Source organism: Stenotrophomonas sp. YJH_SMC_46 (assembly GCF_059370315.1).
The window spans coordinates 843,370-895,728 of the sequence record NZ_JCAFTO010000003.1 but is presented as its reverse complement, the minus strand read 5'-3'; the positions used below and the strand labels follow the sequence as shown (position 1 = coordinate 895,728).

At 66.4% G+C, this 52,359-nt stretch carries 38 protein-coding genes (1 of these 38 only partly in view); 16 read left to right on the top strand and 22 right to left on the bottom strand.

What is annotated here, in order from left to right; all coding sequences use genetic code 11:
* From AC5P8C_RS13650 to AC5P8C_RS13630, 5 genes are all read left to right on the top strand, one after another.
* Positions 1–112: IS3 family transposase (locus AC5P8C_RS13650; protein WP_288042072.1), on the top strand; the 112-nt coding region annotated here is incomplete at its 5' end.
* A 300-nt stretch (positions 113–412) separates the two neighbouring features.
* Positions 413–2,683 (top strand): methyl-accepting chemotaxis protein, encoded by a 2,271-nt coding sequence (locus tag AC5P8C_RS13645; protein WP_495218921.1) that lies wholly within the window; start codon positions 413–415, stop codon positions 2,681–2,683.
* 37 nt (positions 2,684–2,720) lie between these two features.
* Positions 2,721–3,590, top strand: coding sequence for a CheR family methyltransferase (locus AC5P8C_RS13640; protein WP_019661482.1), 870 nt, complete (start codon positions 2,721–2,723; stop codon positions 3,588–3,590).
* On the top strand, positions 3,587–4,183 hold the full coding sequence (gene cheD, locus AC5P8C_RS13635; protein WP_014037083.1) for a chemoreceptor glutamine deamidase CheD: 597 nt from the start codon (positions 3,587–3,589) through the stop codon (positions 4,181–4,183). The genes AC5P8C_RS13640 and cheD overlap by 4 nt, the downstream gene beginning before the upstream one ends.
* Complete coding sequence (locus tag AC5P8C_RS13630; RefSeq protein WP_019661481.1) at positions 4,180–5,253, top strand: protein-glutamate methylesterase/protein-glutamine glutaminase; 1,074 nt, start codon at positions 4,180–4,182, stop codon at positions 5,251–5,253. Before cheD ends, AC5P8C_RS13630 begins: the two co-directional genes overlap by 4 nt.
* A gap of 272 nt (positions 5,254–5,525) precedes the next feature.
* Here the strand turns inward: AC5P8C_RS13630 and acnB are convergent, their stop codons facing one another.
* From acnB to AC5P8C_RS13615, 3 genes are read right to left on the bottom strand one after another with little or no spacing between them, the layout of a single operon-like run.
* Positions 5,526–8,117, bottom strand: coding sequence for a bifunctional aconitate hydratase 2/2-methylisocitrate dehydratase (acnB, locus tag AC5P8C_RS13625; RefSeq protein WP_019661480.1), 2,592 nt, complete (start codon positions 8,115–8,117; stop codon positions 5,526–5,528).
* Between the two features lie 43 nt (positions 8,118–8,160).
* A complete protein-coding gene (locus tag AC5P8C_RS13620) occupies positions 8,161–8,559 on the bottom strand; it encodes a type II toxin-antitoxin system VapC family toxin (protein ID WP_005416402.1) in 399 nt (132 codons plus the stop codon).
* Positions 8,560–8,565: 6 nt separating this feature from the next.
* Positions 8,566–8,790, bottom strand: a complete 225-nt coding sequence (locus tag AC5P8C_RS13615) for an AbrB/MazE/SpoVT family DNA-binding domain-containing protein (protein WP_005409505.1) — start codon at positions 8,788–8,790, stop codon at positions 8,566–8,568.
* 301 nt (positions 8,791–9,091) lie between these two features.
* On the opposite strand from AC5P8C_RS13615, the gene acnA reads away from it, so the two are divergent.
* A complete protein-coding gene (gene acnA, locus AC5P8C_RS13610; RefSeq protein WP_019661479.1) occupies positions 9,092–11,845 on the top strand; it encodes an aconitate hydratase AcnA in 2,754 nt (917 codons plus the stop codon).
* A gap of 130 nt (positions 11,846–11,975) precedes the next feature.
* On the opposite strand, the gene AC5P8C_RS13605 is transcribed toward acnA, so the two are convergent.
* A complete protein-coding gene (locus tag AC5P8C_RS13605) occupies positions 11,976–13,526 on the bottom strand; it encodes a BCCT family transporter (RefSeq protein WP_019661478.1) in 1,551 nt (516 codons plus the stop codon).
* Positions 13,527–13,694: 168 nt separating this feature from the next.
* Here AC5P8C_RS13605 and betI point away from each other — a divergent pair, with 168 nt between their 5' ends.
* The 5 genes from betI to rpfF all read left to right on the top strand — a co-directional run bounded on the left by betI (position 13,695) and on the right by rpfF (position 20,553).
* Positions 13,695–14,285, top strand: a complete 591-nt coding sequence (gene betI / locus AC5P8C_RS13600; RefSeq protein WP_005409501.1) for a transcriptional regulator BetI — start codon at positions 13,695–13,697, stop codon at positions 14,283–14,285.
* A gap of 38 nt (positions 14,286–14,323) precedes the next feature.
* On the top strand, positions 14,324–15,796 hold the full coding sequence (betB, locus tag AC5P8C_RS13595) for a betaine-aldehyde dehydrogenase (RefSeq protein WP_019661477.1): 1,473 nt from the start codon (positions 14,324–14,326) through the stop codon (positions 15,794–15,796).
* Between the two features lie 101 nt (positions 15,797–15,897).
* Positions 15,898–17,580: a choline dehydrogenase gene (gene betA, locus AC5P8C_RS13590; RefSeq protein ID WP_010482497.1), complete on the top strand. Its 1,683-nt coding sequence runs from the start codon at positions 15,898–15,900 to the stop codon at positions 17,578–17,580.
* Between the two features lie 226 nt (positions 17,581–17,806).
* The gene (locus AC5P8C_RS13585) at positions 17,807–19,483 is read left to right on the top strand and encodes a long-chain fatty acid--CoA ligase (RefSeq protein WP_019661476.1); all 1,677 of its coding nucleotides are present in this window, start codon (positions 17,807–17,809) and stop codon (positions 19,481–19,483) included.
* A gap of 200 nt (positions 19,484–19,683) precedes the next feature.
* Positions 19,684–20,553 carry a diffusible signal factor synthase RpfF gene (gene rpfF / locus AC5P8C_RS13580; RefSeq protein WP_012480080.1) on the top strand — a complete coding sequence of 290 codons (870 nt, stop codon included), beginning with the start codon at positions 19,684–19,686 and terminating at the stop codon, positions 20,551–20,553.
* Positions 20,554–20,565: 12 nt separating this feature from the next.
* Here the strand turns inward: rpfF and AC5P8C_RS13575 are convergent, their stop codons facing one another.
* From AC5P8C_RS13575 to AC5P8C_RS13540, 8 genes are all read right to left on the bottom strand, one after another.
* Complete coding sequence (locus AC5P8C_RS13575) at positions 20,566–23,289, bottom strand: response regulator (protein WP_233652889.1); 2,724 nt, start codon at positions 23,287–23,289, stop codon at positions 20,566–20,568.
* Between the two features lies 1 nt (position 23,290).
* Positions 23,291–24,430: a cyclic di-GMP phosphodiesterase response regulator RpfG gene (gene rpfG, locus AC5P8C_RS13570; RefSeq protein ID WP_019661474.1), complete on the bottom strand. Its 1,140-nt coding sequence runs from the start codon at positions 24,428–24,430 to the stop codon at positions 23,291–23,293.
* 205 nt (positions 24,431–24,635) lie between these two features.
* Positions 24,636–26,147 carry a lysine--tRNA ligase gene (lysS, locus tag AC5P8C_RS13565; RefSeq protein WP_019661473.1) on the bottom strand — a complete coding sequence of 504 codons (1,512 nt, stop codon included), beginning with the start codon at positions 26,145–26,147 and terminating at the stop codon, positions 24,636–24,638.
* Positions 26,148–26,305: 158 nt separating this feature from the next.
* On the bottom strand, positions 26,306–27,946 hold the full coding sequence (locus AC5P8C_RS13560) for an acetolactate synthase large subunit (protein ID WP_019661472.1): 1,641 nt from the start codon (positions 27,944–27,946) through the stop codon (positions 26,306–26,308).
* 62 nt (positions 27,947–28,008) lie between these two features.
* A complete protein-coding gene (locus AC5P8C_RS13555) occupies positions 28,009–29,394 on the bottom strand; it encodes an NAD-dependent succinate-semialdehyde dehydrogenase (RefSeq protein WP_021202066.1) in 1,386 nt (461 codons plus the stop codon).
* 699 nt (positions 29,395–30,093) lie between these two features.
* On the bottom strand, positions 30,094–30,876 hold the full coding sequence (locus AC5P8C_RS13550) for a helix-turn-helix transcriptional regulator (protein WP_019661470.1): 783 nt from the start codon (positions 30,874–30,876) through the stop codon (positions 30,094–30,096).
* A gap of 45 nt (positions 30,877–30,921) precedes the next feature.
* A protein-coding gene (gene prfB / locus AC5P8C_RS13545; RefSeq protein ID WP_495218918.1) for a peptide chain release factor 2 occupies positions 30,922–32,047 on the bottom strand; the annotation gives its coding sequence in 2 pieces (ribosomal slippage) (positions 30,922–31,971 and positions 31,973–32,047; 1,125 coding nt in all).
* A gap of 70 nt (positions 32,048–32,117) precedes the next feature.
* Positions 32,118–32,978, bottom strand: a complete 861-nt coding sequence (locus tag AC5P8C_RS13540; protein ID WP_019661469.1) for a LytTR family DNA-binding domain-containing protein — start codon at positions 32,976–32,978, stop codon at positions 32,118–32,120.
* A gap of 175 nt (positions 32,979–33,153) precedes the next feature.
* Between AC5P8C_RS13540 and AC5P8C_RS13535 the strand changes: the two genes are divergently transcribed.
* Positions 33,154–34,353 (top strand): acyltransferase family protein, encoded by a 1,200-nt coding sequence (locus tag AC5P8C_RS13535; protein WP_495218917.1) that lies wholly within the window; start codon positions 33,154–33,156, stop codon positions 34,351–34,353.
* Between the two features lie 324 nt (positions 34,354–34,677).
* The gene (locus tag AC5P8C_RS13530; protein WP_233652892.1) at positions 34,678–35,835 is read left to right on the top strand and encodes a hypothetical protein; all 1,158 of its coding nucleotides are present in this window, start codon (positions 34,678–34,680) and stop codon (positions 35,833–35,835) included.
* Positions 35,836–35,945: 110 nt separating this feature from the next.
* On the opposite strand, the gene AC5P8C_RS13525 is transcribed toward AC5P8C_RS13530, so the two are convergent.
* Together AC5P8C_RS13525 and recJ are read right to left on the bottom strand one after the other, a co-directional pair.
* On the bottom strand, positions 35,946–38,858 hold the full coding sequence (locus AC5P8C_RS13525; protein ID WP_495218916.1) for a DUF2135 domain-containing protein: 2,913 nt from the start codon (positions 38,856–38,858) through the stop codon (positions 35,946–35,948).
* 159 nt (positions 38,859–39,017) lie between these two features.
* Positions 39,018–40,775 (bottom strand): single-stranded-DNA-specific exonuclease RecJ, encoded by a 1,758-nt coding sequence (gene recJ, locus AC5P8C_RS13520; protein WP_026347192.1) that lies wholly within the window; start codon positions 40,773–40,775, stop codon positions 39,018–39,020.
* A gap of 158 nt (positions 40,776–40,933) precedes the next feature.
* Here recJ and AC5P8C_RS13515 point away from each other — a divergent pair, with 158 nt between their 5' ends.
* Positions 40,934–41,974 (top strand): DUF1176 domain-containing protein, encoded by a 1,041-nt coding sequence (locus AC5P8C_RS13515; RefSeq protein WP_019661464.1) that lies wholly within the window; start codon positions 40,934–40,936, stop codon positions 41,972–41,974.
* A gap of 112 nt (positions 41,975–42,086) precedes the next feature.
* On the opposite strand, the gene AC5P8C_RS13510 is transcribed toward AC5P8C_RS13515, so the two are convergent.
* The 5 genes from AC5P8C_RS13510 to dapB all read right to left on the bottom strand — a co-directional run bounded on the left by AC5P8C_RS13510 (position 42,087) and on the right by dapB (position 49,017).
* The gene (locus tag AC5P8C_RS13510; RefSeq protein ID WP_019661463.1) at positions 42,087–43,004 is read right to left on the bottom strand and encodes a hypothetical protein; all 918 of its coding nucleotides are present in this window, start codon (positions 43,002–43,004) and stop codon (positions 42,087–42,089) included.
* Between the two features lie 4 nt (positions 43,005–43,008).
* Positions 43,009–43,473 (bottom strand): transcription elongation factor GreA, encoded by a 465-nt coding sequence (gene greA / locus AC5P8C_RS13505; RefSeq protein ID WP_026347191.1) that lies wholly within the window; start codon positions 43,471–43,473, stop codon positions 43,009–43,011.
* Positions 43,474–43,481: 8 nt separating this feature from the next.
* Complete coding sequence (gene carB, locus AC5P8C_RS13500; protein ID WP_019661462.1) at positions 43,482–46,724, bottom strand: carbamoyl-phosphate synthase large subunit; 3,243 nt, start codon at positions 46,722–46,724, stop codon at positions 43,482–43,484.
* 148 nt (positions 46,725–46,872) lie between these two features.
* Positions 46,873–48,000 carry a glutamine-hydrolyzing carbamoyl-phosphate synthase small subunit gene (gene carA, locus AC5P8C_RS13495; RefSeq protein ID WP_026347190.1) on the bottom strand — a complete coding sequence of 376 codons (1,128 nt, stop codon included), beginning with the start codon at positions 47,998–48,000 and terminating at the stop codon, positions 46,873–46,875.
* A gap of 288 nt (positions 48,001–48,288) precedes the next feature.
* Complete coding sequence (gene dapB, locus AC5P8C_RS13490) at positions 48,289–49,017, bottom strand: 4-hydroxy-tetrahydrodipicolinate reductase (RefSeq protein WP_026347189.1); 729 nt, start codon at positions 49,015–49,017, stop codon at positions 48,289–48,291.
* A 217-nt stretch (positions 49,018–49,234) separates the two neighbouring features.
* Between dapB and AC5P8C_RS13485 the strand changes: the two genes are divergently transcribed.
* Entirely contained in the window at positions 49,235–49,696 is a 462-nt protein-coding gene (locus tag AC5P8C_RS13485) for a DUF4304 domain-containing protein (protein ID WP_019661458.1), read from the top strand.
* A gap of 87 nt (positions 49,697–49,783) precedes the next feature.
* Here AC5P8C_RS13485 and AC5P8C_RS13480 read toward each other — a convergent pair whose 3' ends face one another.
* The 3 genes from AC5P8C_RS13480 to AC5P8C_RS13470 are packed head-to-tail and all read right to left on the bottom strand — an operon-like array spanning position 49,784 to position 52,148.
* Positions 49,784–50,032, bottom strand: coding sequence for a DUF6587 family protein (locus tag AC5P8C_RS13480; protein ID WP_021204545.1), 249 nt, complete (start codon positions 50,030–50,032; stop codon positions 49,784–49,786).
* Positions 50,032–51,897 carry a ferrous iron transporter B gene (gene feoB / locus AC5P8C_RS13475; RefSeq protein ID WP_272774644.1) on the bottom strand — a complete coding sequence of 622 codons (1,866 nt, stop codon included), beginning with the start codon at positions 51,895–51,897 and terminating at the stop codon, positions 50,032–50,034. Before feoB ends, AC5P8C_RS13480 begins: the two co-directional genes overlap by 1 nt.
* Positions 51,894–52,148, bottom strand: coding sequence for a FeoA family protein (locus AC5P8C_RS13470; RefSeq protein ID WP_021204543.1), 255 nt, complete (start codon positions 52,146–52,148; stop codon positions 51,894–51,896). The genes feoB and AC5P8C_RS13470 overlap by 4 nt, the downstream gene beginning before the upstream one ends.
* Before the next feature lie 119 nt (positions 52,149–52,267).
* On the opposite strand from AC5P8C_RS13470, the gene AC5P8C_RS13465 reads away from it, so the two are divergent.
* A protein-coding gene (locus AC5P8C_RS13465; protein ID WP_019661454.1) for an enoyl-CoA hydratase-related protein crosses the window boundary here: on the top strand, positions 52,268–52,359 show its 5' end (the start). It continues 697 nt past the right edge of the window; the window shows 92 of its 789 coding nt (coding positions 1–92); its start codon is at positions 52,268–52,270; its stop codon lies beyond the right edge, outside the window.

Genomic DNA, 52,359 nt, shown 5'->3' with positions numbered 1-52,359 from the left:
GCTGGTGGAATACATCCAGTACTACAACCAAGAGCGAATCAAATTGAAATTGAAGGGCCTGAGCCCGGTACAGTACCGGGAGCAGGCCCAACAGGCCCAATCGGCCGCCTGACCCCTGTCCAAGTCTCGGGGGTCACTTCAGGGACGGGTTTACGGCGTCCCCCGCCAACCCACCCTGGCCCGGCCCCCCTCGCAACTCGCGACCGCCGACCAACTGCTGTTGCTGTTGCTGTTGCTGTTGCTTCAAAAGCCTACCGCAGGCAGCGCCGCAGCCGCCGCTGCAAGAAAACCTGAATACGTTCCGACACCGCACCTCAATCCCCCGCCCCAGCGGCCGATAACGGGGTTGTCACCGCTTGTCCCGCCGTGACCGGCTCGGCGCCGCCCGCCCGTTTCGACCTGGTCCTGCTCGATGAATCTCCTGCATCGCTGGCAACACTACTTCAGCAATCTCTCCGTCCGGCGCAAGCTCAACCTGCTGACGCTGCTCATCGCGCTCGGCGTGATCGCGCTCTCGGTGATCGCCGCCCGCATGCAGTACCTGGACCTCACCGAGACCCGCAAGACCGCGCTGAAGACCCAGGTCGAACTCAGCTACGGCATCCTTCAGCACTACCACCGTCTGACCGGCACCGGCGAACTCAGCGAGGACGCCGCGAAGAGCGCCGCGTTGCAGGCCCTGGAAGTGATGCGCGCCGAGAACGATACGTACTACTTCAACATCTACGACACCGGCTACCGCCTGCTGATGCACCCGTTCCGCAAGGACCTGGTCGGCAAGGACATGAAGGACTTCCGCACCGACGACGGCGTGCGCATCTATTACGACCAGGTCGAAGCGGCCAAGGCCGGCGGTGGCTTCGTCAACTATCGATGGGCCAAGCCGGGCAGCAAGGGCGAGGTCGAGAAGGTCGCCTACGCCGGCCTGTTCGCGCCCTGGAACTGGGTGGTCAGCAGCGGCGTCTACATGGACGACGTGCAGCGGCAGGCGCTGGTGTTCACCGCCATCATGGCGATCTCCGGTGGTGTACTGGTGCTGATCGTGCTGGCCCTGAGCTGGGTCATCGGCAACCGTATCGCGCGCCCGCTGAAGCAGGCTACCGCCGTCGCCGAAGGCATCGCCAACGGCAAGCTGGACAGCCATATCGGCCCACAGCCGCACGACGAGCCCGGCCGCCTGCTGGAGGCGATGTCCGGCATGCAGCAGCAGCTGCACGCAGTAATCAACGGCCAGCGCGAAATGGCCCGCCGCCACGATGGCGGCGAACTGAGCTACCGCATCGACGCCAGTGCGTTCCCCGGTGAGTATGGGCTGATGGTGCAGGAGACCAACGCCCTGGTCGGCAGCCACGTGCAGACCCTGCACGATGTGCTGGATGTGGTGCAGCAGTACGCGGTCGGCGACCTCAGCCGCGACATCGCGCGCTACCCAGGCGAGAAGGCCGCAATGACCACCACCGTCGACACGGTCAAGGCCAACCTCGGCCGCATCAATGCCGAGATCAAGCAGCTGGCCAGTGCCGCCGCCGCGGGCGACTTCAGCCGCCGTGGCGAAGCGCAGCGCTTCGATTACGATTTCCGCCTCATGCTGGAAAACCTCAACGCGATGATGGCGGTCAGCGATGACAACCTCGGCAAGCTCTCGCAGCTGCTGTCGGCCATCGCCGAAGGTGACCTGACCGCGCGCATGCACGGCGACTACCAGGGCGTGTTCGCACGGATGCGCGACGATGCCAACACCACAGTCGCACAGCTGACCCAGATCGTCGGCCAGATCCAGGCCAGTGCTTCGAGCATCACGCTCGCCGCCGGCGAGATCGCCTCCGGCAACAGTGATCTGTCACGCCGCACCGAGCAGCAGGCCGCCAACCTGGAAGAAACCGCAGCCTCGATGGAGGAACTGACCTCCACCGTGCGCCAGAATGCCGAACACGCCCGCCAGGCCAACCAGCTCGCCATCGGCGCGCAGTCTGTTGCCTCCCAGGGCGGCAGCGTGGTCGGCCAGGTGGTCAGTACCATGTCCGCCATCGAGGCCTCGTCGAAAAAGATCGCCGAGATCATCTCGGTGATCGACGGCATCGCGTTCCAGACCAACATCCTGGCGCTGAACGCTGCCGTGGAAGCCGCGCGTGCCGGTGAACAGGGTCGCGGCTTCGCAGTGGTCGCCAGCGAAGTGCGTACCCTCGCCCAGCGTTCGGCCGCTGCGGCCAAGGAGATCAAGGGCCTGATCGACGATTCGGTCGGCAAGGTCACCGAAGGCTCCAGCCTGGTGCACCAGGCCGGCAGCACGATGGGCGAGATCGTCGCCTCGGTGCAGCGCGTGACCGACATCATGGCCGAGATCTCTGCCGCTTCGCAGGAGCAGAGCGCCGGCATCGAGCAGGTCAACCAGACCGTGGTGCAGATGGACGAAACCACTCAGCAGAACGCTGCGCTGGTGGAGGAAGCCACCGCCGCCGCGCGTGCGATGGAAGACCAGGCCGCGCAGCTGGCCGATGCCGTGGCGATCTTCCGCCTCGACAACCAGGTCTCCGCCGCAGTGAAGGCTGTCGCCGAACGCGTGGAATCGGCGTGCATCACCACCGTGGCACGTCCGCAGCCGACCGGAACGCCCGCGCCGGTACGTCGCAGCAGCAACGCCCGCACCTTCGCCGCCAGCGACAGCGACTGGCAGGAATTCTGAGACCCACCCGCAGCGGCTTCGGCCGCCGCCTCTGCCGATGGACACGTCCCCCGTGCAAAGTCCTACTCCCATCGTCACCGGCCCGCGCGAATTCGAGTTCGCCGACCGTGATTTCCGCCGCGTCTGCGACCTGATCTACCAGCGCGTGGGCATCGCCCTCGCTCCGGCCAAGCGCGACATGGTCTATGGCCGCCTGTCGCGCCGCCTGCGCACGCTGGGCATGCGCAGCTTCCAGCAGTATCTGGACCATCTCGAGCAGGAAGATGGTGACGAGTGGCAGGCGTTCACCAACGCCCTGACCACCAACCTGACCTCGTTCTTCCGCGAACCGCATCACTTCGACAAGCTGCGCGAGGAGCTGCAGCAGCGCTCCAGCCGCACGCCGCTGCTGTTGTGGTCGTGCGCAGCGTCCACCGGCGAAGAACCCTATTCAATGGCGATTGCCGCCTGTGAGGCCTTCGGTACGCTGAAGCCGCCGGTGCGCATCATCGCCACCGACGTCGACACCCAGGTGCTGGCCACCGCCGGCCGAGGTGTCTACAACATCGACCGTGTGACCAACCTCGACCCGGACCTGCGCCGGCGCTACTTCCAGCGCGGCAGCGGCCCCAACGAGGGCCAGTGCCGCGTGCTGCCGGCACTGCGCGAGCTGATCGAGTTCCGCCCACTGAACCTGCTTGCCCCGCGCTACGACGTCGGCGGCCCGTTCGATGCGTTGTTCTGCCGCAACGTGATGATCTACTTCGACAAGCCAACCCAGCGCGCGATCCTCGGCCGGCTGGTACAGCACCTGGCCGATGACGGCCTGCTTTACACCGGACACTCGGAGAACTACCTGCACGCCGCCGACCTGATCCAGCCCTGTGGCCGCACCCTGTACCGCCGCGCGGCAAAGGCCGGTGCATGAACGCCTCGCTACGTACCGACGATGTGATGCGCTACCAGGATGCGCGCTTCCAGACCATTGCCGCCAAGCTGCTGCCGACCCAGTACCTGGTGGTGGACGACACCACCGCGCTGACCACCACGCTGGGTTCCTGCGTGGCGGCCTGTCTGCGGGACCCCGTGCTGAAGATCGGTGGCATGAACCATTTCCTGCTGCCCGAGGGCAATGCCGGCGACGGCGCGCCCGCGCGTTACGGCAGCTACGCGATGGAACTGCTGATCAACGACATGCTCAAGCGCGGCGCCCACCGCAAGCGCATCGAGGCCAAGGTGTTCGGCGGCGCCAACGTGCTCAAGGGATTCACCAGCAATCCGGTCGGTACCCGTAACGCCGAGTTCGTGCGCCAGTACCTGCAGGCCGAGCATATCCCGATCATCGCCGAGGACCTGTGCGGCATCCATCCGCGCAAGATCTGGTTCTTCGCCGATACCGGCCGCGTGGTGGTGCAGCGCCTGCCGCATGCCCACGAAGCCGAAGTGGCTGCCACCGAATCGGCCGTGCGTGCACGTCTGTCCAAGGCCCCGGTCACCGGCGGCGTGGAGTTGTTCGAATGACCCTGACCGGCAACGCCCCCTGCCGGGTCCTGATCGTCGACGACTCTGCCGTCGTGCGGCAGATGCTCACGGAAATCCTGTCCAGCGACCCGGCCATCGACGTGGTCGGCACCGCCGCAGATCCGCTGCTGGCGCGTGAGAAGATCAAGCGCCTGGCCCCGGACGTGATCACGCTTGACGTGGAAATGCCGCGCATGGACGGCCTGGCGTTCCTGGAAAACCTGATGCGGCTGCACCCGCTGCCGGTGGTGATGATTTCTTCGCTGACCGAACGCGGCGCCGACACCACGCTGCAGGCGCTGGCACTGGGCGCGGTGGACTTCGTCTCCAAGCCCAAGCTGGACGTCGCACGCGGCCTGCAGGGGTACGCCGACGAAATCATCGCCAAGGTGAAGATGGCGGCGCGCTCGCGGGTGCGACCGCTGGTGCGCGCGGCCGCCCCGAAGCTCACGCTGGACGCAGCGCCGGCAACGCGTGCTGCTTCGCCGCAGTTCCGTACCACCGACCGCCTGATCGCGATCGGCTCGTCAGCCGGTGGCACCGAAGCGCTGCGCGTGGTGCTGGAAGGCATGCCGGCCGACGCGCCCGCCGTGGTGATGACCCAGCACCTGCCGGCCAGCTTCAGCAGCGCCTTCGCCGAACGCCTGGACCGCCACTCGGCCATGGCCGTGCGCGAGGCCAGCGACGGCGAAGCGGTGCTGCCCGGCCATGCCTACCTGCCACCCGGCGGCAAGCACCTGCGCATCATCCGCGACGGTGCACGCTGGCGCTGCCGCATCGACGATGGCCCGGCGGTGAACCGGCACAAGCCGGCGGTGGACGTGCTGTTCCGCTCGGTCGCGCAGAGCGCGGGTGGCAATGCCATCGGGGCCATCCTCACCGGCATGGGTGACGACGGCGCACGCGGCCTGCTGGAAATGCGCCAGGCCGGCGCGCCGACACTGGTGCAGGACGAGGCCACCAGCGTGGTCTGGGGCATGCCCGGTGCAGCGTTCAAACTCGGCGCCGCTGAGGAACAGGTGCCGCTGGAGCGGATCGCCGAACGGCTGCTGGCGCTCTCCCGCGGCTGATTGCGCGCCGCGGCTCAAGGACTCCGCGGTCAGTAGATCCACGCCATGCGTGGATGCCTTTGTAGAGTCGAGCCGCGCTCGACTCATCGCGCATCGCACGAACAGCAGCCAAGCATGGACTCGGCGCTACAGGCCATCAGGCAACGAAAGAACCCCCGGCTTTCACCGAGGGTTCTTCGTTTCATCGGGGTGCCGGCCAGCAGCCGCCACCCCCATGCGTTGTCCGCTCACAAAAAACCCCCGGCGCAAGCCGGGGGTTTTCAGTTACCGCATCAGGCAGCGACCGACTTGGCCACGTCCTGGTATTCCTCGATCTGGTCAAAGTTCATGTAGCGGTAGATCTCCGCACCATTGGCGTTGATCACGCCGATGTCCGCCATGTACTCCTCCTTGGTCGGGATGCGGCCCAGACGCGAGCAGATCGCGGCCAGCTCCGCCGAACCCAGGTACACGTTGGTGTTGCGGCCCAGGCGGTTCGGGAAGTTGCGGGTCGAGGTCGACATCGCGGTGGAACCCTCGCGGATCTGCGCCTGGTTGCCCATGCACAGCGAGCAGCCCGGCATTTCCATGCGTGCGCCGGTAGCGCCGAAGGTGCCGTACACGCCCTCCTTGGTCAGCTCCGAAGCATCCATCTTGGTCGGCGGGGCCACCCACAGGCGGGTCGGCAGGTCACGCTTGCCTTCCAGCAGCTTCGCAGCGGCACGGAAGTGCCCGATGTTGGTCATGCACGAACCGATGAACACTTCGTCGATCTTGGCACCGGCCACCTCGGACAGGGTCTTCACGTCGTCCGGGTCGTTCGGGCAGGCCACGATCGGCTCGTGGATGTCGGCCAGGTCGATCTCGATGACGGCGGCGTACTCGGCGTCGGCATCCGGCTCCAGCAGCTGCGGGTTGGCCAGCCACGCTTCCATCTTCTCGATGCGGCGCTGCAGCGAGCGCGGATCCTGGTACCCCTCGGCAATCATCCACTTCAGCAGGGTGATGTTGCTGGTCAGGTACTCGATGATCGGTTCCTTGTTCAGGCGCACCGAGCAACCGGCCGCCGAACGCTCGGCCGAGGCGTCGGACAGTTCGAACGCCTGTTCGACCTTCAGCTCCGGCAGGCCTTCGATTTCCAGGATGCGGCCGGAGAAGATGTTCTTCTTGCCGGCCTTGGCCACGGTCAGCAGGCCCGACTTGATCGCGTACAGCGGGATCGCGTTGACCAGGTCACGCAGGGTCACGCCCGGCTGCATCTTGCCCTTGAAGCGCACCAGCACCGACTCCGGCATGTCCAGCGGCATCACGCCGGTGGCCGCAGCGAAGGCGACCAGGCCCGAACCGGCCGGGAACGAAATGCCCACCGGGAAACGGGTGTGCGAGTCACCACCGGTACCGACGGTGTCCGGCAGCAGCATGCGGTTGAGCCAGCTGTGGATCACGCCGTCGCCCGGGCGCAGCGAGACGCCGCCACGGGTGGAGATGAACTCCGGCAGGGTGTGGTGGGTCTTCACGTCCACCGGCTTCGGGTAGGCGGCAGTGTGGCAGAACGACTGCATCACCAGGTCGGCCGAGAAGCCCAGGCAGGCCAGGTCCTTCAGCTCGTCACGGGTCATCGGGCCGGTGGTGTCCTGCGAGCCGACCGAGGTCATCTTCGGTTCGCAGTACGTGCCCGGGCGCATGCCCTGGCCTTCCGGCAGGCCACAGGCGCGGCCGACCATCTTCTGCGCCAGCGAGAAGCCCTTGCCGGTATCGGCCGGCTGCACCGGCAGGCGGAACAGGTCGGTCGGGGCCAGGCCCAGCGCTTCTCGCGCCTTGCCGGTCAGGCCACGGCCGATGATCAGCGGGATGCGGCCACCGGCACGCACTTCGTCGAACAGCACGTCGGACTTGACCTGGAATTCGGCGATCACCTCGCCGTTCTTCAGCGCCTTGCCTTCGTACGGGCGCAGCTCGATGACGTCGCCGTGCTCCATCTTCGACACGTCCAGCTCGATCGGCAGCGCACCGGCATCTTCCATGGTGTTGTAGAAGATCGGCGCGATCTTGCCGCCCAGGCACACGCCACCGGCGCGCTTGTTCGGGATGTACGGAATGTCATCGCCGGTCCACCACAGCACGCTGTTGGTGGCCGACTTGCGCGAGGAGCCGGTACCGACCACGTCGCCGACGTAGGCGACCAGGTGGCCCTTGTCCTTCAGGTCGAGGATCTGCTGGATCGGGCCGCGCTTGCCGTCTTCTTCCGGGGTGAACGGCGCGTCGTCGCGCTTGTTCTTCAGCATCGCCAGGGCGTGCATCGGGATGTCCGGGCGGGTGGTCGCGTCCGGCGCCGGCGACAGGTCGTCGGTGTTGGTCTCGCCCGGCACCTTGAACACGGTGACGGTCAGGCTCTGCGGCACTTCCGGGTTGCTGGTGAACCACTCGGCATCGGCCCAGCTCTGCAGCACGGCCTGGGCGTTGGCGTTGCCGGCCTTGGCCTTTTCCTGCACGTCGTGGAAGGCGTCGAACACCAGCAGGGTCTTCTTCAGGCCGTTGGCGGCGATGGTGCCGACGCTGGCGTCGTCCAGCAGCTGCACCAGCGGGGCGACGTTGTAACCGCCGAGCATGGTGCCCAGCAGTTCGGTGGCGCGCTCGCGGCTGATCAGCGGGTTCTGCTCGCTGCCCAGCGCGATCGCGGCCAGGTACGAGGCCTTGACCTTGGCTGCGTCATCGACGCCGGCCGGCACGCGGTGGGTCAGCAGGTCGAGCAGGAACTCGGCCTCGCCCTGCGGCGGGTTCTTCAGCAGTTCGATGACATCGGCCGTCTGCTGCGCGCTCAGCGGCAGCGGCGGGATGCCAAGCGCAGCGCGCTCGGCGACGTGGTGGCGGTAGGCTTCCAACATGACAACTCCCGGGTAATGCGTAGGTTGAAATAACAAAGTGGGCTCAGGCGTGCGGCACGATCAGCTTCAGGCCCTTGAAGTAGTCGCGGTAAAACGTGTCGTTCCAGGTGATCAGGCCATCGCACTGCAGCAGTGCGTGGGCGCCGACCATGAATTCGTCCAGGCTGCGGCGGCTGCCGCCACGCTGGCGATGACGGCGGTGCATCTCGCCCGCGCGCAGCGCCGACTTGGCTTCCATCGGGTTGAAGTGCACGCCCATTTCTTCCAGCGCTTCGAGCACCTCGGCGCCGCCGCGCAGCGATGCGCAGACCTCGGCCAGGGTCGCGCCGCAGACCACCACACGGCCACCCACCAGGCTCTGCCGGAGGATGGCCTCCACCGCATCGGCCTGCGGACCATTGCTGAGTAGCTCGACCAGCACCGGTGAATCGACGGCGATCATCACGGCTTATTCCTCGTCACGCACCGCGCGTACTGCCGCATCGGACGATTCGAAGCCGTCCAGCGCGAACTTGCCGCGCGCCCGTGAAATGGCATCGTCAACACTCTTGCGCAGGATGATGCGGCTGCCGTCCAGCTCGACCTTCAGCAGCGTGCCCTTGGTCAGGCCGAGGGCATCACGCACCGCCTTGGGCAGGGTGATCTGTCCGCGTTCTGCAACAGTGGCTTCCATCGGTAGGCCCTCCAGAGTATGCACAAATTATACATACTTCCTTGGGCATACTTCCACCCTGAACAGGAACGGCACCCCGCCAGCCCTTGCCTCGCAAAGGATCGGCCACAAACGTGACATACGCCATACACCCTCCCCTGTAGTCTGGAACCGATGCCGCAGGCCGAACCCGGCCCGGGTGAATCCATTCAGTTTCGGGTTCATACTGGAACTTCCGGGGCCACCAGGCCACCGGCGACCGCAAGCAGGTCCGCCCATGCGCGGGCCACTGCAAGCCATCCGCAAGAAGGAGTTACCCCGCATGAGCGATTCGTTCTCCACCCGCAGCCAGCTGAACGTCGGCGGCAAGACCTACGACTACTTCAGCCTGCCCACGCTGGGCCAGCGCTTCGATATCTCCCACCTGCCCTACTCGATGAAGATCCTGCTGGAGAACCTGCTCCGGCACGAGGATGGCGGCATCACCGTCGGCAAGGACCACATCGAAGCCGTGGCCCGCTGGAACCCGGCGGCCGAACCGGACACCGAAATCGCCTTCATGCCGGCGCGCGTGGTCCTGCAGGACTTCACCGGCGTGCCCTGCGTGGTCGACCTGGCCGCGATGCGCGACGCCGTCGTCAAGCTCGGCGGCAAGCCGGAGCAGATCAATCCGCAGATTCCCTCCGAACTGGTCATCGACCACTCGGTGCAGGTAGATGTGTTCGGCAAGCCCGACGCGCTGGACCTCAACGGCAAGATCGAGTTCCAGCGCAACCAGGAACGCTACGGCTTCCTGCGCTGGGGCCAGAAGGCCTTCGACAACTTCAAGGTGGTGCCGCCCAACACCGGCATCGTGCACCAGGTGAATCTGGAAAACCTGGCCCGCGTGGTGATGACCGCGGAGAAGGATGGCAAGGCCGTGGCCTACCCGGATACCGTGTTCGGTACCGACAGCCACACCACCATGATCAACGGCATCGGCGTGCTGGGCTGGGGCGTGGGCGGCATCGAAGCGGAGGCGGCCATGCTCGGCCAGCCGTCGTCGATGCTGATCCCGCAGGTGGTCGGCTTCAAGCTGACCGGCAAGCTGCCCGAGGGCGCCACCGCCACCGACCTGGTGCTGACCGTTACCCAGATGCTGCGCAAGCTGGGCGTGGTCGGCAAGTTCGTCGAGTTCTACGGTGATGGCCTGCAGCACCTGCCGCTGGCCGACCGCGCCACCATCGGCAACATGGCCCCGGAATACGGCGCCACCTGCGGCATCTTCCCGATCGACGCCGAATCGCTGAACTACCTGCGCCTGTCCGGCCGAAGCGAAGAGCAGATCAACCTTGTCGAGGCCTATGCCAAAGCGCAAGGACTGTGGCACGAACCGGGCAGCCCGCATGCCCAGTACAGCACCACGCTGGAACTGGACATGGGCACGGTGAAGCCGTCGCTGGCCGGCCCGAAGCGTCCGCAGGACCGCGTCCTGCTCGAAGACGTGCAGAAGAACTACCGCGAAGCGCTGGTCGGCCTGACTGCCAACCGTGACAAGCGCAGCGAGGACGTTGCCACCTTCGTCAACGAAGGCGGTGGCGCGGCGGTCGGCAACGAGCAGCTGGCCAAGGGCTTCGCCGACATCGAGATCGAAGGCAGCAAGGTGCGGCTGAAAGATGGCGCGGTGGTCATCGCGGCCATCACCTCCTGCACCAACACCTCCAACCCGGCGGTGATGATCGGTGCCGGCCTGCTGGCCCGCAATGCGGCCGCCAAGGGCCTGAATCGCCAGCCGTGGGTGAAGACCTCGCTCGGGCCGGGCTCGCGCGTGGTCACCGACTACCTGGAAAAAGCCGGCGTGCTGAAGGAGCTGGAGAAGATCGGCTTCTACGTGGTCGGCTACGGCTGCACCACCTGCATCGGCAACTCCGGCCCGCTGCCGACCGAAGTCAGCGCCGGCATCGCCGCCGGCGATCTTGTGGTCACCTCGGTGCTGTCCGGCAACCGCAACTTCGAGGGCCGCGTGCACCCCGAAGTGAAGATGAACTACCTGGCCAGCCCGCCGCTGGTGGTGGCCTACGCCATCGCCGGCACCACCGACATCGACCTGACCACCCAGCCGCTCGGTACCGGCAGCGATGGCCAGCCGGTGTTCCTGCGCGACATCTGGCCGAGCAACAAGGAAATCGGCGATGTCATCGCCGCGACCATCGGCCCGGAGATGTTCAAGCAGAACTACGCCGACGTGTTCAAGGGTGACACCCGCTGGAACACCATCGCCTCGCCAGACGGCAACCTGTACGAGTGGAGCGATGCCTCCACCTACATCAAGAACCCGCCGTACTTCGATGGCATGACCATGCAGACCGGCAGCATCGACGACGTGCATGGTGCACGCGTGATGGGCCTGTTCGGCGATTCGATCACCACCGACCACATCTCCCCGGCCGGCAACATCAAGAAGGACTCGCCGGCAGGCCGCTTCCTGCAGGAGCGCGGCGTGCAGCCGGCCGACTTCAACAGTTACGGCAGCCGCCGCGGCAACGATGACGTGATGGTCCGCGGCACCTTCGCCAACATCCGCATCAAGAACCTGATGTTCGGTGGCGAGGAAGGCGGCAACACCCTGTACTACCCGGCCGGCGGCGGTCAGCCGGAGAAGCTGGCGATCTACGATGCGGCCATGAAGTACAAGGCTGAAAAGGTGCCGCTGGTGGTGCTGGCCGGCAAGGAATACGGCACCGGCTCGTCGCGCGACTGGGCGGCCAAGGGCACCCTGCTGTTGGGAGTGAAGGCGGTCATCGCCGAGAGCTTCGAGCGCATCCACCGTTCCAACCTGGTAGGCATGGGCGTGCTGCCGCTGCAGTTCCGCAACGGCGAAAACGCGCAGAGCCTGGGTCTGGACGGGTCGGAAGTGATCGACATCACCGGCCTGCAGGACGGTGCCAGCAAGCGCGCCACGGTCACCGCGACCAAGGCCGATGGCACCAGGAAGACCTTTGAGGTCTCGGTGATGCTGCTGACCCCGAAGGAAGTCGAGTACTTCCGCCATGGTGGCCTGCTGCAGTACGTGCTGCGCCAGCTGGCCAGCAAGTAACGGAAAAGGGCCGGATCCGCACGGATCCGGCCCTTTCCGTTTGCGATGCACCCCCCTGTAGAGCCGAGCCTGCGCTCGGCTGCTTCTGCGCCGACAGCAGCCGAGCATGGGCTCGGCTCTACAGAAGCACTCAGCGGCGCGGTGCGTCCGGGTCGGTGCGCAGCGCCTTCAGCAGGCCCCACATGTAGAACGCCAGGGTGAACGAGAACGGCAGGCCGCACAGCACCACCGCCGTCTGCATCGCGCTGAAGTTGCCGGCCAGCAGCAGGCCAACGCTGGCCACGGTGATGCCCGCCGCCCAGAACACGCGCAGCCAGATCGGTGCGTCGTGACCGTCCTCGACGCCGTCATCGACACGACGGGTGCACAGATTGGCGATCATCAGCGTGCCCGAATCGACCGGGGTCAGGAACAGCACGAAACCAATCACCACCGCAGCACCGGCCACGTACGGCGCGCCGGGCAGGTATTCCAGCAGCTTGAACAGCGTCATCGCCGCATCGTGCTGGGCCACGTCGCCCAGGATCGCCTGGCCATGGTTGAGGACCAGGTCGATGGCGGTGTTGCCGAAGATCGACAGCCACGCCAGGGTGAAACCGAGCGGGATGAGAAGCACGCCCATGACAACTTCACGGATGGTGCGTCCCCGCGAGATGCGCGCCACGAAAAGGCCGACGAACGGCGCCCAGGCGATCCACCAGGCCCAGTAGAACAGCGTCCACGAGCCCATCCACTCACGCCCCTTCGGGTCGTTGAGGTACATGTCGAAACTCTTGCGCACGAACGCACCGAGGTAATCGCCGGTGTTCTGGATCAGGCCATCGAACAGGTGCAGGGTCGGGCCGGTGACCAGCACGAACAGCAGCAGGCCGCACAGCAGGCGCACGTTGAGGTTGGAGAGCCAGGCAATGCCCTTTTCCACGCCTGCAACCACGCCGATGGTGGCCACCACCATCATCACCAGCACGATCGCCACCAGCACCTGCGGCGTATCCGGGATGTGGAACAGGTAGACCAGGCCGGACTGCACCACCAGCGCGCCGATGCCGAGGTTGGTCACCATCGAGATCAGCGTGGCCAGGATGCCGAAGCCATCCACCATGTCGCCGATGCGGCCATGGATGCGCTCACCGAAGATCGGGTACAGCGCCGAGCGCAGCGCCAGCGGCAGGTCGCGGCGGTAGGCGAAGTAGCCCAGTGCCACACCGACCAGCGCATACAGCGCCCAGCCGTGCAGGCCCCAGTGCAGGAAGGTCAGCACCATCGCCTCGCGGCCGGCGGCCACGGTGCCGCCGGGTTGCCCGGGCGGATGCAGGAAATGGTCCAGCGGCTCGTAGGCGCCGTAGTACAGCAGCGCGATGCCGATGCCGGCCGAGAACAGCATCGAGACCCAGGCCACGTAGCCGAAGGCCGGTGATTCCTCGTTGTGGCCCAGGCGGATGCGGCCATACGGCGAGAACGCCAGCCACAGCACGAAGCCCAGGCACAGCACGATCAGCAGCATGTACCACCAGCCGAACGCGGCCGACACCTCGGCCTGCGCCCATTGCAGCCAGTGCTCGCTGCCTTCGGGATAGAGAACGGTGAGCAGCCCGAGGATGCCGATCGACACCGAGGAGCTGAGGAAGACAAAACGGTTCAAGCGCAGGGGCGAACGCTTGGGATGAGCCAGGGAAGACATGGGATCGTCTCATCAGTCCGGGGGAGCACATGGGCGGGGCCGGACCGGTAAACCGGGCCCATGGCGTGGGGCGCGAGCGCATCCTAGGGTTTATTGATTGAACGTTCAATCAATAAAAAGCATAATGGCGGGCAGCCGATCCTTCGGGTCGCAATCCGTGGAGAGACAATGCCGAAGAAAGGCGTGGAACCGGTACGGCGCGAACAGCTGATCCGGGCCACTTTCCAGACCATCGACGAGATCGGCATGGCCGATGCGACCGTCGCCACCATCGCGAAGAAGGCAGGGTTGTCCAGCGGCATCGTCGCCCACTACTTCGGCGACAAGGACGGCCTGCTCAATGCTGCAATGCGGCAGATCCTGCGCGAGCTGAAGGACGCGGTCGCCCGCTACCGCGCCGACGCCAGCGACGACCCGCGCGAGCAGCTGCGCGCCATCGTCGACGGCAACTTCGACGACAGCCAGATCAACGGCACCGCGATGCGCGTCTGGCTCACCTTCTGGGCCGCGAGCATGCACCAGCCGGAACTGGCCCGCCTGCAGCGCGCCAACGACCAGCGCCTGTTCTCCAACCTGTGCCACCAGTTCAACCGCCTGCTGCCCCACCCGCAGGCCCGCCTGGCCGCCCGCGGCCTGGCCGCGATGATCGACGGCCTGTGGCTGCGTGGCAGCCTGGTCGGCGGCCAGTTCAACGCCGAGAAGTCCCGGCGCATCGCTTACGGCTATATCGACTTCCAGTTGCAGGCTGTCGCGCTATAAGCGCTTCAGCACCCGCCCCCTTCCAAGGAGTACGCCCCATGACCACCCTGCCCGTCCAACAGCTCTACATCCACGGCCAGCGGGTCGATGCCACCAGCGGCAAGACCTTCAAGACCGTCAACCCGGCCACCGGTGAAGTCCTGGCCGAGGTGCAGGTCGCCAGCCAGGCCGACGTCGAACGCGCCGTGCAGAGCGCGGCCGAAGGCCAGAAGGTATGGGCGGCGATGACTGCCATGGAGCGTTCGCGCATCCTGCGCCGCGCCGTCGAGATCCTGCGCGAGCGCAACGACGAACTGGCCCAGCTGGAGACTCTGGACACCGGCAAGGCGTTGGCCGAGACCACCGCCGTGGACATCGTCACCGGCGCCGACGTGGTCGAGTACTACGCCGGCCTGGCCACCGCCATCGAAGGCATCCAGCTGCCGCTGCGCGAATCGAGCTTCTTCTACACCCGCCGCGAGCCGCTGGGCGTGGTCGCCGGCATCGGCGCCTGGAACTACCCGATCCAGATCGCCATGTGGAAGTCGGCCCCGGCCCTGGCTGCCGGCAACGCGATGGTGTTCAAGCCCTCCGAAGTGACCCCGTTGACCGCGATCCGCCTGGCCGAGATCTACACCGAAGCCGGTGTGCCGGCCGGCGTGTTCAACGTCGTGCAGGGCCCGGGCCGCGAGATCGGCCAGTGGCTGACCGAGCACCCGGTGATCGAGAAGATCTCCTTCACCGGCGGCGTCGCCACCGGCAAGAAGGTCATGGCCAGCGCCGCGTCCTCGTCGCTGAAGGAAGTGACCATGGAGCTGGGCGGCAAGTCGCCGCTGGTGATCTGCGATGACGCCGATCTGGACCGCGCCGCCGACATCGCGGTGATGGCCAACTTCTTCAGTTCCGGCCAGGTCTGCACCAACGGCACCCGCGTGTTCGTGCCGCGCAGCATGCTGGCCGCCTTCGAGGCCGCCGTGGTCGAGCGCGTCAAGCGCATCCGCATCGGCGACCCGATGGCCGCCGACACCAACTTCGGCCCGCTGACCAGCTTCCCGCACATGGAAAACGTGCTGCGCTACATCGAGAGCGGCAAGGCCGAAGGCGCCCGCCTGCTGACCGGCGGCGGCCGCGCCACCGAAGGCGCGCTGGCCAATGGCGCCTACGTGCTGCCGACCGTGTTCTCCGACTGCCGCGATGACATGACGATTGTCCGGGAAGAGATCTTCGGGCCGGTGATGAGCATCCTCGCCTACGACGACGAAGACGAAGTGGTGCGTCGTGCCAACGACACCACCTTCGGCCTGGCCGCCGGCGTGGTCAGCAAGGACGTCAGCCGCGCCCACCGCATCATCCACCGCCTGGAAGCCGGCATCTGCTGGATCAACACCTGGGGCGAATCGCCGGCCGAAATGCCAGTTGGCGGCTACAAGGAATCCGGCGTCGGCCGCGAAAACGGCATCTCCACCCTCGGCCACTACACCCGCATCAAGTCGGTGCAGGTCGAGCTGGGCGACTACGCCAGCGTGTTCTGACCGGCGCGCCCCGAGCACGCCCTCTCGTCCGGCCACCGCGCCGATCCGACATTCCGCCGCGACGCCTGCATGCAGCGCGCCCCGGCCTGCAGGAGACACCCATGAGCACCCATAACGAGTACGACTACATCATCATCGGCGCCGGTTCGGCCGGCAACGTGCTGGCGACCCGCCTCACCGAAGATGCCGATGTCAGCGTGCTGCTGCTGGAAGCCGGTGGCCCGGACTACCGGCTCGACTTCCGTACCCAGATGCCGGCGGCGCTGGCCTTCCCGCTGCAGGGCAAGCGCTACAACTGGGCGTACAAGACCGATCCGGAGCCCTTCATGAACAACCGCCGCATGGACTGCGGACGCGGCAAGGGCCTGGGCGGCTCGTCGCTGATCAACGGCATGTGCTACATCCGCGGCAACGCGATGGACTACGACAACTGGGCCAGCATGCCGGGCCTGGAGGATTGGACCTACCTGGACTGCCTGCCGTATTTCCGCAAGGCCGAAACCCGCGACATCGGACCCAATGACTACCACGGTGGCGATGGCCCGCTGCGCGTGACCACGCCCAAGGCCGGCAACAACGAACTGTTCGCTGCGATGGTCGAGGCCGGCGTGCAGGCCGGCTACCCGCGCACCGACGACCTCAACGGCTACCAGCAGGAAGGCTTCGGCCCGATGGACCGCACGGTGACCCCGAAGGGCCGTCGTTCCAGCACCGCCCGCGGCTACCTGGACCTGGCCAAGCCGCGCCCGAACCTGACCATCGTCACCCACGCGCTGACCGACCGCATCCTGTTCTCGGGCAAGCGTGCGGTGGGCGTGCAGTGGCTGCACAACGACCAGCCACAGCGTGCCACCGCCCGCCGTGAGGTGCTGCTGTGCGGCGGCGCCATCGCCTCGCCGCAGATCCTGCAGCGCTCGGGCGTGGGCCCGGCCGACCTGCTGCGCAGCCTGGACATCGACCTGGTACACCACCTGCCGGGCGTCGGCGCCAACCTGCAGGACCACCTTGAGATGTACCTGCAGTACGAGTGCAAGAAGCCGGTCTCGCTGGCCCCGGCGCTGAAGCTGTACAACCAGCCGGCGATCGGTGCCGAGTGGCTGTTCCTGGGCACCGGCATCGGCGCCAGCAACCAGTTCGAGGCCGGCGGCTTCATCCGCAGCGACGCCGAATTCGACTGGCCGAACCTGCAGTACCACTTCCTGCCGGTGGCGATCAATTACAACGGCTCCAACCCGATCAAGGCGCACAGCTTCCAGATGCACGTCGGTTCGATGCGCTCGCCCAGCCGCGGCCGCATCCATGTGCGTTCGAAGGATCCGCGCGAACATCCGAGCATCCTGTTCAACTACATGTCGCACGAGCAGGACTGGCGTGAGTTCCGCGCGGCGATCCGCATCACCCGCGAGATCTTCGCGCAGCCGGCGCTGGCACCGTACAGCGGCCGCGAGATCTCGCCGGGCAGCGCGCTGCAGACCGACGCGCAGATCGACGCATTCGTGCGCGAGCATGCCGAGACCGCCTACCACCCGTCGTGCTCGAACAAGATGGGCCATGCCGATGACCCGATGGCGGTGGTCGACGGCCAGGGCCGCGTGCACGGGCTGGAAGGCCTGCGCATCGTCGATGCCTCGATCATGCCGCAGGTGGTGACCGGCAACCTCAACGCGCCGACCATCATGATGGCCGAGAAGCTGGCCGACGTGATCCGCGGCCGCACCCCGCTGGCCCGCAGCACAGCGCCGTATTACAAGGCCAACGGTGCACCGGTGCGCAAGCAGGGCTGAGCCAGCCGCACACCTTGAAACACCCGCCGGGCATGGCCCGGCGCTACCAGGCGCGTCCTGCCTTCGGTAGCGCCAGGCCATGCCCGGCGCCGTTTGACGCGTTCGCACAATGCGCTACGCAAACCCCTCTTCGCGTTTTCCCTACGGCGGGGTATGCTGCAATGAACGGCCATTGTCGATACGCTCGGGGCCGAACCTAATACATCACGATTCCTGGAGGGGGAATATGAGTCTGGATCGTCCCTGGCTGCAGAGCTATCCGAAAGGCGTTCCCGCCGAAATCGACGTCAACGAGTTCCATTCGGTAGCTTCGGTCTTCGACGCTTCCGTCGCGAAATTCCGCGACCGTCCCGCCTACTCCAGCTTCGGCAAGGTCCTCACCTATGGTGAGACAGACGCGCTGGTCACCCAGTTCGCCGCCTACCTGCTGGGTGAGCTCAAGCTCAAGAAGGGTGACCGCGTCGCCCTGATGATGCCCAACTGCCTGCAGTACCCGGTGGCCACCTTCGGCGTGCTGCGCGCCGGACTGACCGTGGTCAACGTCAACCCGCTGTACACCGCGCGCGAACTCAAGCACCAGCTGGTCGACGCCGGCGTCAGTGCGCTGGTGGTGGTCGACAACTTCGGCGACACCGTCGAACAGGTCATCGCCGATACGCCGGTCAAGCACGTGGTCACCACCGGCCTGGGCGACCTGCTCGGCGCCAAGGGCGCGATCGTCAACTTCGTACTGAAGTACGTCAAGAAGATGGTGCCCAACTACCACATCAAGGGTGCCGTCCGCTTCAGGCAGGCGCTCAAGCTGGGCAGCCGCCACGCGCTTCCGCCTGTCGAGATCGACCACGACGACATCGCCTTCCTGCAGTACACCGGCGGTACCACCGGCGTGGCCAAGGGCGCGATGCTGACCAACCGCAACCTGATCGCCAACATGCAGCAGGCGTCGGCGTGGCTGTCCACTTCAGGCATCGAGCCGGGCAAGGAAGTGATCATCACGGCCCTGCCGCTGTACCACATCTTCGCGTTGACCGCGAACGGCCTGGTCTTCATGAAATTCGGTGGCTGCAACCACCTGATCACCAACCCGCGCGACATGAAGGGCTTCGTCAAGGAGCTCAAGGGTACCCGCTTCACCGCCATCACCGGTGTCAACACGCTGTTCAACGGCCTGCTCAACACCCCCGGCTTCGACGAGATCGACTTCTCCTCGGTCAAGTTCACCCTGGGCGGTGGCATGGCCGTGCAACGTGCCGTGGCCGAACGCTGGAAGAAGGTCACCGGGGTGACCCTGGTCGAGGCCTACGGCCTGACCGAGACCTCACCGGCAGCCTGCATCAACCCGCTCACCCTGCCCGAGTACAACGGCGCCATCGGCCTGCCGATCCCGTCCACCGATGCGTGCATCAAGGACGACAACGGCAACATCCTGGCGCTGGGCGAAGTGGGCGAGCTGTGCATCAGGGGCCCGCAGGTGATGAAGGGCTACTGGCAGCGCCCGGAGGAAACCGCCACCGCCATCGACGCCGACGGCTGGCTGCACACCGGCGACATGGCGAAGATGGACGAACAGGGCTTCTTCTACATCGTCGACCGCAAGAAGGACATGATCCTGGTGTCCGGCTTCAACGTGTACCCGAACGAGGTCGAGGACGTCATCGCGATGATGCCCGGCGTGTTGGAAGTGGCTGCGGTCGGTGTCCCGGACGAGAAGTCCGGCGAGGTCGTGAAGGTCGTGATTGTGAAGAAGGATCCGAACCTGACCGCGGAAATGGTCAAGGAACATGCCCGGGCCAACCTGACCGGTTACAAGCACCCCAGAATCGTAGAATTCCGAAAGGAGCTGCCGAAGACCAACGTCGGCAAGATTCTCCGTCGCGAGCTGCGTGATACGCCCGCCCAGTAAGGGTTTCCGGGCAGCACGACAGTACAGGGGACCCCGCCGGAGACGGCGGGGTCTTTTTATTGCCGGAACATGGCCGGCCCGGCGCTTGCGGGCGGTTCACGACGGGTGCATAGAATCAGTCGCCGCCGCATGTTCAGCTCGCCCCCTCACTCCTCTCCGTCCGCTCTGCGGTTGGCCGGACGGTCACACGGAGAACTCCCATGTCTGCAGTACGCCCCATCATTACCCGTCCCTCGCAGCACCCTACCCTGCGTATCACCGAAGAACCCGAGCGGGACGTTTACTGGATCCACATGCACGCCAACCTGGTCAACCAGCCAGGCCGGCCGTGCTTCGCCTCGCGCCTGGTCGATGACATCGTCGACTACCAGCGCGAACTGGGCGATCGCCTCAGCGCCTCGCACGCTCTGTCACCCCATGTCGTACTTGCCTCGGACAGCGACGTGTTCAACCTGGGCGGCGATCTCGAACTGTTCTGCCGCCTGATCCGCGAGGGCGACCGCGCCCGCCTGCTCGACTATGCCCAGCGCTGCGTGCGCGGCGTGCATGCCTTCCATGCCGGCCTGGGCACCCGTGCCCACAGCATCGCCCTGGTCCAGGGCAATGCACTGGGGGGCGGCTTCGAGGCCGCACTGAGCTGCCACACCATCGTCGCCGAGGAAGGCGTGTTGATGGGCCTGCCGGAGGTGCTGTTCGACCTGTTCCCCGGCATGGGCGCCTACTCCTTCCTGTGCCAGCGGATCAGTCCGCGGCTGGCGGAGAAGATCATGCTGGAAGGCAACCTCTACACCGCCAGCCAGCTGAAGGAAATGGGCCTGGTCGACATCGTGGTGCCGGTGGGCGAAGGTGTTGCCGCAGTCGAACAGGTGATCAAGGAAAGCCGACGCATCCCGCACGCCTGGGCGGCGATGCGTGAGGTCAACGAGATCGCCACCATGGTGCCGCTGCATGAAATGATGCGGATCACCGAGATCTGGGTAGACACTGCGATGCAGCTCGGCGAGAAGTCCCTGCGCACCATGGATCGGCTGGTACGGGCGCAGGCCCGACGCAATGGCGACCCGGCCTGATCGTCTGGCGGGTCAGGACGGGCTGCGCTCGCTGTCGTCGCGGTGCGGTGCCCCCGCACTACGGGCAGCCAACGCATTCCTGCCGTTGCGCAGAGCGGTCGCCAGGTTGCTGAGGCGGGCGCTCCATTCACCCTTCAGCTGCCAGTCCGCCATGCGCATGATTTCGCCACTGGAGGCGGCAACCTGGACAAGCCCCAGGTTGCTTGCCACGCCGCGCAGCGCGTGGGCGTGCTCGCGGAAATCCTCCCAGGCCTGGCGCTCGCCGCAGCCCTGCAGCTGGCCCATGCTCGCGTCGACGTCCGCCAGGCATTGGTCGATGAACTTGCATTCGAAGCCATCGCCCATGCCCAGCGACGCCAGCTCGTCCAGCACCGCGGTATCGAGCACGCCATCGCCGACCGGCAATGCAGGCACCGACTGGATGCCGGGCTCGGCGCGGGTGTTGGCGGCGACATCGGCCAGCACTTCCAGCAGGCGGGTGGCCACCACGGGCTTGGCAAGGAAGGCGCGGGCGCCGGCCTGCTCACAACGCAGGATGGACTCGGGGGTGACGTCTGCGCTCAGCACCATGACCGGAACGTAAGGCATGCCGCTGGCCTGCATCACCCGCAACTGCTTGAGCAGATCCAGTCCGCTCATGCCGGGCATGTGCAGGTCGACGATCGCTGCGTCGTAACTGGCCTGCTCCAACGCATCGAGCACTTCGGCGCCGCCGTTGACGCAGGTGACCTTGTGGCCGGCCTTCTCCAGCAGCCGCTGCAGCACCATGCGGTTGGCCTCGTGATCGTCAGCCACCAGGACCCGCAGGCTGCGCACCCGTGCACGATGGCGCAGGAAGGGGTTGGAAAACGCGATGACATTGCCGGCTTCAGCCACCTCGGACGGAACCGCCGGGGCTGATGCGGTCTCTGCGACGTCCAGCGTGATCTCGACCCAGAACACGCTGCCGCGCGGGCTGTTCGGTACATAGCCGACCTGCCCGCCCATCGACTCGACCAGGCCCTTGGCAATGGCCGTGCCCAGGCCGGTGCCCTCATGGCGACGGGCCAGGCCGACATCACCCTGCTCGAAGGCATTGAACAGGCGCCCACGCAGCGCCACCGGCACGCCGATGCCGGTATCGACGATCTCGAATCGCAGGCGCATCCGTTGGCTGCCCGGCGCGTCCGGGCTCGACACGCGCAGATGCACGTAGCCGCTGTCGGTGAACTTGACCGCGTTGCCCATCAGGTTCAGCAGGATCTGCTGCAGATGCCCGGCATCACCCAGCAGGCGCGGCGGCACGTTGTCGTCCACCTGCACGCGATAGTCCAGCGACTTGGAGCGGGTCTGCGGGGTCAGGATCAGGTTGATCGCCTGCAGCACGTCGGCCAGTGCGAACTCGTGCGACTCCACGCGCACCTTGCCGGCTTCGATCGCGGAGATGTCCAGCACCTCTTCCACCAGCGCCAGCAGGCTGCGGGTCGAGGCCTGGATGGTGTTCAGGCACTCGCGCTGTTCGTCGTCCAGGCGGGTGGTGGCCAGTACTTCGGTCATGCCCGCCAGCCCGTTCAGCGGCGTGCGGAACTCATGGCTCATGTTGGCCAGGAAGCGGCTCTTGGCTTCGTTGGCCTGGCGCGCCTCGGCCACCGCCCGGGTCAAGGCATGCAACAGCGAATCGAAGTACAGCGGAATCGCGCCCAGGCCCAGCAGCAGGCCCCAGCCCAGATAGTCGTGGCTGCGCCAGTAGGGCGACAGCATCACCGTGCACAGGAACGCCAGGCAGCCCATGGCCGTGGCCACGCGCAGGTAGGTGCTGCCGTAGCGCATGCCGTTGCCGATCGTGACCCACAGCATCACCGCATACAGCGGTGCGGCCGGCTCGCCCTGGATCGTCATGATCCAGGCCATGCAGGTGTAGTCGGTCAGCATGCCGATCACCCGGCGCACATGCGACACGCCCGGATTGACCAGGATCGCGGCCAGCAGGCCTGCGGAAATGGTCAGCTCGAAGGCGAGGATCAGCCACGTCGCAGTCAGCGCCTCACCGCCACCGCTCAGCGAGCGCCAGCCGAGATAGCTGATGAACAGCGCCGTGATGATGATGCGGATCAGGTTCTGCGCGTGCTCGCTGTCCTCGCGCCCGGACAGGCGCTGCTTGAAGCGGGCCAGCAGCGAGCGCTTGTCGGAGCCAGTGGCGGGCGTCGTATCCATGGTCGGATGTCGCATCCTTCGGCGCAGCAGGGAGGAGCAGCACAACGGTACCGCCAACAGCCCCAGCCACAGTGAAACCGCCAGGCCCAGGTTGGCCTGCCAGTAAGGGGTCAACAGCACCGTAGTGCCGAAACTGGCCATGGCCAGCACGACGGCAGCGGCCAGGTACCGCGGCCCGAAGCGCAGGCCGTTGCCCACTGTCACCCACATCACCACCGCATACACCCACGCCAGCGGCTCACCCATCTGGATCATGCCGATCGCGATCAGTCCGTAATCGGCCAGCATCCCGGCCACCCGTCGCGGGTCCGAGCGCTGCGGCCTCCACAGCAGCCAGCCGAACAGCAGCAGCGACAGGCCCAGGCCGGTCACTACCGTTGCCAGCACGCCCTGGTACTGATCCAACCGGTGCAGGCGGGCACCGGACAGCAGAACATAGATCAGGATCAGCGAGATCAGCACCACCCGCACGATCGCCTGGCCATGTTCCGAATCCGGACGCTGCGCCAGCCGACGCTTCACGCGTGCGAACAGGTCCTGCATGTCACCCACCCGGTCGCGTCGATGCCGTCGAGTGCTGGGCGCAGATGTCCATCAACTGCTGGCGGCCGCGCATCAGCGCATCCACGCAGCGTGGATCGAACAGGCGGCCACGCTGTGCGTACAGATAGGCCAGTGTGGCTTCCATGGTCCATGCTTCCTTGTACGGACGGGGTGAGATGAGTGCGTCGAAGACATCGGCGACAGCAACGATCCGCGCTTCCAGCGGGATCGCTTCGCCGACCAGGCCGTCGGGATAGCCGCTGCCGTCATAGCGCTCGTGATGGCGCAGCGCGATGAGCGCGCCCACCTGGATGAAACGGTTCTGGCTGCCACTGAGCAGCTCGTGGCCGATGCGTGGATGCCGGCGCATGATCGCCAGCTCCTCGTCATTGAGCTTGCCCTGCTTGAGCAGCACCGCGTCGGGAATGGCGATCTTGCCCATGTCATGCAGCGGTGCGGCCATCTCGATCAGGCGCACGTCGTCTTCGGGCAGGCCCAGCTGCTCGGCAATCAGCCCCGCCACGCGCGCCATGCGTTCGAGGTAGGCACTGGTGCCGGCATCACGGAACTCGATCGCCCGTGCCAATCGCGACAGGGTCTCGCGTTCGCGTTCCTCGACCTCGTGCATGCTGGCCAGCAGGCGCTGCTCCAGCGACAACGCGCGCTGCTTCACGTTCTCGGTCTGCTGGCGCAGCTGCAGCAGGTTGTAGCAGCGCGCGCGCAGTTCGCGCGGGCGGATCGGCTTGACCAGGAAGTCGATGACCCCCGCTTCCAGCGCCGCCTGCCGGATCGGCTCGTCGCCGACCACGGTGATCAGGATCACCGGGATATCGCGGTGCTTGGGCAGGCGACGGAAACGGCGGGCGAACTCCAGCCCGTCCATCTCCGGCATGCGGTAATCGAGCAGCAGCAGGTCGACCGGGTGCGCCTCGCACCAGGCCAATGCGGTCAGCGGATCGCCGAAGTCATGCACGCTCAGTTCCGGCGCGATGTCTTCGATGACGTGACGCAGCATCGTCCGCGCGGACGTCTGGTCGTCAACAATGACGATGTTCAACGCGTACTCCGCCTGGTTTCTCGACCATGCTGGATCATCAGCAGGCGAGGATACCCTGCCGCTGCGAACGCTCGCACCCTGCATCGGCCCGACTCCCGTGTCATGCGTCCCGGTTCATGATCGTCATCACATTGTGAAGCGGACTCTCCACAATGCGCACTCCCCCTGGCGCCGATCAAGCCATAACAGACGTCAAGGTAGTGCATTAACGATACGCCGAGTGCGGGAGGCGTCAATCGCGCCGTCTCATTTCGCGACGGCGCGCACAAACAGGGGTCAAAAAGACGACTTACTGCTCCGGACGCATGTACGGGAACAGCAGCACGTCACGGATCGAGCTGCTGCCGGTCAGCAGCATCACCAGGCGATCCACGCCGATGCCGAGGCCACCGGTCGGGGCCATGCCGTACTCCAGCGCACGGATGTAGTCGGCGTCGTAGTGCATCGCCTCGTCGTCGCCGCCTTCCTTCGCGGCCACCTGGGCCTGGAAACGCTGCGCCTGGTCTTCCGGGTCGTTCAGTTCGGAGAAGCCGTTGGCCAGCTCCTTGCCGTTGACGAACAGCTCGAAGCGATCCGTGTAACCCGGGTCGTTGTCGTTGGCACGAGCCAGCGGCGAGACCTCCACCGGGTGGTCGGTGATGAAGGTCGGCTGGATCAGGGTGTGCTCGACCGTGGCCTCGAAGATCTCCAGCAGCAGCTTGCCCCAGCCGTAGGACGGCTTGACGCGGATATTCAGGCGCTCGCAATGGCGCAGCAGCGCGTCGCGGTCGGTGCAGTCGGCGACGGAAATCTCGGGGTTGTGGTGGCGCACCGCCTCGTCCATGCGCCAACGGCGGAACGCCGGGCCCAGGTCGATCTTCGCCCCGTCCCACTCGACCTCGGTGCTGCCGTTGACGGCCTTGGCCACGTCACGGATCACGCCTTCGGTCAGGTCCATGATCTCGTTGTACGTGGCGTAGGCCTCGTACAGCTCCATCATGGTGAATTCCGGGTTGTGGCGGGTGCTGACGCCTTCGTTGCGGAAGTTGCGGTTGATCTCGTAAACGCGCTCCAGGCCACCCACGGTCAGGCGCTTGAGGTACAGCTCCGGCGCCACACGCAGGTACAGGTCCAGGTCCAGCGCATTGTGGTGGGTGGTGAACGGCTTGGCCGCCGCGCCGCCGGGGATGTAATGCATCATCGGCGTCTCGACTTCCAGGAAGTCGCGGCTGTCCAGCCAGGCGCGCATGGCGCGGATGATCTTCGAGCGCTTGATGAACACCGCGCGCGATTCCGGGGTCACGATCAGGTCGACGTAGCGCTGACGATAGCGCTGCTCGACGTCGGCCAGGCCATGCCACTTGTCCGGCAGCGGGCGCAGCGACTTGGTCAGCAGGCGGATCGATTCGGCCTTGACCGACAGCTCGCCGGTCCTGGTGCGGGTCAGGCCGCCTTCGACGGCGATGATGTCGCCCACGTCCCAGCCCTTGAAGGCGGTATAGGCATCGCCCAGCACCGTGCCCTGCAGGAACAGCTGGATGCGGCCGGACTCGTCCTGGATCTGCGCGAAACTGGCCTTGCCCATGATGCGCTTGGCCATCAGGCGGCCGGCCATCTTCACCTGGCGGCCATTGCCTTCCAGCGCCTCGGCGGTCCACTGTTCGACATCGGCGAACTCTTCCTGCAGGCGGCCGGCGAAGTCCTCGCGACGGAAATCGTTCGGATACGCGATGCCCTGCCCACGCAGCGCTTTGAGTTTCTCACGGCGCTCGGCGATCAACTTGTTTTCGTCGACGGGGGGGGTATCGGTAGCTTCGCTCATGGATCTGCGGGAATCGTGTAGTGAGGGGGATCTTGCGCCCGGCACAGCCGGTTGCCCAGCATACCAAAACCGTCCAGCCCCAGCCGGGAGAGGGGTCAGATCCCCCTGCTGCGCAAAGGAATCTGACCGCCTCCGGGACCCTGCCTGGCCCTGGATGTCTACCTGTTGCCGGGGAAGGCCTGCCGCAACTCATCCACCAGCACCCGCTGGTTCTCCGAATAGTCCACCGGCACCGACACCAGGTGCACCCCACCCTCGTTGAAGGCCGCCTCCAGGGTCGGGACGAACTGCTCGATGGCCGTCACCTCATGCCCCTTGCAGCCATAGGCCTCGGCATACTTCACGAAATCGGGATTGCTGAAGGTCATGCCGTAGTCGGTGAAACCATCCACCGCCTGCTTCCAGCGGATCATGCCGTAGGCACCGTCGTTGAGGATCAGCACCACCAGGTTCAGGCCCAGCCGGCGCGCCGTCTCCAGCTCCTGGCTGTTCATCATGAAGCCGCCGTCGCCACACACCGCCAGCACCCGTCGTTGCGGGTACAGGATCGAGGCCATGATCGCCGACGGCAGGCCCGCGCCCATGGTCGCCAGCGCGTTGTCCAGCAGCAATGTGTTGGCCACCTGGGTGCGGTAGTTGCGCGCAAACCAGATCTTGTACATGCCGTTGTCCAGCGCCACGATGCCGTCCGGCGGCATCACCTGGCGCACGTCGTGCACCAGTCGTTGCGGGGTGAAACCAGCGTCCTCGGCGCGATCGGCAAGGTGCTCGAGGATGGTCGCGCGCAGCGGCAGCAGCGCATCGGCATGGGGCACCGCGCCTTCGATGCGGTCGGCCAGTTGGGTCAGCGAACGGCCGATGTCACCGATCACTTCCACCTGCGGGAAGTAGACCTGCTCCACCGCCGCCTGCGAGTAGCCGATATGGATCACGGTCGGCCCGCCTGGACGCATCACGAATGGCGGCTTTTCGGTGACCTCATGGCCGATGGTCACGATCACGTCGGCATGGTCGATGGCCATGTGCACGTAGTCGCGTTCGGTCAGCGCCGCGGTACCCATGTACAGGCCCGAGCCGCCGGCCACCGCACCTTTGCCCATCTGCGTGGTGAAGAACGGAATGCCGGCGCGTAGTACGAACGCCGACAGCGCCTCGCTGGACTGCGGCCGCGACGCCGCCGAAGCGATCATCAGCAACGGCCGCTTGGCATTGCGGATGATCTCCGCGGCGCGGTCCAGCGCCTCGGGGCTGGCAATCGGCCGCTCCACCGCATGCGGCGGAATCAGCGACACCCCTTCTACTTCATCGGCGGCGATATCCTCGGGCAGCTCCAGCAACACCGGGCCCGGGCGCTCCTCCTGGGCCACACGGAACGCTTCGCGGACGATGGTCGGGATGGTGCGCGCCGAGACGATCTGCCGCGCCTGCTTGGTCAGCGGCTTCATCGTGCTGACGATGTCGACGATCTGGAAGCGTGCCTGCTTGCTGGCCACGATGCCCTTCTGGCCGGTGATCATGATCACCGGCCACGCACCGAGCAGCGCGTAGGCGGCGCCGGTGGTGAAGTTGAGCGCGCCCGGACCGAGCGTTGCCAGGCATACGCCCGGCTTGCCGGTCAGGCGGCCATACGTGGCCGCCATGAACACCGCCGCCTGTTCGTGGCGGGTGATGACCAGTTCGATGCTGGAATGGCGGAGCGACTCGACCACGTCGAGGTTTTCTTCGCCGGGAATACCGAAAATGCGCTCGACGCCTTCGTTCTCAAGTGCGGCGACGAGCAGATCTGAACCCTTGGACATCGGATGCCGTCCTTTGTGCTGGACTGATGGTGGATCGTTGCAGGAAGGATGAGAGCCGCGCGTCAATGCTTGTCGAACCACACTGTCTGCGCGTTGACGAATTCACGGATGCCGAAGTGCGAGAGCTCGCGGCCGAAGCCGCTCTTCTTCACGCCGCCGATCGGCACGCGGGGGTCCGAAGCGGAGAAGCCGTTGACGAACACACCGCCGGTCTGCAGCCGGCGGGCCAGCTGCATGGCTCGGGCGCGGTCGCCGGTCCACAGGTTGCCGCTGAGGCCGAACTCGCTCTGGTTGGCCAGTTCCACCGCGTGGTCGGCATCACGGGCGCGGCTGATCGAGGCCACCGGCCCGAAGGTCTCGGTATCGAAGGCCTGCATGCCCGGCTCCACGTCGGCCAGCACGGTGGGGGCGTAGAACGCGCCCGGGCGATCCAGCTGATGGCCGCCGACCAGCAGCTTCGCGCCGGCCTCCACCGAGGCGCGTACCTGCGCATCCAGCTGTTCCAGCAAGTCCTGGCGGGCCATCGGGCCGATGCGGTTGGCCGGGTCGCGGCCATCGCCGATGCTCAGTGCCTGCACCTTCTGGCAGAACTGCGCCACGAAACGGTCGTAGACCGCGTCCTCGACGATGATGCGCTTTCCGGCGATGCAGACCTGCCCGGTGTTCTGGAAGCGCGAGGCGACCGCGGCATCTACGGCGGCGTCCAGATCGGCGTCGGCCAGCACGATGAACGGATCCGAGCCACCCAGCTCCAGCACTACCTTCTTCAGTGCCTGCCCGGCCTGGGCGGCGATGCTGCGGCCGGCGGCCACGCTGCCGGTCAGGGTGACGGCGGCGATGCGGTCATCGGCGATCGCACGGCTGGTACCCTCGCGGCTGATGTTGGCGGCGATGAAGGTGCCTTCCGGCAGCCCGGCATCACGCCAGGCGGCATCGAGCAGTTGCGCGGTGCCGACGATGTTCTCGGCCGGCTTCAGCAGGAAGCCGTTACCGCCCATCAGGATCGGTACCGCCGCGCGCATCACCTGCCAGTACGGGAAATTCCACGGCATGATGCCCAGCACCACGCCCAGCGGCAGGTAGGACACGTAGGCCTTGTCATCGGGCACCTGGGTCGGTTCGTCGCGCAGGAACTGCGCGCCGTGGTCGGCGTACCAGTCGCACAGCACGGCACATTTCTCGATTTCGGCCAGCGCTTCAGCTTGGACCTTGCCCATTTCGGCAGTGGCCAGCGCGGCCAGCTTCTCACGGTCTCGGCGCAGTACGGCGGCCATCGCACGCAGTACGTCTGCGCGCTGTTCCAGGCTCTTGACGCTCCAGGTCGCAAAGCCGACCTGGCCGCGATCGAGGATTGTTTCCAGCTCGGCATCGGTGGCAAAGGGATGGCTGGCGATCTGCCGGCCGGTGGCCGGATCGCGGGAAATGGCGGTGGTGGGGGCAGCGGACATGCAGGGCTCCTGGTGTCTCGACAACGGGCGGTGGCCCGTCTCCTGCGCAGGAATGTGGACCCGAATGGCGGAGGCAACAAGGCGTCTGCTTATCCTGTGACCTGCACTTACCTGTCTGAATGGGGATAGGTGCCGGCAGGGCTGCGCCCTGCACCCGCAGAGGCCAGGGCAACGTCAAGGTCAAAGGCCTGCATTCCGTGGGATGGCGGGGTGGGTCCGGTTGCGGGGGACGGCGTGAATCCCCCTCCGGGGTCCGGCCCAGCCGCCGGCGGCTGGGCGTTCGGGCGCTTGCGAAGCAGTGCTTCGCAAGCAAAGCGCCCTCACCCATGTAGCCTCGGTCGCGCCATCCATGGCGCTCACGCCCCCGCAACCGGACCCACCCCGCCTTCGACAGATTTCCGCGATCTGTCGGGAATACTCTTGGGATCTGACCCCGGAATTTCTTTCGATATCTGACAGATGTGTCGACCAAGGTCGACACCTACCAACAGCCGCGCGAAATTTGTCTGAGGCGGGGCGGTGTGGGTTGGCAGGACCGTTGGCGCCATGGATGGCGCCATCGAGCCCCCACGGATGGGTTCACGGCGTGTCCTGCCAGCCCACACCGCCCCGCCATCCCAAGGATGCTCGCTGTTGCTGTTGCTGTTGCCTTGGCTTGAAGCCTCTGCGGGTGCAGGGCGCAGCCCTGCCGAACACCCCCTACTTCCGCGGCAGGTAAGTCACCAGGGAAAGATCGTGCCGGCTCTCCGGCACCAGCGCCACGTACTGCAGGTCCAGCAACCCCCGCGTGGGATGGTTCAGCTTCTTCGCACCCTCATCGAACCGGCGCACATCGTGCTCCGGCCACCACTGGCGGAACTCCTCGCTGTGCGCGGCGATGTCTTCCACCAGCGCCAGGAACGGGGCCTTGTCCGGGGCCTGCGCCATCGCCGCACGGAAGCCTGCCAGCAGGCCGCGGGTCATTTCTTCCCAGTTGAGGATCAGCGTGCGGTACGGCGGGTACAGAAACATCAGCCGCAGCGTGTTGCGCTCGTGCGGCGCCAACTGGCTGTAGTCCACGAACAGATCGGCGATGGCCGGGTTCCAGGCCAGGATGTCGAAGCGGGTGTTGCGCACATAGGCCGGGATCGGCTGCATCGCCTCCACCAGCTGGCGCAAGCCGTCGGTCACGCTCTCGTCCGGTGATTCCAGCGGCACGCCGTAGCCGGACAGCGCGAACGCGTAGGCGCGCTCGTCGTCGCTCATGCGCAGCACCTGCGCCAGCCGCTCCAGCACCTCGGGCGAGGCGCGCACTTCACGGCCCTGCTCGATCCAGGTGTACCAGCTGACACTGACCCCGATCGCCAGCGCGACTTCCTCGCGTTTCAGGCCCGGGGTACGCCGGCGCCCGGCCGGCAGGCCGAGCGTGGCGGGGTCGACACGGGCGCGGCAGGCCTTAAGGAAGCCGCCCAGTTCCTTGCGTTCACTTTCGCTGCGCATCATCGCCCTCCGTTGCGGAAGGCGATGCTATCCGCGCAGGCGCGTCGATCAGGCATCGACGCGCTTGGAGCCCACGGCCAGGCCGGCCTTCAGGCTGGCCTCGACGAACTCGTCCAGGTCGCCGTCGAGCACCTTCTGCGTATCCGAGCGCTCGATGCCGGTACGCAGGTCCTTGATACGGCTCTGGTCGAGCACGTAGTTGCGGATCTGGCTGCCCCAGCCGATGTCGGACTTGGTGGCTTCCACCGCGTCCTTCTCGGCGTTGCGCTTCTGGATCTCCAGCTCGTACAGCTTGGCGGCCAGCATCTTCATCGCGTTGTCGCGGTTCTGGTGCTGGCTGCGGCCGGTCTGGCAGGCCACGACGATGTTGGTCGGGATGTGGGTGATGCGCACCGCCGACTCGGTCTTGTTGACGTGCTGGCCACCGGCACCGGACGAACGGTACACGTCGGTACGCAGGTCGGCCGGGTTGATGGTGATGTCGATGTTGTCGTCGATTTCCGGCGACACGAACACCGAGGTGAAGCTGGTGTGGCGGCGGTTGTCCGAGTCGAACGGCGACTTGCGCACCAGACGGTGCACGCCGGTCTCGGTCTTCAGCCAGCCATAGGCATAGTCGCCTTCCACGCGCAGCGTGGCCGACTTGATGCCGGCGACGTCGCCACCGGACACTTCCATCAGTTCGGTCTTCCAGCCGCGTGACTCGCACCAGCGCAGGTACATGCGCAGCAGGATCTCGGCCCAGTCCTGGGCTTCGGTGCCGCCGGCACCGGCCTGGATGTCGACGAACGCCGCCGCATTGTCCATCTCGCCGGAGAACATGCGCTGGAACTCCAGCTTCTCCACGTGGGCCTGGTGCTTGTCCAGGTCGGCGACCACGGCCAGGGCGGTGTCCTCGTCCTGCTCGGACTCGGCCAGCTCCAGCAGCTCGGTGGCATCGTTCAGGCCATCGAGCACCGAGGCGATGCCGCCCACGGTCTTTTCCAGGCTGGAACGTTCGCGGCCCAGGTTCTGGGCGTACTCGGCGTTGTTCCAGACGTCGGGGCTTTCCAGCTCCCGCGTTACTTCTTCAAGACGCTCTTTCTTGGCGTCGTAGTCAAAGATACCCCCGAAGCGACAGCACGCGATCGGTCAGATCGGTGATGCGCTGGCGGACAGTATTCAGTTCGATCATGTCGGCGGTTATGAATTCAAAAGATGACTGGTAATGATACCGCAGGCTGCGGGTACCCGGAATGAGGGCCTCACCCTGCCCCCAGCGCCTGCCGCAGCAGCGGCAGCTGGCGCCGGCTGCACGGCACTTTCGCCCCGTCGGCCATATGCAGCAGGGCCTCGCCACCGTCCAGCGGCTCGATCGAGCGCAGCTGGCCCCGATGGATCAGCCAGCTGCGGTGCGGGCGCAGGAACTCGCCCGGGTCGAGCCGCTGCTCCAGCACTGCCATGGTGATCCGCAGCGGATAGTCGTGGCCGCGTACCCGCAGGTTCACATAGTTCCCTGCGGCCTGGGCGTACTCCACGTCCGCCGTGGCGACCAGGAACTCCTTGCCCAGCTTGCGCACCAGGAAGTGCTGGGGGCGCTCGACCGGCTCCACCGGCGGGCCGACGTCCGGCTCGGCCAGCAGGCTCGCCTCGCCCTGCCTGCGCCGGCCGAACCAGCTGGCAAAGTGCTCCAGTGCCACGAATATCGCAAACGTGCGTACATCCTTCAGGTATTCGTAGGCAAAACGCTCCAGCCAGCCGGCATCATCCTGGTAGCGATGGCCCAGCGACCCGTAGGCTAGGTGCCGCAGCAGCACCATCCCCACCACGTGCAGCAGCGACCAGCCGACGCTGGCCAGCAGATACAGCGGCAACCGCTGCTTCCAGGTATCGGCATGCAGCGGCCAGCGCTCGCAGCCCCACCACAGCAGCGGCAGGGTCAACAGGACCAGGCCGAGGCTGCTGAACTCCCAGATCATCGGCTCCCACAGCCCGAGATCGGCGCCGCGGCGACTGGCGTCCATCACTTCCACCAGCGCATTGGTCACTGCCGAGGCCGACAGGATCGCCGCCCATACCAGCAGGCGGGTTGAAGTACGCCAGCGCGATGGTCGGCCCTGGGTCATTGCTGCATCCATGTCGTTGCGGTGCTCCAGCCTGCCTCAAGGGACAAAGGGTAGCGGCTCCATTGGTCCCACCACCCCCGCCATTGGTCACTGCGTCGGTTCCAGCGGCCCCTTGCCAGTCGCCGCACGGACCGGGCGGCGTCACCTTGGCTCGACTCTCCGGCACACCACCACCATGACCCGACGCTACGACATCGACGCCCTGCGCGTGTTCGCCTTCGCCCTGCTGATCCTCTACCACACCGCCATGGCCTACGTGGACGACTGGGGCTTTCACCTCAAGAGCGTGCATACCGCCGAATGGCTGCAGTGGCCGATGCTGTTCGTCAACCGCTGGCGGATGTCGCTGCTGTTCCTGATCTCGGGTATCGCCATCGCGCTGATGCGGCCGGAAGGCAGGTTGCTGCGCTTCGCCGGCCTGCGCACCTGGCGGCTGCTGCTGCCGCTGCTGTTCGGCATGTTCGTGATCGTGCCGATCCAGCCCTATTGCGAAGGCGTGGCCAACGGCCACGTGGCACCCGGCTTCGGCCACTTCCTGCTGCGCTACTGGCAGGTGCGGCCGTGGCCGGAAGGCAGCTTCGCCGGCTGGCAGTACGGCATCACCTGGAACCACCTGTGGTACCTGGCCTATCTTTGGAACTACACGCTGGCCTTGGCCCTGTTGATGCCATTGCTGGGAACGGCGGTGGTTCGCCGCGCGATGGCGCTCTGCGCAGCATCGCCGATGCTGCTGATCGGCCTTCCGTCCACCCTGTTGCTGGCCTGGGTGATCTGGCTGGAGCCGATCTACCCGTCCACCAATGCCCTGCTCGGCGACTGGTACCAGCACGCGAAGTACGCGACGGTGTTCCTGGCCGGCTACCTGCTGGGTCGTGAACCGGTGTTCTGGGAGCGCGTGGTCCCCCTGCGCCGCACCACGCTATGGCTGGCGCTGGCTGCCGTCGGCTGGTATCTGGGGTTGCGCATCCTCGGTCAGGTACTGCCCGCCGATTCCCCGCTGCGGCAATGGCCCGAACCGTTCTGGGACCTGCAGGGCCGGGCCAGCCAGTCGCTTTACGTATGGACCGCGCTGCTGGCCATCCTCGGCTGGGGAAAGGTCTTCCTCGATCGCCCGTTCCGCTGGCTGCCGTACTGCACCGAAGCCATCTATCCGTGGTACATGCTGCACCAGAGCCTGATCATCGCCCTGCTGTTCTGGCTCAAGCCACTTCAGTTGGGCTGGTGGATGGAACCGGCCCTGCTGCTGGCCGGTACTGTCGGCGGCTGCCTGCTGATCCACGAACTGCTGATCCGACGCGTGCGTTGGCTGCGGCCGCTGTTCGGCCTGCGTGCGAATCCGCCAGCGTGGCCGGTTGCACACGCTGCGCGGTTGTAGAGCCGAGTCCACGCTCGGCTGCTTCTGCCCTGAGCCGAGCATGGGCTCGGCTCTACACGTCCACCGGCCGGCAATCCACTTCTGGCTGGCCGCTACTGATGGCACTGTCACGGACGCACCAGCGCCGGCGCATTTTGGCTGACGTGCTGGCTGGCTGATAGACCAGCATCGATGCTGGGGACTCCACACGGGACCTCGTACGGGCAACGGATACGCAGCATGTTCATGGCATTTGCAACTATTCGCATTGGAAGCTCAACAGCGCCCTGCCAGTGTAGGAAGTCGCCTTTTCGACGGAAGGCACTTTTTGCCGGGAGCGCTGCAATGGATCAATCCGACATCAATCTGCTGGTCGCCTTTGTTAACTCGGAAGAAGCTGCGCTTGCTGAGGAATGTCAAGGCGACATTTACCCGAGCTATCACTACCAACTCGGAGCACTTGCACCGAAAGCAGGTCGCCACTTGTCTGGGGATCTGCTGCAACGTTTCTACTTCCACTGGCTGCGCGTGGGTGACTGGAAGGTCGCCGGACTCCCTGAGAGAGACTTTCCCACCCTTGTTGCAGCCTATCTGGAACTCACAAAGCTCCCGATGGGCTACGGCACGCGCCCACCCAGCCGAAGCCTCGAGCACCTGTTCTGCTTCGGCTTCAATGAGCATGGCGAGCTGCCAAGTGGCACGGTTGCAAATGCAGCCGACCTGAAACAGCGCACCCATCTGGTGGAGCATTGCAGGAAGTACCAATCGTTCCATGCCCAGCGAGAGAAGGTCGAAAAATTCCTTCCATTCCGCTCGTCGGCCCCGATCATTCTCGAAGCCGGCCGATCCCTGCAACACGATATCAAGGAAATGGGGCCAATCCTCTATTGGGGCATGGCACTCATTGCACAACTCAATGAGGACACGCGCATCCCGATGGCACATGACCTGATGGTCAGGAAGTGGTCTGGAGACGGAGATCGAAACCACGCGCTCTCCGTGCTTTACCTGACTGCCGAAGCCGCCCGACCACACTGCGCGGAGAACAGCGAGTACGTCGCTCTTTGTGAAAATCTGGCGCAACTGCATGACATGCGGATCATGGCGGGGGACGCTGTCCAGCTGGTGCAGCGCCAGGGTTGGCGTGTGCAGAACATCCGAGACTGGAGCGCCAGAATCACCCTCTATCAGGACGGCGAGTACAGCAGCGAGAGCGGACATCCTCGGATCAGCCTGACCCTCAACAGTTGGCCTGACAGCCCTTGGTCAATCAACCTGACCTCGGGTGATGGCTCCTACGTCGCCTACCGGGACAGACCCACCAGCAACGACTTCCAACTGCCGCCAATCATCGGCGCCAAGCTTGATCACTTTCCCGAATGGGTCAAGCAGATAAATACAAGCTTGGGTATCAACTTGGTTCCAGGCACGGATTCGGTTGCGTCTGCCCACAAGAATCGCACGCTGGCCAGACAACTAGACGCTTGGATGCGCGCAGACTAGCAGTGCAGAGCCGAGCCCACGCTCGGCTGCTTCTGCCATGAGCCGAGCGCAGGCTCGGCTCTACATTGAGGCAGTCGAGCAAGCTCGACTCCACAGGGACGTCCGAGCGATCAACGCACCTCGAATTCGCCCACCAGCACAGTCTCGGCACGGTCCTTCAGCCGCATCGTTACCATCTGGTCCTTCTGCTTGGCCGTGCCCCAGTGGGTGGTCAGGCGCAGCATCAGTGTCGTCGCGCCGGTCACCAGCTGCTGGCGGCTGCCGAAGTAATTGGCCTCCACCTTGTACCTGCCCGGCTTGGCGTTGCGCAGCGAGAACTGCTCGGGGCCATAGCCGCCGGTGAAGTCCTCCGACATCTGCCCGCCCTGGTAGGTCAGGCGATTGCCGTAGTACGCGCGTTCGCCGTTCGGGTCGGTCACCCACAGGTCCATGTCGCTGTTGTCGGCATCCCAGGACAGCACCACGCGCAGGTCCAGCGGCATTGCCTGCAGCAGGCGCGGGTCGATGGCCGAGGTATCCAGCCGCGGCGTGCTGCGTGCCACCAGGTTGGTCAGCTCATCCAGTGCGATCAGGGCGATGCCATCGAAGCGGCTGTCCCACGGCCGCACCACCACCTGGTACAGCGGCGCAAGCGCCTGCTGCGGCTTGCCGGCCGCAGCCAGCGCCAGGCCCAGGTCGCGGAAGCTCTGCGGCTCTTCCTGGCCCATCGCCAGCACCTGCTCGAACACCGGCACCGCCAGTGCGGGCGCGTCGGCCTGCATCAGCCGGTAACCAAGCACGCGCAGCAGGTGCCGGTTGTCCAGGTCCATCTCGGCCAGGTTCGACAGCACCCGCAGTGCCAGCTCGCGCTGGCCCTGCTCCAGCAGCAGGTCGGCCACATCGAGGAAGAAGGCGCTGCTGTCGGCGTGGGCATCGCGCTCGGCCAGATAGCGGTCGTAGAGTTGCGACGGCGGGCCCTGGCGCAGGCGCCGGGCGATGGCCGAGTCCGGCTGCCAGGCCGCCAGCTGGATGCCGAGTTGGCCGTCGTTGGCGGCAGCGGGCGCAGCGACACGGCCACCAGTGACCGTGATTGAATCGAGGGCCATGTTCGATGCAGGTGCTGAGCGACGCGCACGCGCGCTGCTGGCTTCCATGCGCTGCTCGGCGGCGGCGGCCATCGGTGCCGGGGCGGGCGGTGCCGCGGGGGGCGGCGCGGCGAGCGTCGCCACCGGCGCCGATTCCATCGCGTAGTCCGCGGAGGCCACTTCCAGTGCCCCACCCTTCACGTGCGGCGGCGCTCCCTTCCGCCAACTGCGGTTCCACCACTGCTGCCGCTCCTTCCAGCGTGCCGCCAGCTCATCCAGGCGCTGGCGATCAGCAGCGGCGCGGTCTGTCACCTGCCGTGCGAACCGCGCGTCGTAGTCCGCGCGCAGCTTGCCGGACGGACGGATGGCATAACGCAGGTAATCCTCCAGCGTCTCCAGCACGATCAACGAGGTGTCCGGCCCGACCAGGCCAAACTGCTGCGACAGGCGCTGCATGGCCTCACGGTTGCCGCGGCGGTCGACGGCCAGTTGGTGCAGGCGCGCCTGCGCCCACAGGCCGGCCAGCAGTTCGCCGTCATCGCTTTTCTGCGTGGCCGGCAGCGCCTGCCATTCGCCGCCACCCACGCGCACCCGCATCGGCACGCCGTCAGCTGCCAGTCGTGCATGCAGCCACAGCCAACCCTGGGCTTCACTGCGACGGTCGATGACCACGTCCTGCACGCCGCGCCCTGCATCGACCTGCACATCCAACGGCGACGCCAGCAGCGCATGCGCGGCCGCGTCGACATCCTTGCCCAGCGCGACGAAACGGCCGCCATGCGCCTCACTCCAACCCCGCAGTCGCACGGCATCGGTGCGCGCGCCGGCGCTGCTGACCGCAAACAGGCGTTGATCCGGCGCCATCGCCGGCAGCTGTTCCGGCCCATAGGTCAGCAGGCCATCACTGACCAGCAGGTATTCCCTCACGCTCGATCGCGGCTGCCACTGGGCCAGCGCGCTGGCACCGTCCGGGCGCACGGCCTGCAGGGCTGCGCGCAGCTCGCTCCAGTTGCCGGCGCGGATACGGAATCGACGCACCGGCTCGGCGCGATCCCGCAGCACGGTCAAGGCCACGGTGCCGTCACCCATCGCAGCGAAGTAGCGATCCAGCAGGGCAAGCTCACGCGAGCGATCGCGCTGTCCCGCCGAACCGGAGCCGTCCCACAGCAGGCCGATCTCGCTGGGCAACGTGCGCGGCGTGCTGCTGGCCGCCACCGGCAGCTGTGCCAACAGGTAGTGTCCATCCTGCCAGGGCGCCACCTGCACCTGCGCCTGACGTGCTGCCGGCAGGTTCCACTGCAGCTGCTGCGGCAACTGCGCGCCCTTGCCCTGCCACAGCAGCTGGCCCGCGCTGATGCGGAAGGGCGCCGTACCCGCGGTGGCCGTACCGGGGGCCTGCAGTTTCAGTTCAACCGAGGCTGCACCGGCGGCGAACTGCAGCGGCAGCGTCCACTGCCAGCCTTGGCCGGCAAAGGCCAGCGGTTCGCGGATCACCAGCTGCACGCGCCGGCTACCGCTGGCCGGCAGCGGGTAGATGCGCAGGCGGAACTGATTGCCGGCGGTCTGTTCCAGCAGGGCCGGGTCGACGCCGCGGCGGGCGATCTCCTCGAACACCTGGCGACCGCGGTCCTTGGGCACCGGCACCGCGTCACGCATCTCGCCGTTGATATCCAGCGCGAAGCCGGTGATCTGCTGGCCCTCGGCCAGCGGGAACTGCAGCTCGCCCTCCAGCACGCGCCGGTTCGGGTTGTGGAACTCCAGCGTGATCCGGGTCTGGGCGACGCCGGCCTGCACTTCGCCTTCGATGCGGGCTTGTCGTAATTGAACCGGCTGCTCAGCCGCCGGCGCGATCAGCAGCGGCGTGGCGGACTGCGGCCGGGAGATCGTCGGCGACTGTGCGCCAACGGGCCAAGCCGCAAGGGCCAACAACAACACAGTGCAGCAACGGGCGAAGACCATGACCGGACTCCAGTGGGATCGTGGATCGTTGAACGCACCAGCAACCGTAATGGGGTTGGCGCCCCCCCCCAAAAAGGGGACGGAGGGGATTAAGTCGCAATTGGCATACAAGGCAAAAGCGGCTTAATCCCCTCCGTCCCCTTTTTCCGTCCCCTTTTTCTATGCAGGCAGGCAGTGCTCCACGATCAGCTGGATGGCGCTGCCGCCACGGTAGTCATCGCAGGCCAGCCGGTAGGCCAGGTGGACGTGACGTGATGGCGCGTTGCCGTGCCAGCCACCGAAATGGATGGCGTTGATCGTGCCGGGTACGCCGGGCAGGCGCAGTTCCAGCTTCAGGTGACGCTCCTTCAGCACGCGCCAGTTGGTCACTTCGAAGTGGCCGTCGAACAGTGGCTCGGGGAAACCCTGGCCCCACGGCCCGGCCAGGCGCAACGCATCGGCGTGGCGATGGTCCAGCTCGTCCGCGGCCAGCTCGCCGTCACTGAGCACCTGCTGCTGCAGTGCCGCCGGATCGAGCATCTCCAGCACCACCGCGACGAAGGCGGCCTTGAAGTCATCGACGTGGTCACGCCGCAGGCTGAGGCCGGCCGCCATGGCGTGGCCACCGAAGCGTTCGATCAGGCCCGGGTGGCGCGCATCGACCAGCGCCAGGGCGTCACGGATGTGCAGGCCGGGAATGGAGCGCGCCGAGCCTCGCAGGGTGTCGGCGCCGGGTTCGGCCGGGGCGAAGGCGATCACCGGGCGATGCAGGCGATCCTTCATCTTCGATGCGACCAGGCCGACCACACCCGGATGCCAGTCAGCATCGAACAGGCAGGCCGCCACCGGTCGCTGACCGGCCATGTCCAGCACCACCCGGGTCAACGCCTGCTCGGCGTCATCGGTCATCGACTGCTGCACGGCGCGCCGTTCCGAATTGATCTGCTCCAGCGTCTGCGCGATCTCGCGCGCCTGGCGCGGGTCTTCGGTCAGCAGCAGCGCGATGCCCAGCGCCATGTCTTCCAGCCGGCCCGCGGCATTCAGGCGCGGGCCGAGCGCGAAGCCGATGTCGGTGGCCGTCAGCCGCGCGGCATCACGGCCGCTGGCTTCGATCAGCGCACGCAGGCCAACACAGCCCTGTCCCGCGCGCAGACGCCGCAGGCCCGCGCTGACCAGTGCCCGGTTGTTCGGATCCAGCGCCACCAGGTCGGCAACGGTCCCGACCGCCACCAGGTCCAGCAGCGTGGTCAGGTCCGGGCCCTTGCCATCCGCAAAGACACCTGCCTCGCGCATGTGCCGGCGCAGCGCCATCAGCACGTAGAAGATCACGCCGACGCCTGCCAGCGATTTGCTCGGGAACGCATCACCGTCCAGATTCGGATCGACGATGACATCGGCCGGCGGCAGCTGCGGCCCGGGAAGGTGATGGTCGGTGACCAGCACCTGCCAGCCGCGTGCCTTGGCCGCGGTCACGCCCGCATGGCAGGCGATGCCGTGATCGACCGTGACCAGCAGGTCCGGTTGCAGCGCGGCCAGCTCTTCCACCAGCGACGGTGACAGGCCATAGCCATGCACCATGCGGTTCGGCACCGCGTGGAAGACGTGTTGCGCGCCGAGCATGCACAGGCCACGCACGCCGACCGCACAGGCGGTGGCGCCATCGCAATCGAAATCGCCGACCACCAGTATGCGCTTGTCGTTGGCGATGGCTTCGATCAGCAGGCCCACTGCATCATCGATACCGGTCAGCAGCTCGGGCGCGTGTAGGCTGCCCAGTTTCGGCAGCGCCAGCTCTGGCGTTCCCGCACCACGGCTGGCATAGAGTCGGGCCAGCAATGGCAGCGTGCCCTCTGGCCAGCTGCCGGGCACGACCGCATCGCGGCGGCGGATCAGCGGTGTATCAGAGGGCGGCTGCGCAGCATCGGCGGCAAGGGACATCGGCATCGCCGGTTACGAAAGACCCGCACATCATAACTTGCACCGCTCCCCCGGTCGGCTGCCGCTGCTGACGAGGCAACTTGGCTCTTCGGCCAGCAGCATTTGGATTTCACGACCGCATCTTCCATGCTTGCCTGCCCTGGAACGGACTTCCATCCATGACCCGCACCCTGCTGACCGCGCTGATGGCACTCACCGTGGCCCCGGCCGCCCACTCCGCCACGCCTGAGCCCAGGCCCGGGGTCGAATTCGAACACAACGACTGGTCGCTGGCCTGTGACAACACCCGCACCTGCCGCGCCGCCGGCTACAGTCCGGAACAACCCGGCAACCTGCTCAGCCTGATGCTTGAGCGCGCCGGCGGCCCGGGTGCGAAGGTGATCGCGCGGCTGCGCAATGGCGAGGATGGCGAAAGCCCGACGCCGACCGGGGCACTGCGCCTGCGCCTGAACGGCAAGGACCTGGGCCCGGTGCGCGACACCGGCGACGGGGACAAAGTGTTGTTACAGCAGGCACAGACCGATGCACTGGTCGCCGCACTGCCGCGCCAGGCACGCATCGAGATCATCGACGGCAAGGGCAAGGCCTGGCCGATCTCCGACAGCGGTGCAGCAGCCGTACTGCTGAAGATGGACGAGGCCCAGGGCCGGCTGGGAACGCCCGGTGCGCTGGTACGGCGTGGCGACAAACCCGAAGCAAGCGTGCCTGCGGCGTTGCCGGTGCCAGTGATCGTGCGCGGCACGCTGGTGGCATCGCGCGCCTCGGACGCGGCACTGGCCAAGGCACCGGGCCTGCGCAAGGCGCTGATCGCCAGCCTGCCGAAGCCGGATGAGTGCGGCCGCCTGAGCGATGGCGGGACAGATGAAATCGAGATCCAGCGACTGGACGCCCAACATGTGCTGGCAAGCACCAGCTGCTTCGTGGGTGCCTACAACTTCAGCAGCAGCTACTGGGTAGTGCAGGACAAGCCGCCGTACGAAGCACGCTTCGTCACGTCCGATGCAGAAGACTTCGATCGCGACGACGCTACGTTGAGCGGTCGCTTCCGTGGGCGCGGCGTCGGTGACTGCTTCTCCGGCCACGACTGGGCTTGGGATGGCGCGCGATTCGTGAAGAGCAGCGAGTTCACCACCGGGCAGTGCCGGGGCGTTGCGGGTGGGCACTGGACACTGCCGACGGTGGTCAGCGAGGTCCGTTGAGGCGCCGCTACCTGCGATAGTGCCGCCCGCTGGCCGGCAACTCCGGCAAACCCTGGGGGTCAGCGCCGTTTCCGATGGAAAACGGATCCGACCCCGCTCGGCCGAGCCCCGATCAGTCGTGAAGCTGGCGCGGCTTCTTCCAAAACTGCCAGCGCTGTCCGCGATCCAGCTGGAACTGCAGGCCGTCCTCGAAATCCAGCACCAGCCGCTGCAGCTCGCCGCGCTTCAGCGCGGCCAGCAGCGGACGGATCGCATCGTTGCCGAGCTGCTGCAGGGAACGCAGCTGGCGCAGGTCGACCAGTGCATCCACCGCCTGCTCGCCATCGACGGCTACGCCAGCCGCCAGGGCCAGGCCCTGCAACAGGGCATCGCGGCTGCGCACCTGTGCGTGCGGTGTGCTGACCGACACCGGCATCACGCCACCGCCCCAGAACCACAGCGAATTGATCGGCTGTTGCCCCTGCGCGGCGCGCTGCTGGTTCCAGGAATGGTTGTGCAGCAGCACCTGCGCCTCGGTCATCAGCGCCCGCCAGCGACGGCCGCCCTCGCCCTCCGGCAGATGCGAGAACAGGTCATCGCCCAGCACCTCGTCCGGACTGTCGAAGTCCGGCAGGGCCAGGTCGATCGGCAGGCGCAGGTACCAGCGCGACGGGTCCGGTGCGTCGAGCACGAATCCGGCATCGGCGAACAACGGCTGCAGCACCGGCAGCAGGGCCAGGCTGTCGGCCAGCGTCGGCCGCAGCGTTTCGCCGTAGGCCATCATCCGCGCGCCATGCATGTCCGGCACCATGCAGGCCGGATCGGCACGCAACCAGCTGGCGCCGGCCGCATCGCCGACGTCGCGCTGGCGGGTCAACGCGGCCACCGGCCAGTGCGGCGCGGCAACCGCAAAATGGCGCGTCAGCTGCGCGCGTTCGCCCGGCGCGACCTGCACGGTCGTGGCACGGCCGAGCGCACGTGCCACATCGTCCGGCAACGCAGCCGCGGCAAAGCGGCTGCGGGCCGGCAACAGCAGGGTCGCCGTTGCCACCGTGTCAGTCCACGTAGCTGACGCTGACGATCTCGTACTCGCGTTGGCCAGCCGGGGCGTCGATCACGATCGAATCACCTTCCAGCTTGCCGATCATCGCGCGCGCCACCGGCGAGGAAATCGCGATCAGGCCCAGCTTGATGTCCGCTTCCAGGTCACCGACGATCTGGTACTTCTTCTCTTCGTCGGTTTCCACGTCGGCCAGCGTCACGCTGGCGCCGAACACCACCTTGGAGCCGGCGTTGAGCTTGCTCACGTCGATGATCTCGGCGTGCGACAGCTCGCCTTCCAGCTGCTTGATGCGGCCTTCGATGAAGCCCTGTTCCTCGCGCGCGGCGTGGTACTCGGCGTTCTCCTTCAGGTCGCCATGCTCACGCGCTTCGGCGATGGCGGCGATCACCTTCGGGCGCTTGACCGACTTCAGGTGATCCAGTTCGTCGCGCAGCTTCTGCGCGCCCTTCATCGTGATGGGGGCTCTCATGCATTCAACTCCTTGTGCAGCTCCTGCAGCGACCAGACGGGGCCGGTGCCGCGGAATTCCAGTGAATCCACCAGCGCCTTGGCGCCGGCAATTGTGGTCGAGTAGGTGACGCGATGCTGCAGCGCCTCGCGACGGATCGAGAACGAGTCGTTGATCGCCGAACGACCTTCGGTCGTGTTGACGATGTAGACGATCTCGCCGTTCTTGATCGAGTCGACGATGTGCGGACGGCCTTCGACCACCTTGTTGATGATCTCGCAGTCCATGCCGTGCTGCTGCAGCCACGCGGCAGTGCCACGGGTCGCGACCAGGCTGTAGCCACGCGCCAGCAGCGCCTTGGCCACCGGCAGCACGCGCTTCTTGTCCGGATCGCGGACCGAAACGAAGGCCTTGCCGACCGGCGGTGCCTTGATGCCACCGGCTTCCTGCGCACGCGCGAAGGCGGCGTTGAAGCTGCGGCCCACGCCCATCACCTCACCGGTGGAGCGCATCTCCGGCCCGAGGATCGGGTCGACGCCCTGGAACTTGGCGAACGGGAAGATCGCTTCCTTCACCGAGTAGTAGTCCGGTACGATTTCCTTGGTCGCGCCCTGCTCGGCCAGGCTCTTGCCGGCCATGCAGCGCGCGGCGATCTTGGCCAGCGGCATGCCGGTGGCCTTGGACACGAACGGCACGGTGCGCGAGGCACGTGGGTTCACTTCCAGCAGGTAGATGGTGTCGGCACCCTCGTCGCTGGTCTGGATCGCGAACTGGGTGTTCATCAGGCCGACCACGTTCAGGGCCTTGGCCAGCTCCACCACCTGGCGGCGCAGCTCGGCCTGGGTTTCAGCCGACAGCGAGTACGGCGGCAGCGAGCACGAGGAATCGCCCGAGTGCACGCCGGCTTCTTCGATGTGCTCCATCACGCCGCCGATCAGGACGTTGCCCTGGGCATCGGCAATGATGTCGACGTCGCACTCCACGGCGTTGTCGAGGAAGCGGTCCAGCAGCACCGGCGAATCGTTGGACACCTTCACCGCGTCGCGCACGTAGCGGGCCAGGTCGGCTTCGCCGTAGACGATTTCCATCGCACGGCCGCCCAGCACGTAGCTCGGGCGCACCACCAGCGGGTAGCCGATCTCGCGGGCCAGCAGCAGGGCTTCCTGGTCGTTGCGGGCGATGCGGTTCGGCGGCTGCTTCAGGCCCAGCTTGTCGACCAGCTGCTGGAAGCGCTCGCGGTCTTCGGCCAGGTCGATCGAGTCCGGGCTGGTGCCGATCACCGGCACGCCATTGGCCTCCAGCGCGCGCGCCAGCTTCAGCGGGGTCTGGCCGCCGTACTGCACGATCACGCCCTTCGGCTGCTCCAGTTCGACGATTTCCAGCACGTCTTCCAGGGTCAGCGGTTCGAAGTACAGGCGGTCGGAGGTGTCATAGTCGGTCGACACGGTTTCCGGGTTGCAGTTGACCATGATGGTTTCATAGCCATCCTCGCGCAGCGCCAGTGCCGCGTGCACGCAGCAGTAGTCGAACTCGATGCCCTGGCCGATGCGGTTCGGGCCACCACCCAGGATCATGATCTTGTCGCGGTTGCTCGGCGCGGCCTCGCACTCGTCCTCGTAGGTCGAGTACAGGTAGGCGGTACCGGTGGAGAACTCGCCGGCGCAGGAGTCCACGCGCTTGTAGACCGGGCGCACCTTGTGCGCACGACGCAGCGCGCGGATGGCGGCTTCATTGGTGCCGGTCAGCTGCGCCAGGCGCGCATCGGAGAAGCCAGCGCGCTTCAGCTTGCGCAGGCGTGCGGCGTCCAGCGCGTCGATGCCACCGGCAGCGACTTCGCCTTCTGCAGCGATGATTTCCTCGATCTGGTCCAGGAACCAGTGGTCGATGAACGACAGTGCGTAGATCTCTTCCACGCTCATGCCGGCGCGGAACGCGTCGGCGACGAAGAACAGGCGCTCCGGGCCCGGCGCCTTCAACTCGCGGCGCAGGGTCTGCAGGTCGTCTTCGTTGGCCAGGTCCAGGCCGGTCGGGTCGAAGCCGACCTTGCCGGTTTCCAGGCCACGCAGGGCCTTCTGCACCGACTCCTGGAAGGTACGGCCCATCGCCATCACCTCGCCGACCGACTTCATCTGGGTGGTCAGGCGAGCGTCGGCGGCCGGGAACTTCTCGAAGGCGAAACGCGGGATCTTGGTGACGACGTAGTCGATCGACGGCTCGAACGAGGCCGGGGTCAGGCCACCGGTGATTTCGTTCTTCAGTTCGTCCAGGGTGTAACCCACGGCCAGCTTGGCGGCGACCTTGGCGATCGGGAAGCCGGTGGCCTTGGACGCCAGCGCCGAGGAACGCGACACGCGCGGGTTCATCTCGATGACGACCACGCGGCCGGTCTTCGGGTTGATGCCGAACTGCACGTTCGAGCCACCGGTATCGACGCCGATCTTGCGCAGCACGGCGATGGAGGCATCGCGCAGGCGCTGATACTCCTTGTCGGTCAGGGTCTGCGCCGGCGCCACGGTGATCGAGTCACCGGTGTGCACGCCCATCGGGTCCAGGTTTTCGATCGAGCAGACGATGATGCAGTTGTCCGCAGTGTCGCGGACCACTTCCATCTCGAACTCCTTCCAGCCCAGCACCGACTCTTCCACCAGCACCTCGGTGGTTGGCGACAGTTCCAGGCCGCGGCTGACGATCTCGACCAGCTCTTCGCGGTTGTAGGCAATGCCGCCACCGCTGCCGCCCAGGGTGAAGCTGGGGCGGATGATGGTCGGGTAGCCGACGCGGGTCTGGATCTCCAGCGCTTCGTCCAGGGTGTGGGCGACGGCGGCGGTCGGGCATTCCAGGCCGATCTCACCCATGGCCACGCGGAACAGCTCGCGGTCTTCGGCCATGCGGATCGCTTCGCGCTTGGCGCCGATCAGTTCGACGTTGTACTTCTCCAGCACACCGTTGTCGGCCAGGTCCAGCGCGCAGTTCAGCGCGGTCTGGCCACCCATGGTCGGCAGCAGCGCATCGGGCTTTTCCTTGGCGATGATCTTCTCGACCGTCTGCCAGTTGATCGGCTCGATGTAGACGGCGTCGGCCATCTCCGGGTCGGTCATGATCGTGGCCGGGTTGCTGTTGACCAGCACCACGCGGTAACCCTCGTCACGCAGGGCCTTGCAGGCCTGGGCGCCGGAGTAGTCGAACTCGCAGGCCTGGCCGATGACGATCGGGCCAGCACCGATGATGAGGATGGTCTTGAGGTCAGTGCGCTTGGGCATTTTCTTCTCTAAGTCAGTACAGCGTGACAAGGGGGGTGATCGCACGCTGTCGATCAGGAATCTTGATCCGCAGCGCCGCGCCAGGGGCAGCAGCGATGCGGGGTTTACGGTCCATCGCGACGCCACCGGCAGGCCGGCGGCGTACTGATCACGCCTTGGCCTGCTCCATCAGCGCCACGAAGCGGTCGAACAGCGGACCGACATCGTGCGGGCCCGGGGATGCTTCCGGATGGCCCTGGAACGAGAACGCCGGCACGTCGGTGCGGGCCACGCCCTGGTTGGTGCCGTCGAACAGCGAACGGTGGGTCACGCGCAGGGTCGGCGGCAGGGTTGCTTCATCGATCGCAAAACCGTGGTTCTGCGAGGTGATCATCACCCGGCCACTGTCCAGGTCCTGCACCGGGTGGTTGGCACCGTGGTGGCCATGGCCCATCTTCATGGTCTGCGCGCCAGAGGCCAGGCCGAGCAGCTGGTGGCCCAGGCAGATGCCGAAGGTCGGGATCTTCACGTCGATGAAGGCCTTGATCGCGTCGATGGCGTAGTCGCACGGTTCCGGGTCGCCCGGGCCATTGGACAGGAACACGCCGTCCGGCTTCAGTGCCAGCACTTCGGCGGCCGGGGTCTGCGCCGGCACCACGGTCACTTCGCAGCCGCGCTCGGCCAGCATGCGCAGGATGTTGGTCTTCACGCCGAAGTCGTAGGCCACGACCTTGAACCGGGCCGGCACGCTGACGAAAGCATTGGCATCCAGGTCCAGCTGGCCCTCGGTCCAGGTGTAGGTCTTCTCGGTAGTGACGACCTTGGCCAGATCCATGCCCTTCAGGCCCGGGAACTTGCGGGCGGCTTCCAGTGCCTTTTCCACGTCGATGTCGCCGGCCATCAGCGCACCATTCTGCGCGCCCTTCTCGCGCAGGATGCGGGTCAGCTTGCGGGTGTCGATGCCGGCGATGGCGACGACGCCCCGCTGGATCAGCCAGTCCTGCAGCGACAGCTGGCTGCGCCAGTTGCTGGGACGGCGCGGGACGTCGCGCACGATCAGACCGGCCGACCATACCTTGGACGCTTCATCGTCCTGGTCGGTCATGCCGGTGTTGCCGATATGCGGATAGGTCAACGTGACCATCTGCCGGGCGTAGGACGGGTCGGTCAATACTTCCTGATAGCCGGTCATGGCGGTGTTGAACACCACTTCACCGACGGACAGGCCGGGCGCGCCTACGGATTCGCCCTCGAATACGGTGCCGTCTTCGAGGACGAGGATTGCGGCTTGGGTCACGGGAATCTCACTTTGGCTACCGAGGGGGCTGCCGAAGTCACGCCTGCGCTTCACGGAAATCCGGTTGCAAAAAAGCGCGGACGTACGGTCTGGGACCGGTCCGGCTTTCGTGATTCGGCGAGTGCGAATTGTAGCGCTGCCGGGGCGCTCGCGCCAGCGGTTATCGCGCTTCATGAACAGGCGATTGCGCATTCATTTCAATCCGGCGGCGTATGCGGCGCCCGCTGGTAGCGCCGGGCCATGCCCGGCGAACCGACACCGACGCCGGGCACGGCCCGGCGCTACCGGTTAACGCGGCCCGTCCAGTAGATCCCGCACCCGGTAGCTGCCCGGAGCCCGGCCCTGCAGCTGGCGGGCGGCGAACAGCGCGCCGCGGGCGAAGATGTCGCGGTTGGTGGCCCGGTGCACCAGCTCGATGCGCTCGCCCAGCCCAGTGAACTGCACCAGGTGCTCGCCGACGATGTCACCGGCGCGCAGGCTGGCGTAATGCGGTTCCGCCCCACCCCGCTGCGCTGCCGCGCCCAGGGTCAGCGCGGTGCCCGACGGCGCATCCTTCTTCTGGGTGTGGTGCGACTCGACGATGTCACAGTCCCAGCCGGCCAACGCCTGCGCCGCGCGCTCGACCAACTCGTCCAGCACCGCCACGCCCAGGCTGAAGTTGGAGGCCCAGACCAACGGGATCTTCGCCGCTGCTGCATCCAGCGCCTGCCGCTGCGTGCCGGAGATGCCGGTGGTACCCGACACCAGCCCCGCGCCGCGTTCCACGCACAACGCCAGCATCGGGTCGAAACCCTCCGGCAGGCTGAAGTCGATCGCCACGTCGAACACCGGCGCGCCGGGCAGTTCGCTGGCACCGAAGAACGGCACGCCGTCGACCACGCGCTGCGCCGGCGCACGGCCGGCCACTGCGGCCACGATCTGAAGGGTTTCGGGATGTTCGGCGGCCAGCCGCAGCAGGGCCTGGCCCATGCGCCCGGAGGCGCCGTGAATGAGCAATCGCAGGGGAGTCTGGTTCATGCCTGCAGGCTAGCGGCAGCACGCCTGCTCCGGCAAGCGCCGTCACTGCGACGCTGGGTGACCTTCCGCGCAATGGATGCTCGTTCCTCCCTGGGTACGCCTCTCTTGACTGCACCAGGCGGAGCGCATGCGACACCGTAGATGTCGCGTTTACCACTGGACGCAGAAACGCGGCCACTCAAGGCTGTGGTCCCCTCTTCCGGCCCAGGCAACGCCCATGAAATCCGCGACCGTCTTCAGCAAGTGCGCCAGGAAGACCGGCTATGCCGGGACCACGACCACCCGCTACCGCTTGCTGGATGACGCCCTGCTTGTCGTGAATCACCAACGCGCCAGCGAAAGCCGCGGTTTCTATGTGAATGCTGGACTCTACTTTCCAGAGTTGCTCGTGCACCCCCTCACGCCCGACGATCTTGAAACGGCTTTCAGGTACCGCTCCAGCATCCCCACGCCGCATGTCGACTGGCGTATCGAAGAGACGCCAGGCCTGCGCCGGGCTTTCACCCAGCAGGATCTTCATGACCTGCTCGATGCTGGCGATCGCAACGCGATGAAGCGCCTGCTGCTCAATGCCCTTGCCGACGTGGCGGGCTTCGCAGCGACCCATGGAAATCGCGCCTCGGTACGGCGGATGCAGCAGGAGGGACGCTTTCGCGCGATCATCCGCAAAGAGGTCTGAACCCCGGAAAGCGTGCGAACCAAGGTTCGCACCCACAGGCCGAAAGTTCGCACCCGCCGCACAGCCGCCGTCGAGCATGGCTCGACGCTACTTCTTGTTGGTCGGCCCGCAACTGTCGCAACCGCCACAGGCACCGCCACCTCCGCTGGCAGGCGGCGCGATCTTCCGCCCCAGCGCCTGCGCCCAGGCCGCGCGGCCCGGCTTCAGCAGAGCCAGCGCCAAGGCACCGCGCAGCTTGCGCACCGTGCCGGGGAACTGCTTCTTCAGCACCACCCAGGCGCTGACCAGCACGGCCACCGCGATGATCAGGTACTGGATCAGCAGCCCTGTATCCATCAGCCACCTCCCAGCGCCTTGGTCACCTGGTAGGTGATCAGCGCCGCCACGTAAGCTGCGGCGAACAGGTAGAACGCGGCAAAGCCCATCTGCTTCCACGAGTTGGTCTCGCGCTTGATGGTGGCCAGCGTCGAGATGCACATCGGTGCGTAGATGTACCAGACCAGCAGCGACAGGGCCGTGGCCAGCGACCAGCCATCGCTGATCAACGGGGTCAGTGCCTGGCTGGCCGCATCGTCATCCGCCGCCGACAGCGCATACACCGTCGCCAGCGACGACACCGCCACCTCACGCGCGGCCAGGCCCGGGATCAGCGCGATGCAGATCTGCCAGTTGAAGCCCAGCGGTGCGAAGAACACCGCCATCGCATGGCCGATCTGGCCGGCGTAGCTATAGTCGATGGCCGGCATCGTCGCGCCCGCCGGCGCCGCTGGGAACGACAGCAGCACCCACAGCAGGATGGTCAGCGCCAGGATGATGCCGCCGACGCGCTTGAGGAAGATCATGCCGCGCTCGTACAGCCCCACCGCCAGGTCGCGCGCATGCGGCAGCCGGTACGACGGAAGCTCCAGCATCAGCGGATGCTCGCTCTTGTCGCGGCGCCACTTCTTCATGATCCACGACATCGCCAGCGCACTGAGGATGCCGGCGGCGTACAGGCCGAACAGCACCAGGCCCTGCTGGTTGAACACGCCCCACACGGTCTTCTGCGGAATGAACGCACCGATCAGCAGCGCGTACACCGGCAGGCGCGCCGAACAGGTCATCAGCGGTGCGACCAGGATGGTGGCCAGGCGGTCACGCGGGTCCTGGATGCTGCGCGTGGACATGATGCCCGGCACCGCGCAGGCGAAGCTGGACAGCAGCGGGATGAACGAGCGGCCAGACAGGCCGGCAGCGGCCATCATGCGGTCGAGCAGGAACGCCGCGCGCGGCAGGTAGCCGGATTCCTCCAGTACCAGGATGAAGAAGAACAGGATCAGGATCTGCGGCAGGAACACGACCACGCCACCGACACCGGCGATGATGCCGTCGGTCAGCAGGCTGGCCAGCGGACCTTCCGGCAACACGCTGCCAACGAGAGTACCGAGCCAGGCGAAGCCAGCCTCGATGCCATCCATCAACGGCGTCGCCCAGGCATACACCGCCTGGAAGATCAGGAACATCACCACCGCAAGGCTGATCAGCCCGAACACCGGGTGCAGCAGCCAGCGGTCCAGCGCGTCGTCGATCTTCGCGGTTCGCGCCGGCATGCGCACGGCGACCGAAAGGATCTCGCGCACCTTGGCGTGGTAGTCGATGCCACCTTCCGGGCCCGGCACCGGCGCATCCAGGTGCGGCACCATCGCATCGAGGCGCTCGACCAGGGCCTTGGCGCCCTGCTTGCGCACCGCCACGGTCTCCACCACCGGCACGCCCAGCTCGCGTTCCAGCGCGGCCACATCCACCTGGATGCCGCGGCGTTGGGCGGCGTCGACCATGTTCAGCGCGACCACCATCGGCTTGCCCAGCTCACGCAGCTCCAGCGCGAAGCGCAGGTGCAGGCGCAGGTTGGTGGCGTCGATCACGCACAGCAGCACGTCCGGCGCGGCTTCGCCCGGGTAGAAGCCCCGGCACAGGTCGCGGGTGATCGCCTCGTCCAGGCTGGCCGGATGCAGGCTGTAGGCGCCCGGCAGATCAAGCACCGCGAATTCACGGCCGGACGGCGCACGCAGGCGGCCCTCCTTGCGCTCTACGGTGACGCCGGTGTAGTTGGCGACCTTCTGCCGACTGCCGGTCAGCTGGTTGAACAGCGCGGTCTTGCCGCTGTTGGGGTTGCCGACCAGCGCAATGCGCAGCGGGGCGGTGGCAGCGGAAGCGCTCATGCGCGTCGCTCCTGGCGGTTGGCGTCTACCACGACGCGCTTGGCCTCACTGATCCGCAGCGCGAACCGGGTGAACCCGACCTGCACCAGCAGCGGCTCGCCCCCCACCGGACCTTTGGCCACCAGGCGCACTTCCTCGCCATTGACGAAACCCAGCTCGCGCAGGCGACGGGCGATGGCATCGTTGGCGTGCAGGTCCTGCACGGACTCGACCACGGCCGAGGTGTGCAGCGGCAGTTCGGACAGCGTCATCTAGCGTGTTCTCTGCTGGATGTAAATGGTTCTCGATTCTAACATTCCCGCGTCGCGTCATGGCCCATGACCAATGGCCCGCTATGATCCATACAGGTATGGAGTGACCCTGGAATCCCATGAACGATGCTTTGCAGATCGAGCGCCGCGGCGCCGTCATCACCCTCTGGCTGAACCGGCCGGAACTGCACAATGCCTTCGACGCCAGCCT

Coding starts and splice junctions, on each gene's coding strand:
- acnA (WP_019661479.1), top strand. CDS start 9,092: ATGAGCGATTCGTTCTCCACCCGCAGCCAGCTGAACGTCGGCGGCAAG.
- betB (WP_019661477.1), top strand. CDS start 14,324: ATGACCACCCTGCCCGTCCAACAGCTCTACATCCACGGCCAGCGGGTC.
- AC5P8C_RS13645 (WP_495218921.1), top strand. CDS start 413: ATGAATCTCCTGCATCGCTGGCAACACTACTTCAGCAATCTCTCCGTC.
- recJ (WP_026347192.1), bottom strand. CDS start 40,775: ATGTCCCTTGCCGCCGATGCTGCGCAGCCGCCCTCTGATACACCGCTG.
- dapB (WP_026347189.1), bottom strand. CDS start 49,017: ATGAACCAGACTCCCCTGCGATTGCTCATTCACGGCGCCTCCGGGCGC.
- AC5P8C_RS13640 (WP_019661482.1), top strand. CDS start 2,721: ATGGACACGTCCCCCGTGCAAAGTCCTACTCCCATCGTCACCGGCCCG.
- AC5P8C_RS13560 (WP_019661472.1), bottom strand. CDS start 27,946: ATGTCCAAGGGTTCAGATCTGCTCGTCGCCGCACTTGAGAACGAAGGC.
- carB (WP_019661462.1), bottom strand. CDS start 46,724: ATGCCCAAGCGCACTGACCTCAAGACCATCCTCATCATCGGTGCTGGC.
- AC5P8C_RS13575 (WP_233652889.1), bottom strand. CDS start 23,289: ATGCAGGACCTGTTCGCACGCGTGAAGCGTCGGCTGGCGCAGCGTCCG.
- AC5P8C_RS13530 (WP_233652892.1), top strand. CDS start 34,678: ATGGATCAATCCGACATCAATCTGCTGGTCGCCTTTGTTAACTCGGAA.
- AC5P8C_RS13525 (WP_495218916.1), bottom strand. CDS start 38,858: ATGGTCTTCGCCCGTTGCTGCACTGTGTTGTTGTTGGCCCTTGCGGCT.
- AC5P8C_RS13480 (WP_021204545.1), bottom strand. CDS start 50,032: ATGGATACAGGGCTGCTGATCCAGTACCTGATCATCGCGGTGGCCGTG.
- feoB (WP_272774644.1), bottom strand. CDS start 51,897: ATGAGCGCTTCCGCTGCCACCGCCCCGCTGCGCATTGCGCTGGTCGGC.
- cheD (WP_014037083.1), top strand. CDS start 3,587: ATGAACGCCTCGCTACGTACCGACGATGTGATGCGCTACCAGGATGCG.
- AC5P8C_RS13630 (WP_019661481.1), top strand. CDS start 4,180: ATGACCCTGACCGGCAACGCCCCCTGCCGGGTCCTGATCGTCGACGAC.
- betI (WP_005409501.1), top strand. CDS start 13,695: ATGCCGAAGAAAGGCGTGGAACCGGTACGGCGCGAACAGCTGATCCGG.
- AC5P8C_RS13605 (WP_019661478.1), bottom strand. CDS start 13,526: ATGTCTTCCCTGGCTCATCCCAAGCGTTCGCCCCTGCGCTTGAACCGT.
- AC5P8C_RS13485 (WP_019661458.1), top strand. CDS start 49,235: ATGAAATCCGCGACCGTCTTCAGCAAGTGCGCCAGGAAGACCGGCTAT.
- betA (WP_010482497.1), top strand. CDS start 15,898: ATGAGCACCCATAACGAGTACGACTACATCATCATCGGCGCCGGTTCG.
- AC5P8C_RS13585 (WP_019661476.1), top strand. CDS start 17,807: ATGAGTCTGGATCGTCCCTGGCTGCAGAGCTATCCGAAAGGCGTTCCC.
- lysS (WP_019661473.1), bottom strand. CDS start 26,147: ATGAGCGAAGCTACCGATACCCCCCCCGTCGACGAAAACAAGTTGATC.
- AC5P8C_RS13535 (WP_495218917.1), top strand. CDS start 33,154: ATGACCCGACGCTACGACATCGACGCCCTGCGCGTGTTCGCCTTCGCC.
- acnB (WP_019661480.1), bottom strand. CDS start 8,117: ATGTTGGAAGCCTACCGCCACCACGTCGCCGAGCGCGCTGCGCTTGGC.
- rpfF (WP_012480080.1), top strand. CDS start 19,684: ATGTCTGCAGTACGCCCCATCATTACCCGTCCCTCGCAGCACCCTACC.
- AC5P8C_RS13620 (WP_005416402.1), bottom strand. CDS start 8,559: ATGATCGCCGTCGATTCACCGGTGCTGGTCGAGCTACTCAGCAATGGT.
- rpfG (WP_019661474.1), bottom strand. CDS start 24,430: ATGCAGGGTGCGAGCGTTCGCAGCGGCAGGGTATCCTCGCCTGCTGAT.
- AC5P8C_RS13615 (WP_005409505.1), bottom strand. CDS start 8,790: ATGGAAGCCACTGTTGCAGAACGCGGACAGATCACCCTGCCCAAGGCG.
- AC5P8C_RS13555 (WP_021202066.1), bottom strand. CDS start 29,394: ATGTCCGCTGCCCCCACCACCGCCATTTCCCGCGATCCGGCCACCGGC.
- AC5P8C_RS13540 (WP_019661469.1), bottom strand. CDS start 32,978: ATGACCCAGGGCCGACCATCGCGCTGGCGTACTTCAACCCGCCTGCTG.
- AC5P8C_RS13470 (WP_021204543.1), bottom strand. CDS start 52,148: ATGACGCTGTCCGAACTGCCGCTGCACACCTCGGCCGTGGTCGAGTCC.
- AC5P8C_RS13550 (WP_019661470.1), bottom strand. CDS start 30,876: ATGATGCGCAGCGAAAGTGAACGCAAGGAACTGGGCGGCTTCCTTAAG.
- AC5P8C_RS13515 (WP_019661464.1), top strand. CDS start 40,934: ATGACCCGCACCCTGCTGACCGCGCTGATGGCACTCACCGTGGCCCCG.